The organism is Brevibacillus sp. 7WMA2 (assembly GCF_010748895.1).
Taxonomy (GTDB): Bacteria; Bacillota; Bacilli; order Brevibacillales; family Brevibacillaceae; genus Brevibacillus_B; species Brevibacillus_B halotolerans.
In genome coordinates, this window is record NZ_CP048799.1 from 4486752 (window position 1) to 4544422 (window position 57671).

The window sequence follows — 57671 nt, forward strand, 5'->3', positions numbered from 1 at the left end:
GAGCAGAGGGGATTATCCTTGGGTGTACGGAAATTACCTTGTTAGTGAACGCAGAGGATGCGACTGTTCCATTATTTGATACTACGCGGATACACGCGGAAAAAGCAGTTGATTTTGCGTTGTCACAGGTGAATAATGAATAAATTCATCACCAGCGATAATGCTAATCCTGAGTGACAAGGTAAAAAAGACCTTCCTTTTGTTAAAAAAGGGGAGGTCTTTTTTTGCAGAAGTATGTGATTACTGACGGCGATCTATATAATCTTGTGAATTACCTTTCAGATTTGGTAAGCTTTTTTAAGGGTAAGGAAATATTTTGAAAGCGTGTGAAGGAAAAACACCCTAGAATGACAATTAAACTCCCATATACCTGAGTCCAGGTCATCTGCTCATCTAACAGCAATAAGGCTAATAACGCTGTAAAAATGGGATTAAAATTAAGAAACATCCCTGCTGTAGTCCCGCCAAGCTGCTTAACCCCCATGTTCCAAAGCACCATGCTAATAACAGTTGCAAATACACTGATATACAATGTGCCCCAAATAAACTCAGCGTTAAGATTAGTGATTGTAAAGCTACTGAAATTGAAGGGCAACAGCATCAAGACCCCGAAGAATCCAGAATACAAAGTGGACATTAGTGCAGAAACATCGCGCATAGCCCATCTCCCCGCTACAGAATAAAGCCCCCAGGTAGCTACAGCGGCTAACATCAAAAGGTCTCCAGAATTAAAGCGAAGTGACAACAGGGCATGCCAATCTCCCTTAGATAGTACCAGTAGGACCCCTGTAAAGCACAGAATCATTGAGCCTATCTGTAAAGCCTTCATTTTCTCACGCAATAAAAGAAAAGAAAAGATAGCAATTGAGATGGGATTAAGTGTAGAGAGTAAGCCGACATTTGTTGCAGCAGTACGCTCTAGGGCCCAGAACATAAATAAATTAAATAAGACCACGCCAGTAGCTCCCATCAGGATGAGCGGTAAGATCGCCCTGCGAGGTGGTAGGAGGCGTTTTTCCACTAGGTAGACTACAGGAATTAATACAATAACGGCAATCATATAGCGTAAATTGGTTAAGGTCATGGAGGATGCATGGTTTACCAAAAATTTACCCACTACAAAATTGCCACTCCAGAGAAAGCTTGTAAAAAGTAATAGAGCGACGTACATCGGTTTCATCTGCGTGATCTCCTACTCCTAACATTATCAGATTGTTACATTCTCTTTAAGAGATACATTTTGAGTGGATTCTTTACCTATCACCAAGGGTTTGCTGAAACGGTAGAACCAACTAATGGCGATACTTAGTGAGTGATGTTGATAGTAAAGAAAGATCACCTCATTCAGTTTCATTCCAAAAGATCCAAAAGTCCTCCTTTACTAATGTGGAATTCTGTAATTATTCACCCTTTTCCTTCTTGCTTTTAAATACGCAGGTAAGAATCAAGTTTGCGTTATTATTTTTACGACATAAATTTGATTCTTTATAATTATTACATAATTTTTGTGCGTCGTCAGACAATAATAATCTATTCCATTCAAAATATGTGTTTTTATCTGATGGTACATGCCCTTTCAAAAATAGAAAATCACCATATAATGCAATAGCACCAATAATACTTATTATGAAAGTGGTGATTTATATGTCCTTTATCAATAGAATTGTAAATGGAGATTTTGAAACGGGAACCCTTACCCCATGGGGTTCTTCAAATGTATCCATTACTAACCTGCACAGTCACACAGGTAATTTTTCTGCACAATTACTTGGAGGTACGACTAGTAGTCTTTTAACTCAATTAGTACCTGTAGTACCCGGAGAGAGTTTTGAATTTTTTCTATCAATCGCAAAAACAGGGGGGTTGCCAAGCCCTCAGGTAGATATTACAATCATTTATTTAAATATAGTTGCTCTCCCTGTTAGTATCGGTTTGAGTACGACAATTCCGTTTGATCATCTTCCTGATAACACGAATAATAAAAATTGGATTACCATTTACGAAACAACTTCAATTGTACCTCTAACGGCGATTGATGCAGTGGTTCTTATTAATAATGTTCCTTCTCCAGCAACTGAAGATATAGTAGTTGATAGCATCGCATTATTACAAACATTGTAACTGGACTACTATCTACGAAACAATTTCCGTTGTACCTGTAACGGCACTGAAGCATTGGTTCTTATTAATAAGATTCCTTCTGCATCAACTTTAGATATAGTTGTTGATGGCATCGTATTATTATTACAAACTGGTGCAGGAGCAAAAGGTGTTACTAGCAACACTGGAGCAACCTGAGCAAAAGGTGCTACTGGAAGCTTAATAAATTTCTGAGTTTTTTGAAAATAAAACCAACACTAGCGGTCACAATTGTAAGAGTGGCCGCTTCCATTGTATATAGTCCTTTTACAAACTATTGAGCCGAGAAAACCCTTGTTTTTAATCTATGAGATGGTATCGTCGCCGATTTCAAACTGATCTAGCTGTTTGCAGTATCCATAACATGGTGTAGTAGCTTATTAACTATAATTGGACCTATTACTGAAGTTCTCATGATGAATTACAACAAGCAATAGTGAAACTCCTAACCTGACATGATATAATTTTCTTGTTTATACATATTTTTGTGAAAATACAGAATAAATGTATGATCCATTTTAATAAACTTGGATTGTATTCCTATCTAGTAAAAAAGAAACGATATTTTTATCCCAAGACTAATAGCTTCAGCCAGCTAACAAGAGAGAAAAGTACTGTTTGCCAATCTTGACATCTTATTAGGAATGGAGTGCTATGCTTGTCTATTGCTGTAATTATGGGATTTATAACCGTTTTTATTGTACTAATTGGCTTACTTGTTTTTTTGATGTTTAGACAAAATCAATTACAGAAAGCGGAAGAGAAACAGCTACTTACTAGCTGTAAGGTTTGCCAAAAGCAGATTGCAGTAAAGGCTGAGATTTGCCCACATTGTGGAAAACGGCTTAAAATGTCGCCAGTGATGGGGTGTCTTATTGTCCTTCTCATTTTAGGAGTGATGGGAGTAGCTACAATTGCTGTAGTTAATTTTACGATACCCGCAAATGGCACAAGTAAGCCAGCTAGTGTAGATCGGTTATTTTGGGATGAATCCATAGCGATTTACAATATGTTAGATAAAAAGATCAGCTACAATACCGGCACAAACTCTGAAGAATCACAATTTATTCTTGATTATATAGGTAAATATGGGATTAATAATTTAACCCCTGATGAGCTTACCATATATTCTTATGTATTGGATATTATTATGACTCATCAAGATCAGCAGGAGGGGGACACCGATGTGGTCCATTCACCCAAATTTGTAGAGGCAAAATCGAAGCTAAAAGATATGTTTGGAAGTAATAGTATCAATATCAATTAGGGTGTTCTTGATTCTTTATAGGAAAATCCCCCTTTACGTAACTAGATAAGTTATTCTTATCGTCTACGTAAAGGGGCGAGTGCTTATCTACATACTACATTAGTCCTGTTACTTGTCCATTCTTATCTAAGCGAATATGCTGAGCAGCAGGTACTTTTGGCAATCCTGGCATGGTCAACACATTTCCCGTAAGAACCACGATAAATCCAGCGCCGGCCGAGAGACGAATTTCACTTACATTCACTACGAAATCCGCAGGAGCTCCTAATAAGCTGGCTTGATCTGAGAAGGAATAAGGTGTTTTAGCCATGCAAATAGGCAAGTCTGACAACCCTAACTCTTCAATTTTACCTAACGTTTTCATGGCTGCTGGTGAAAAGGAAACATCAGAGCCACGATAGATTTCGGTCACAATCGTTTTGATTTTATCTGTTATGGGGTTGTTTAAGTCGTACAGTGGCTTATAGTGAGAAGGAGCTTCCTCCAGCACCCTAACTAGCTTCTCAGCAAGTTCCACACCGCCAGCACCACCATCTGCCCACACATTTGAGACTGCCACTTCGATACCGAGAGTCTGACATTTTTCTTTGACAAAAGCGACCTCTTCAGGAAAATCTGTTGCAAAATGATTAATCGCTGCTACCACAGGCACACCAAATTTTTGTAAGTTCTCGATGTGACGCTGCACGTTAGCAAAACCGGCTTCCAAAGCAGGCAGGTTGACTTTTTGCAGCTCGTCTTTTGTTACACCTCCGTTATATTTAATTGCTTTTACAGTAATGACTAGTACAGCAGCCTGAGGTGTGAGGCCAGCTTTCCTGCATTTGATATCAAAGAATTTTTCAGCACCAAGATCAGCGCCAAATCCAGCTTCTGTTACTACATAATCGGCTAGCTTCAGAGCAAGTTTGGTACCAATTACACTGCTGCAGCCGTGAGCGATATTGGCAAAAGGCCCACCATGCACAATGACAGGAGTTCCTTCAGTGGTTTGTACGAAGTTAGGCTTGATTGCTTCTTTTAAAAGAACAGTCATAGCATCGATAGCTTCTAATTGCTTAGCTGTTACTGGGTTATCATCCAGGTCATAACCGATAATGATCTGACCCAGACGTTCTTTTAAATCTTCCAAACTTTCGCTTAAACAAAGGATGGCCATGATCTCTGATGCTGTAGTGATCATAAAGCCGTCTTCACGAACTACGCCATTCGTATCGCCTAATCCAACTACAATATGTCGGAGTGAACGATCGTTCATATCGAGTGCTCGTTTCCAGACGATTTTGCTTGGATTAAGTCGTAATGAATTATGTTGAAAAAGGTGATTATCAATAAGGGCGGATAATAAATTATGCGCTGCTGTAATGGCATGAATATCGCCTGTAAAATGTAGATTGATTTCTTCTGCGGGTAGTATTTGAGCATTGCCACTGCCTGTAGCTCCGCCTTTCATCCCCATGCATGGCCCTAGTGAAGGCTCGCGTAAGGCGGCTATTGTTTTTTTACCAATATGATTTAGTGCCTGAGAGAGTCCAATAGTTGTCAGTGTTTTACCTTCTCCAGCAGGTGTAGGGTTCATGGCAGTCACTAACACTAATTTTCCATCTGCTTGATCCTTTCGTTTTTCCCATGCATCTAATGATAGCTTAGCCTTGTATTTCCCATACAGCTCCAGATCATCCTCAGTAATACCTACGTGATTTGCAATTTCTACAATCGGCTTCATTTGCTACCTCCTGTTCCATTAGGTGATATTCTGTCCATCCCCACCATTATAGCTCCTCTGTAGGTAAGGAGAAAACGAAATTTACCAATAAAGGGAGAAGCAAAGTGTTTTTCCCCGCTAGTAGACGATTAACTTGCTATGACAACAGTAAGCTAATGAAAAAGGAGATGAATGAAAAGAAAGAATGGGGAACATAAATCAATAATCACATTTAGTTATAGACAAAAACATCTAATGTCTATTATTATATAAACAAATAAAAAACATGTTTGATTTTAGGTGAAGACATTTCTGACAGCCATATCTTACACAGAAAGGAAAATTATGATGTCTACAAGCAGAAAAGCGGAATTAAAACGCCAATACAAAGAAACCAAGCCAGTGGGAGGAGTATATCAAATTAAAAACATCCGCAATCAAAAAATATTTGTAGGAAGTACGCCTAATTTAAAGATGATGAACGGTCGGTACTTTCAATTAAAAACAGGTACTCATCCAAATAAACAGCTACAGCAGGAATGGAATGAATATGGAGAGGAAGCTTTTATTTTTGAGGTTTTGGAGGAGCTAAAGGAAAAGACAGAGGGATATTTTGACCCTGCTGATGAATTAAACAAGATGTACGAAAAGTGGTTAGTCAAGCTACAACCTTATGGAGAAGCGGGTTATCATAGCGCAGCACAATAGGAGCTGAAGTGTGATTTTTCGCTAATTGGAGTCCCCCTTGAGGTAGTAATAGGGGTACATTTTCGCTTAAAGTTTTTTCAGAGAAGAAGGTGTTCTGTAGTTATACCAGTAGCTTTTTACGAATAAAAATTTTCAACAGGGGATGAATGGAGATAGCAAACTGTGACTATCTCTTTTTTCTTTCAAAAATAGGGGGAAATATGGTGGAAACAATAAAACAACCGCATATTTTTTCACATACGTTTATACGCGTTATTCTTTTATCAGGAATTTTTCTACAGATTGGTACGTGGGTTCGTAATTTTGCTGTCCTTCTCTACGTCATGGAGATTACAAATAATGACCCGTATATCGTCTCTTTGATATCAGTGGCAGAGTTTGCCCCCATCTTTATTTTTTCATTTATTGGCGGGACATTTGCTGATCGCTGGAGACCAAAGCGGACAATGGTATGGTGCGACATATTAAGTGCCATTTCTGTATTTTGTGTATTGGGAACGCTGATGTTTGGATCGTGGAAGGCTATTTTTTTTGTTACATTGTTTTCTGCGATTTTATCGCAATTCTCACAGCCGTCTGCCATGAAGCTGTTTAAACAGCATGTACCGGCTGAACAAATGCAGGCCGGAATGGCTATGTTTCAAACCCTGGTAGCAATTTTTATGATTCTTGGTCCAGCGATTGGAACAATGATATATCAAAGCTTCGGCATTACAATTTCTATTGGAGTAACAGGGATTGCCTTTTTATTATCGGCAGCCGTCCTGTATCAATTGCCAAAAGATCAGCGTCCAGAACAGAACCATGGTCAAACAAGCCTGCTCCAAGAAATGGGGGATGGTTTACGGTATGTATGGTCTAAATTTGTCTTACGCCGGTTAAGCATGTGTTTCATAGGAGTGGGTCTGGCTGTAGGTCTTATCCAGCCATTAGGTATTTTTGTAGTTGTAGAACAATTAGGATTACCGAAAGAGAACTTGCAATGGTTGTTCACAACGACGGGGGCAGCTATGCTCCTTGGAGGGGCGGTGGTAATGACTCTTTCAAAAAAAATTGCACCACAAAAACTACTTGCATTGGGGCTTTTGAGCAGTGCATTTTCCGTATGTGGTATTAGCCTTACGCAAAGCTTTTGGATTGTGTTGATCTTTCAATTTGTAAACGGGTTATTTTTCCCCTGTATTCAAATTGGGATTAATACCATGATTTTGTTTTCCTCTGAGCAAAAATTTGTTGGAAGGGTAAATGGAGTTCTGAGCCCCTTATTTTCAGGAATGATGGTCGTAACAATGAGCTTAGCAGGGGTGGTTAAAGAGGCCGTTTCTTTACAAGCAAGCTATCAAATTTCCGGACTATTATTCATAATAGCCGTCAGTGTAGTGATTCCTTTATTTAAAATGCAGTTGCAACAACAAGCAGATACCAGTGAGATAGTAGTAAAGCAAGAAGGGGGAGTAGAGAGTTAAGTCCTAACGGGAAGCTTCAAACGAGCGTACAAATTTTGCCACTTGAAGATGTACATAGTAGCTAATCTCAGTGCTGTATCTTCTTCAGCAATTAACGTAGTGTGAACGTTTACTTTATGGAGCGAAGCAAACGTCTCGTGTAATGATCTAAGTCAAATAATTGGCAATGTTCAGCTTAATGATAAGAAAGGTTTCAACGGAGGGTATACTCCCGTTGAAACCTTTTCTTTTACGCTTAGGACCAATTCTGTACTCGCCAGATTTGCGTAACCCAGTCTTCATAAAACGCAGGCTCATGAGAAACAAGCAGTATTGTACCCTCATATTGTTTGAGTGCCTCTTTAAAAGCCTCTTTTGCCCCAGTATCCAAATGATTCGTCGGTTCATCTAACACGAGTATGTTGCTGTTTGTTAGCATAAGCTCGCATAGTCTGACCTTTGCTTGTTCTCCACCGCTCAATAAGCAGACCTTTTGCCGAATATGCTGTTCACTAAGACCGGATCTTGCTAGCGCCTGTCTTATTTCCTTTTGTGTTAAATCAGGCCGTAATGACCACACTTGCTCAAGTGGTGTTTGATTCGAAGCCGATCCTTCTTGTGAAAAATATGCTGGTTTTACTCGTTCTCCAATTCGTACACTACCACGTAACGGTTGCAGATACCCTAGCAATGTGCGAAGCATGGTAGATTTACCTATACCGTTATAGCCTACAATTGCGATTTTTTCACCGCGGGTTACTCGTAAATCAATTGGCCCCAATAAAGGCTCTGTATAGCCGATTTGTAAATTGCGCGCTTCTAAAATCCGGCTAACTGGCTCCGAATGAATATAAAACATAAAGCGTGGCTGCATGGAGGAGGTGGGTTTCTCCATTCGAGCTATTTTTTCTAATGCCTTTTCACGACTCTTTGCTTGTTTAGCCTTGCGAACACGATTTTTTTCAATAAAATTCTCTAGTCTGGATATTTCTTTTTGTTGCCGTTCATATGCATTGTGTAGTTGCTGTTTATTTTGGGCATAGCTTGTTAGGAAAAAATCATAGTTACCTGTATATTGTTTGATCGTCTGATGCTCTAAATGATAGATGGCAGTTGTGATTTCGTTGAGGAACCGCTGATCATGTGAGACCACAAGAAAGGCATGCTTATAGCTTTTTACATAATTGATAAGCCATGCAATATGTGCGTCATCAAGATAGTTTGTTGGCTCATCCAGTAACAAAACATGGGGTTCTTCTAATAAAAGCTTTCCTAGCAAAAGCTTTGTTCGTTGGCCACCGCTGAGCGTTTCCACATCGCGATCCATACCAAGCTCATAAATGCCTAGTCCAGAAGCAATTTCTTCTATTTTGGTTTCTATCTGATAAAAGTCAGAGTGATCCAAAATACTTTGCAACTCACCATAGCGAGCTAACAATCGTTCAAGATTATCTTTAGGGGTAGCCATTTCCTCTGTTACTTGAAGTAGCTTTTTTTCTATCTCATACAGATGGGCAAAAGCTCCTTGTAAATACTGCAAAATGGTTGTGCCAGCCTGTAAATGAATATGCTGCTGTAGGTAACCGATTTTGAGATGAGAGAGCCACTTCACTGTCCCTGAATCAGGGAGGAGTTCCCCTGCTAAAATGCGAAGGAGAGTTGATTTTCCCGCTCCGTTGCTGCCAACTAGACCGGCATGCTCTCCTTGAAGTAGTCGAAAGCTTATATTTTGAAAGATAATGTTATCCCCATACATCTGTGTAACATTTTCAACCGCTAATATGCTCATTACGTATTCTCTCCTTATTCTTTCACATGGAAAGCCAACGAGAGAACAGCATGATAAAAACAATATTCAATTAGCTGAACATAAAAATGGGTAAGGCGAATATACCTTACCCACTACCCAATAATGTTAGTAAGAAAGGAATAAGATTTTTTATCTACTGTCCTCAGATTGGCTTATGAAAAATGGGCAGACTTCTCCCGTAGTAAGCCTAATCTCTTAGAAGAACAGTCGATAAAATCATCATATCCTTTTCTACACCTCATTATCATGTTAGATTTTTATACACTTACAGTATATGTAAATGCTTATTGGAATGTCAAGCAACTAGACCGGTTTTGCTTACTTTTCGTGTTAGACTTCCTTCTTAAATGGATGAAAAAAAGTCTTAGGAATATCTGTTTCAAAACGCAGCAGTTCACCCGTACTAGGATGCACAAAGGCTAAGACTCGTGCGTGTAGCCCTAATCGACCGATTGGCTTAGATTTAGCGCCGTATTTCTTGTCACCTACTATAGGGTGTCCGATATCTTCCATGTGGACGCGGATTTGATTTTTCCGGCCTGTTTCTAGTTGGACTTCCAGCAAGGAGAAATTCCGATCAGACTGGAGCACTTTATAGTGAGTAATAGCATGCTGTCCATCATTTGGACGGTGACTGGAATACATTTTTAATGTACTACTTTCTTTTAGCCAGGATGAAATCGTTCCCTCTTGCTTTTTCACGTTACCTTCCACAAGGGCAACATACAAGCGTTCCTTGACACTGTCTTTCCAGGAATTTTGGAGTGCCTGTTGAACCCGTTCACTTTTAGCGAACATCATAACGCCAGATGTGTCTCGATCTAGGCGGTGCACAACGAAAATCCTATTTTGGGGATTCTCAAGACGAATATAGGCCATTAATTGACGATAGACAGTTAATTCCTTCTCTTGCGGTGAAGCAATTGATAGCAAGCCAGCTTCTTTTTGGACAACAATAACATCAGCATCTTCATATAAAATTTTGATGCCAATCATCGGAGGCGTTTCCGAAACCTTCTTATTCTGTAAACAGACCGTTTGCCCAGGGTGCAATACATGGTTATGGGTTGTCACAACTTTATCGTTAACTAATACCTGACCACGTGTTAACAGGGACTTAATGGAATTACGGCTGAGATTTGTAATATGCTGTAATAAAAACGGTAGTAATTCAGACGGTTCTTTTACCGTATATTGTTTGGCTGGAGCCTGATTTTTACTGGTAAATTTCCTGTTGTTTTTCGTAAAGTGCTGTTTGGGGTGGTTCCTTCTATTATTCATGAGACAAACCTCTTTCTTAGAAACTACGATACACGCTACACGAAATTGTAACCGATAGCTTCTATACTAACAAATAAAAAACAATCCACCAAGCATAACCGAGCAGAGCAGGTATTCCAGGTGAGGAATGAGAGATACTGAGAAGAGAAAGTTAGCGAGTATCAGGGTATATTTGGAAAGGGATTCTTGCGAAAACGTCTGTTTAGAAATAATTACTACTTGATAACATTCGTGCTTTTTTCTTTCCCTGTCTTCTTCATTTTTGTTATAATGGTGCTTAAGCCAATTAAGGGAGTGTTACAAAAAGATGGATGCATTGTTTGACCAATTGAAAGAATATCTAAACATGGATACAGAAATCTCTTTCCTTGAATTTGATAAGTATTATAAAGACGTATTGGTATTTTTAGATAGTGAATGGAAAAACTTGAGCGAAGAAGATACCATGCGTATGATCTTCATTCTTGATAACTTAAAGGCAAACAGCGAAGAGCGCTCTAAGCGTAAAGGGAAAGAAGCAAAGAAATTCGCTAAAATTGCTGAACGCACAAACATTTGGGCTCAAGTAATGATTAAACGTATGAAAGAATTCGGTTTAAACGACGAAGAAATCGGTAAGCGTTACGAGGAAATTTACGAAGCTGTGTAGGTATGCGCTTTACCCGAGTAGTTTATTAAGGCCTGATTCCTTATGGGAGTCAGGCTTTTTTCTGTTATAGTACCCATCAATAAACCAAGAAACCTTACAAAAATTTAAGGTTTCTGTAAGACTTATCAATAGGTAATGGGAAGATTGTTGGACTACAATTAGGTTACAACGAGGCAAAAGTCGAAACATGTCAAAGAAAACAACGTCCTATAAATAGAAAGGAGGCAGCAATCATGAATCATGTCTTACAAGGAACTGCACAACCGTTAAAAAAGAGCAAGCCTAAAGCCCGACGTACACGTGTACCAAAGTGGTTAGTAATATTGTTGATTGCTGCGCTTTTTTTCCAGATTATTGCATACTCTATTGTAACTATAGCCGGTTCTTATTTAATAGACCAACAGATCTTAAGTAAGACGGTAGGGAGTAGTTTAGGAGGCAAAGGGACGTATGTTGCTACAGACGAGATGCCTGCTTATCTGAAGGACTCTTTTATTGCGATTGAAGACCATCGCTACTATTACCATAAAGGAATTGATTACATTGCATTTGGAAGAGCTTTATGGATTAATACGATGTCAGAAAGCAAGCGACAAGGCGGAAGCACGATTAGCATGCAACTAGCTAGAAATTTATTTTTAACAAATGAGAAAACCTATACACGCAAGCTAAAAGAAGCCTTCATTGCGATGAATTTAGAACGCCAATATTCTAAGGATGAAATCCTAGAGATGTATTTAAACAATATCTACTTTGGTCATGGAAAATATGGCATAGAAGCGGCAGCACAATATTATTTTGGCAAAACGGTACGATTACATGATCCAAAGCTAAAAACAATTAATGAAAGTGAAGCAGCAATGCTTGCAGCCTTACCAAAAGCACCAGAAAATTATTCACCAATCAAATATCCTGATAAGGCAATGACCCGGCAACATGTGGTATTAAGCCGAATGAAAAAGCTAGGTTATATCACAGAAGAGCAGGAACAGAATTTTTTGAAGCAAAAAATAAATGTACCAGCAACAGGAAATGAACTTTCCAGAGCCGCCTCGCAGTCTTAAGCTGTCAGGTCCCCACTGGTAATAAATCTGATTTTAAATAAAACAATAGCCTTCCATGATGGGAAGGCTATTGTTGCTTTTACTCGATAGGACTGTAGGTTAAGACACTGCTTTGAGTCCAGTTACACCGATGACAATGATGATGAGGCTTATAATACGTCCTATGCTCTTTGACTCATTGAAAAAAATCATATTCACTAGTACTGCACCGGCTGTTCCCACACCAATCCAAACGGCATAGGCTACACTTAACTGAAGATATTGAAGAGCTGTGTAAAGGAAGGCAAAAGATGCACCGAACCCTCCAAAGAAAAGAGCCGTATTTATCAAAGTTTTATTTGTACTAAATCTCTTTAAGCCTATTACTCCCATTAATTCAAATATTGCCGCTAGAAAAACAAATAACCAACCCATAATTAAGCAGCTCCTTTCCCTTGTGTGTTTCCGCCATTATTGTCTGCAAGCTTTAATGAGATCACGCCAATGACTAGAAGCCCCATAAATAGACCTTTTGCCAAGCTGAATACCCCTTCAAAGATAAAAATATCCATAAGGGCAGTGCCTACTGTACCTGCTGCTGCGAAAATAGCATAAACTGTACCCGTTGGTAATGTTTCGCATGCTTTAGAGAGCAGATAAAAATCTGCAATAATAATGACAACCACAATAGCCCAATGCCACCATGCTGCTGCCACGTTAAAAGCATAAACCCAAAGCAATTCGAATAAACAAGTTAACATGACATAAATCCAAGCTCTATTCATAAACAATCATTCCTTTTTTTAAAATGGTAAATCACTCATTTCAAAATGCTCGGTAAAAGCACAAAGAATTAGTTACGTAATCGGCCTCTTCTTCATGTATTTCTTTGCTTTTATTGTCTGTAGGTTCTAATGAAATTACACTTAGAATGAAGAGTCGCGTAACGGTTATGCCTTATCACTAAGAAATGAATGAATGTCAGTCATTTTAGTCTTAAAAAAAATATGGCACATACCTGATAGCTTTATTTACTTTGTAACAGTGATCTCTTGATGAAGTTATAGGTCTCAGCCTTAACTATATCCACAGTATCTTCCTGATCACGCCCTATATAAAATCGTTCAGCCGCATTCTCAACAAGGTTAATAATCATTTTTGCCATTCGCTCGATATTAATATCACTGATAATCTCGTTATCGTTTATGGCTTTGTTTAAGATAACTTCAAACAAATGATAATAGGGACGGTATATCGCTTCCCATTTCTCCATTGAATGGTCGATGGCAAGACCGGAATAGCAAAGGACAATAATGTCTTTGTAAGAATCGGTTATGTGAAAGGTTTCGTCAATCACAACCTCTAAGACGTCCCAAAAGTTTTCTTTCCCTTGAATCTTTTCTTTAATTCTTTCTAAAGTGATGGTGAGAAGATTATCTGCAATGGCTGGAATTAAGGCTTTCTTAGACGAAAAATATAAATAGAAGGTTCCTTGTGCAACTCCTGCTTTTTGTACGATATTTGAAATGGAAGTCTTATCGAGTCCTTTTTCTGAAATGACGTCAATGGCAGCTTTTAAAATTTTATTGTATTTATCATCAGAAGTGTTAGCTATGTTGATTACCTCCCTTTCAAAAATGAATGACTATCATTCATTATATAGAAACCTTACTATAATGTCAAAAAATCAAAGGCATCCATGTTAATCTATTACGTCATGACGGGAGAAGAGGGCAGGTTCAAGCATGTTTTCATTTAGACGCTACACAAAAAATTAGTAAGCACGAATTCATTTTTCCTTTCCTTCTAGGTGTAGTAACCTGTTGTTTACCCAGTCCTTTTCAGCGCTGGATATTATTTCTTGTATTATAACAGTGTTATTTAGTAAAAATAGTATTAATACAGAGAAATAAAGAGTATTCGAGAGATAGGGTAACCAAATACCGGATAATCGCTGTAAAATGTGATATAACAAGATTTTTTATTTAGAGACTGTTGTAGTACAATAAAATCAACAAATGACAATTGAAGCACGAAAACATACGGAGGCGATTAACATGGAGAAATTGACTCATTTCTTTGCTACATTGGGACCAAAACAATGTGAATGCTGTGGTCAACCGATTGCAGAACAAGCCGAATCCTATATGTCCGAATGCTTGGAGTGCTCCGAGAAGAAGTACATCATCGTAGAAGCTTAATCAATTTGCAATAAAATACTCTTTTATGGAACCCTTTCTTTTCTCCCTATACACACCCTTTCTTAAGCCATTCTGCCAGTCAAGCAGAGTGGCTTTTTTTTATCGGTATACATTTTTGTGTATGCATGTAGCTATTAATGAGAAAAGGATTGAAGTCATTCATTTTTCTTTTCGTTTTACTTGCACCAGCCAAAAAAACAGGGCATTCTAAGAACAGAATATGGAGAGGAGCTATTTGATGTTTCATCCAATTATTTATGACAATATAAAGGTTGTATTAGAAGGCGCTGTTTATGATCATGATTTGGATGGCGATATTTTGGTAATAAATCGAGTAGATGCTGTTGATTTGGCTAAATTTGGACGCTATTTTCATATTCAATTTCATTTATTGTCTTCCAAGGAAGACGATAGCAGGCATAAGGTTACTGCCGAAATTCAGCTCTCAACAGAACTAGCGGATATCGCAAGTGAGCAGTTAGAGCAAACGCTTGCTGTACCGATGGGCTGTCGGATATGCATTCATTTCGATGTATCCATGAGGGATGTACGCTACGAATCTGTTCAAGTAATTGATTTGTTAAATGAAATTTGGGGACATCGACCGCATATCACACAACAGGTCATGTTTGCAGTAGATGAGCATCAGGAATTTAGATGGCCGCCTGAACAATTTCAGGTACGAATTAAACTGGATTTTCATCGGAAAATCGATGAAGGAAATATCCCTGATATAAATGAAATTGTGGAGTATTGTATTGAATCCTTGCGATTACTTGAGGAACGAGAGGCATAATCCGGGGATACCGTCTGTATGGCAGCAAGGAACCGATAACACAGCCATAAAAAAATACCGTATCCAAGTTAGTAGCTCGGATGCGGTATTTTTTATAGTGACCTTCTTAGTCGATTATCCTGTAGGAAAAACGATTGGTTCTCCTAATCCTGTGGTACAGGTATATCAGGAGCTGTTTTTTTCTGTTTAAGCGGAATGGTTACGGTAAAGGCGCTTCCTATACCTACCTGACTGCTTACCGTGATTTTTCCAGAATGCCGTTCAACAAGTCGCTGGCAAATTGTTAAGCCTAATCCTGTACCACCACTATTGCGATTACGTGATTTTTCCGCACGGTAGAATTTGGTGAAGATTTTCGATAAATCTTCTTCTGCGATACCGTCCCCTTTATCAATGACAGAGAAGCTCACCTCATTGTTTCCCATATCACAGGTAAACAGGATACTTCCATCAGGCTTATTATAATGTATCGCGTTATTTAGTAGGTTTTCTAAAACACGTCGTAGCTTTTGCTCATCCGCCTCCATATGTAAGGAATCAGAAACGCGGAATTTACTGGAAAAGCTGATGGGGCTTTGCTCCAGACGGGTGGCGTATTCCTCAGCGATGTTGCTAGCGAATGTTCGGATATGAATACGAGTTAGGTTGAGTGGAAAACGACCCATCAATTGATTATGATCCTGTAGCTCATCCAATAGGTTTTCCAAATCAAGAGCCTTGTCTTCTATTTTTGCCATTTGCTTCTGTATTCGCTCAAGATCGGTAACCCGACCTGAAGCAATATAAGAGGCATACCCCTTGATTGTAGTTAAAGGCGTGCGAAAATCATGCGCAATCGCAGCCATCAATTCTTGTTGTCGTTCCTCGACAAAATTGAGCTCTTCCACCATGTCATCGAAATAGCGGAATAGTTGCCCAAATTCATCGGTAGATTGATAAGAAAAGGCAACATCTCGTTTGCCTAGCTTAATTTCCTGAGTAACACGAGAAAGCTCATTAACAGGGCGGAGTATCCAACGAATGACCACAATAAATAGAATAATACCTATGAAAATTAAGCTGACATAAATATACACAATGATCATGGTAACTCCTTTAGAAGAGAGAATATCATAATCATCTGTATAAAATCGAACAACAGTCCTACCTTGTACAGGAGCACTACGATCAATGGAATACTCTGCTATTACCTTTTTTAATCCTTTGCCTTTTGCATTATAGGCTTCGGAGGTTTTCGTGGTAATGGCATGTCCATTCTCATCCTCTACCACAATCGTATACATCAGGTCTTCTGGTAACTGTTTCGTTAATTCTTTTAATTCATTGGGATCTTTAAACAAGGAACGACGAATCACTTCATTAAAGCTGACTCTCTCAGCCACTTCTTTTCCCAGCAAAAACTGCTCGTGGCGATCTGTTTTAAGCTGATCCACAATAATGTTTTGAAAAACAAAGCGATAGGCCAAAATATGAATCACGATGACAGCTAAAAAGGCGAGCAGTATTTTATTGCTGATTTTCACGAATTAGATACGCTCCCCAATAAAGACGTAACCAGTTCCCCATTGTGTTTTAATAAATGTGCGTTCAGTTTCTAGCTTTTCGCGCAGGTTCTTAATATGTACCGTAACAGTATTAAGTGAGCCATAACCATAGCCCCATACGCGATCATAGATTTGCTCTCGGGTAAAAACAATACCTGGATTCTCTGCTAGAAAGGTTAATAATTGAAATTCTTTTGTAGATAAATCAATTTTATTTTCCCCTACATAGACAGAGTAAGTTTCCTTATGAATTTCCAACCCTTTGAATTTTAAGATGGTGAGAGCTGAATTTCCAGCTTCCTTGTCTAGTTGTTCATTCTGGGCAGTTAATTTTCTCAAACGGTCATAGCGGCGAAGATGAGCACGGATGCGAGCTAACAATTCTTCCGTATCAAAAGGCTTGGTGATATAGTCATCAGCACCGATTTCTAGTCCTACAACTTTATCTACTGGTTTACCTTTTGCACTTAAGAAAATGATAGGCATTTCCCGTTCACGGCGAATTTGCGCGCATAGTTCATATCCGCTCATATGTGGCATCATGATATCAAGTAAAATGAGGTTGGGGGTTAGCCCGCTATCTAGCTTTGCAAGTGCTTCTTCTCCACTATTAGCATGAGAAACGTCAAAACCTTCATTCTCAAGAATATCTTGGAGCAGATCGACAATCTCTTGGTTATCGTCCACGACAAAAATATGATCTTTCAAGGGAGACCCTCCTAGTTTCTACGAAATGCAGTTAATTTCATCATATCATGGATAAGGGTGTATGGCACAATTAAATATAAGGAAAGATATAGTCTTATCATGTGAGCTGGTACTAATTATAGTCAGAAAAAGCCAGAGACTCATGTCCCTGGCTTTTGTATAAAAAGGTTGTGCTTCTTTTTCAGCTTCAGTGAAAAAGATTTTAGTCTTCCATTTCTGGAATTGCTACACGTTTAGCGCCTACGTATTTTTTGCTCCAATAGTAGGGATCATCAAGGCTTGTCTTCGTTACTCCAATTCCTGTTTCCGAGTGAGCAAACATATTGTTTCCAATATAGATGCCTACGTGTGAGATGCTTCTTCCATTCGTGTTAAAAAACACTAAATCTCCTGGTTTCAGGTCTTCTCGATCTACTGATTCCCCGATTTCAAATTGGGCAGAAGAAGAAGCTGGAAGTTTTGCACCTAAAGCCCCAAACACGTATCCAGTAAATCCGGAGCAATCAAAACCGTAAGTAGATTTACCGGCTGCTTTGTAAGGTACGCCATACAAAGGATTGATGGTCTTGTCTAATGAGTCGGAGGATGCGAATACAGAACCTCCACCCACGGCTAGTAATGCAGTCGTTAGTATGGAACACACAAACTTACGCAACGAAAGAGCCCCTTCCTTTTAAGCCTCCGAGGTTAGCTGATGGGTTCGGTCGAAAGGTTTCCCTAAGCTGTTTTGAAAGAACAGCTATTCACCCCAAAGTTTGGTTCCCCCGTTTCCATTGTCTGGAATTCGGCTAATTTTCGATTTTTTTTTACACAGAGAGATTAAATTCTACTTTCGTCGCGATTTCCCTTTTTTTTATATTAAAGTTCACCATTTCGACATATTTTTGAGTAATCTTTTTGGAGAATACCCGTCTTATCTATTTTTGATAAGAGTGACATTTCTCTTCTATTTTCTATTAGTAGAAACAAGGTGAAAATTTCTGTCGTTTCCTGTTGCTTTATCTAATTTTCCTATCCATGTAATAGGGTAATCTATCTTTCCTTTCAAGGATGGACATTCTCTCCGACTCAGGGCTGAGTCGAAAACCATCCGCTCGCCCGTTATAGATTATTTCAGGGTCGACTACAATAAGGTCATGAACAACAAGCGAATGAAAAAAGGAGGGAAAACACTTGCAAGGGCAATCCGGAAAATTATTTCTGGGGCTTACGCTGATTGTCGTAGGGGTACTGGTATTGCTTGACAAACTAGGGCTAGGAATCGACAGGTTAATCCCCATGTTTATCGCAGGACTGTTAATGGTCTATGGTTGCAAAAAGGTGTTAAGCGCTGGCTCAACAGGAAATAAAGGATGGGGAATATTTGTTTTCCTCTTCGGGCTATTAATGCTCTTAAATAAATTGAGCTTGCTATTTGGTTGCTTGCTAGCAATTGCGATCATCTACTTTGGATGTAAGCTTATGAAAGGCCAACGACATACGGCTCCGTATGAATCAACTCCATCGATGTGGGAGAGAGAATGGGCCCAAAGTGTATTGCGTGAAGATAAGCTAGATCGTTGGGAAAACGAGTTAAAGAAACGTCAACATAAGGATTTGTTTTGATTACAAAAACCAAAAAATGATAAACTCTAAGGAGGAATTCTAAAATGAGTATTTTTAAAAGACTGCGTGATGTAACGGTGGCTTCCGTAAATAATGCGATTGATTCCATAGAAGATCCGGTTGTTATGCTTACACAATACATGCGTGATATGGAAGCGGAGATTGGTCGAGTAGAAGTAGCGGTAGCTCGTCAGGTGGCTCAGGAGAAGAAATTCCGCCAACAATATGAAGAGGCGAATACTTTAGCAACTAAACGCGAGCGCCAAGTGATGCTTGCTCTTACTGAAGGCGAGGACGAATTGGCTAGACGTGCTTTATTGGATCAGAAGACATACGAATCACGTGCACTCGAATTAAAAGAATTATTGGATTCGTCTAGTAATGCTGCCCAGCAAATGCGTGAAAAATTAGCTGAACTAAAAGAAGAGTTCTATAAAATGCGTGCTAAAAAGTATATGTTAATGTCCAGAGCTCAAGTAGCCCGTACACAAAAGCAAGTAAACTCTTATGTAACAGGCATAGGTGTTGAAAATGCGGCTCGCGGTTTTCATCGTATGGAGGAAAAAGTAATGCAGATGGAAGCGGAAGCTAGCATGAGTGGTATGTATGAGGACTCTGAATACCACCGTTCATTGAAAAAGCTGGACAAAAAAGACGAGTTAGATTATGAATTAGCAAAATTAAAGGAGAAGTTGGCAGGAAAATCCACTGAAAATAGGGAAGAAATAGAGTCAACAACAAAGAACTAGATATTATTACACACAGCAGCCCTGTTTAGGGCTGCTTTTCCCCTAGGAGGGTTTACTAGATGTCAGATTTACTTGTGTTTCTGAGACGCTTTGTCTCGCGACCGGGACAAGTAGGGAGCGTGATCCCCAGTTCGCGTTTTTTAAGTAGTCTAATGATGAAAAATGTTCCATGGGAGCAAGTAGGACATATTGCCGAATTGGGGCCAGGAACCGGTGTTTTTACACGTGCTATTCTTACTCAGATGAAGAAGGATGCACGGTTTTTTATCGTGGAGCGTGATCCACAATTCCAGCAAATGCTGCATCATCGTTTTCCTCAGGTACCAATTTGCTCGGAAGCGGTCAGATTATCAGAGTATATGAATGAATTAAATATTCCTTCACTGGATGCTATTGTTTCTGGACTGCCATTTGCTGTTTTCCCTGAAAAGCTACGCAGTGATATCTTAGATTGTGTGGTAGAATCCCTTGAACCAGATGGGGTTTTTGTTACCTTTCAGTACTCCTTGCAACTGAAGAATGAACTGGAATCGCGATTTTCTACGGTAGATATTAAATTTACCCCGTTTAATATCCCACCAGCTTTTGTATATATATGTAAGAAGAGATAAAAATCAGTTGAGAGAGGAGTAGGCTTCGTTTGAAATTTTCTCGCGTAGAAAAAATGGTGGCAGGTACCATTATCATCTTTGTCGGTTTAGGCCTCTTCCTCAATAATTTAGGGCTGATTTTTTTCAGCATTTTTTCCTTATGGCCTCTGCTCTTTATTTTTTTGGGGTATCGATTTTGGAAAAGAGGAAGAAAAATTACCGGTGGTATCTTATTAACCATTGGTATTCTTAATATTTTTCAGGAATGGTTTGGTATTGCCATTCATAATTTGTTCGGCTTTATTTTTTCCATGTTCTTTATTTACTATGGCATTCGATTAATACGTCGTAAAGGTCGAAATCAGAATGATTTTGGCCAAGACTTTACTTATACAGAAGAGAAGCTGCAAGAAACAACCGCTTATTCTCAATCAGCAGAAACAGCTAAGCAAGATGATCTCGATCTTGAAATGGATGCGTTACTTAAGGAGAGTCAGCGGAAAAAGGCACAAGAAAAAAAGCAGGCAGATATTCAGACACAGCCTACGAGTCAAAGCTTTTATACAGGCGAGCAGAATAATCAAAAGGCAAAGAAGGAGTCCTATTCAAAGTTTGGGCCTAAAATTGAAGGCGAATGCTATTCTGGTTCTTATTATTCTGATACGGGGCCTGATGAACCAATTTCGGCTCAAGAAGGCACGCATAGAGAACAGCACAAATCTAGCGATAAATCCTTTCATAAAAGCTTTGATAAGACGTTTTACGATCACGTACACATTCATAATCCACAGGATACACGTAGCTCGTTAATTGGTGATTATAAATTGATTTCTGGTCGTTTTGAGCTAAAAAATATGCGGATTTGGCAGGGGATCGGCGATGTGGTTATTGATCTGTCCCGTGCTGTCATTCCTGAAAAGGAAGGTACACTAGTCATCAACGGCTGGATTGGAGATGTCACGATCTATGTTCCGGTCGATATGCCAGTACAGGTGATGGCAGAGGTGACTATTGGAGAATTGGAAGTACTAGGCCATCGTCAAAATGGGATTACGCGTAAGGTGATGCTGTCCACTCATAACTACGCAGAAGCTACTGAAAAAGTAAAAATCATCATTTCGCTCTGGGTGGGCGATATTGATGTCAAGTACATCTGATGAGAGGGTGTACAGACATATGAAACAATCCTATTCGACATTAAAAAGTATTCAGTGGCAGGCGGTTCAACAAGCGCTGTTCTGGACAAACAGCACGGTATTGACGATGTTTGGTATTTTCCTATGGATCGGTCATTTTAGTAAGGATCGTCCGGAGGTCAATGAGTGGTTGGCTAAATATCTACATGTATCAGTGACCGTTGAATTTAGCTGGCGTATTTTCTTTTTTCAATTGGTTGTAGGATTAGTAGTGGCTACAGTTGTTGGGCTAGTCAGCGGTTATATCGCTGGCAATCTGTTAAAAAAGCGTTTGCATTCCTTATGGGAGGCGACGATGAATTTAGAACGCGGTATGTTATCCTATCGGGTACCGGAATTAGGCTCGGATGAGATTGGCGAATTGGGCTGGCAGTTAAATCGACTTGCAGCTAAATGGGAGGGGCAAGTGGCATCGTTACAGCGACTCTCCACGCATAATGCAGAATTGCATGATCAGGTTAAAGCTGCCGCGGTGACAGAGGAGCGCCAGCGGCTTGCACGTGAATTGCATGATGCTGTCAGTCAGCAGCTGTTTGCTATCGCGATGACCACTGCTGCTATCAAACGGTTAATTGATAAAAATCCGAGTCGAGCGGCACAGCAGATTGAACTGGTAGAGGAAATGGCAGCAGGAGCACAGGCAGAGATGAGAGCATTACTGTTGCATTTGCGTCCGGCTACATTACAAAACAAATCACTGGGTGAAGCGGTTGAGGAGCTATTAGAAGAGCTGAAGATCAAGCATACGTTGGATATTAATTGGGAAATCAGTAACATTGCCAATATCCCGAATGGTATTGAAGATCAACTGTTTCGCATTCTTCAGGAAGCACTATCCAACTCCTTGCGTCATTCCAGGGCACATAGCATTACAGTAAAATTATTCACGCTGCAAGGGCATGTACGTTTACGCATTGCGGATGATGGTATTGGCTTTGATCCAGAAGGAGAAAAAATGACCTCCTATGGATTGGTGTCCATGCGTGAGAGGGTTGATGAAATTGGTGGTGCAATGGAGATTTACTCATCCCCAGGCAATGGCACACAGATCGAAATACGCGTCCCGTTACTGCTGGACGTACACCCAAAAGGAGTAGATGGAGAGAATGATCCGGGTATTGTTAGTAGATGATCATGAGATGGTGCGTATGGGACTCGCTTCTTATTTATCCACAGAGGATGATATAGAAGTAGTAGGGGAGGCTTCAAGCGGGGAAGAAGGGGTGCGTCTGGTTGAGGAAATGCAACCGGATGTCGTACTCATGGATTTAGTCATGGAGGGCATGGGAGGCATTGAGGCAACAAGGAAAGTTCGGGAAGTGTTGCCGCAGACGAAGGTTATTGTACTTACCAGCTTTATTGACGATGAGAAGGTATATCCGGTTATTGAAGCAGGAGCATTTAGTTATCTGTTAAAAACCTCCCGTGCATCTGAAATCGTAAAAGCTATTCGTGCCGCAGTAGACGGAGAGCCTGTATTAGAGTCACGGGTAGCCAGTAAGATCATGGCAAGGTTCCGTACAGGCGCGCAGACGCCGGCTCATCAGCAATTGACACCCCGTGAGTTGGAGGTACTGTTGTTAATTGGGCAGGGAAAATCGAATCAAGAGATCGCGGATGAATTAATTATTGGTATTAAAACGGTAAAGACACATGTAAGTAATGTTTTATCAAAGCTAGGTGTAGAAGATCGAACACAGGCGGCAATATATGTCCATAAGCACCAACTACAATAATAAAAATAGCAACCCACCAAAATCCGGAGCGAGTCTTCGGGTTTTTCTTTATATTACTTATCAAATAGGACTACTTAGGGTAATACTATAAGAATATGGAAAATAGTGGGGTTGGTCGCGTGAAAAAGTTTATACCGAAGCGATCCAAATTCTTCACAGCAAATAGCGGCGTAGATGTCATCGGAGATATACATGGTTGCTATGAAGAATTTATTGAACTGTTGTCGGTGCTCGGTTACACGTTCGATGCAAAGGATCAGCTATATAAACATCCTATGGGAAGAAAGATATTGTCACTAGGGGATATTACGAGTAGAGGGCCTGAATCACTTAAGCTGCTTGATTTTTTTATCAGGCATATTAAAGAAGGGCTAGCTGAGATGGTAGACAGCAATCATGGATGGAAAATTGCACGTTGGCTAGATGGGAGAAGGGTCACGCTGGCGCATGGTGATGAGCTGGTGGAACAGCAATTTGCACGTTACGAGGTGGAGCACGGTGCCCGACGCACTGCTCAATTTCGCTATGCTAGCTTGCAATTACTCATGTCAGCACCATCCCATATTATTGTGAAATATCGAGGTAAAAAGGCCCTGGTTGCCGTACATGCCGGTATTAAGGACAGTTATATTGGGGAGGATTCACCTGCTATCCAGAACTTTTGCCGATATGGAGATGTTGCAGGCTTAGGTCCAGATGGAAGGCCCATCCGCAAAGATTGGACGGTAGATCATTTATCGGATATGGTAGTCATTTGGGGGCATGACCCTCGCCCAGAGCCAGAACGAAGTAAGAGGCAGAATGCGATTAATATTGATCAAGGATGTGTGTTTGGAGGGAAATTAACCGCTTATCGTTTTCCAGAAGATGAGCTTGTCAGCGTTTTGGCCAAAACCAATTATTCCGGGTTGGAGGATACTCCTCTTACACGGTATGTGAAAAAGGAATAGCTGTATCTAAAAGCGAGCCAGTCAACTTTGGCTCGCTTTTAGACATAGTCTTCGTAGGAAGATTTTTTATCGGAGGAATCATGAGATGGCTGAGCAGATACGGTAAAAGATGCTTCACTGGACGATTTGAAGCTAGTAGAAGACAGGCTGTCTGGATCGGAGGAGAGGCTAGAAGAAGGGGCGGAGGTGGAGTGCAGAGGCTGGTTCAATGCGATTTCTACTGATGTTTGCTGTTCTGTGCTAGGCTTATCTATTGGACTCTGTGCTTGTAAGGGCGCAACCTGTGATTGGGATGGAGTGAATGGCTGCACAGAAGGCTGAAATGCTTCCCGATCTTCTGACGAGAGGACAGGCTTTGTAAGATCAATATTATTCGACAACATTTTAGCGTTTTGCTCATTATTGCTCCAATCATTTTTGAGTTGTTTCATATGCTGTTGGGTGTTTTTCGTGGTGGAATAAATTCCTACGGCAGCTAGTCCAGCTGTAATTCCATGCATGAGTGAATCCTTCCAGATAAATGGTACAGGGCCGTATAACCAATCATAGCCGAGTTTTAGTAGCAAAATAAAACCTAGCGTTGTCCAAGCTCTTAACTTCACTGGAATACGTAACCAGTCGGACAGCGTAGAGGTTGCCGCCATAGAGATGGCTATAATTGCACCAATGTCTAAGCTCATGGGAATGTCTCCTTTTATTTGATCATGTGAAAGCTATTATCATTTATTCATTACCTTTTCGTATAAACGGCGCAGCACGATGGCTTCTGCCCATAACGGCAAAGGTTTATCAATGTTTTGCCGCCATTCCTCATTGGTCAAAATACCTTCCTGATAAAGCCAGTTAACGGCCTCTTGTTTCCAGTCATCAGGTGGTTCAGGCTTTGGGGAAGTGGTCAATGGGGGAGTATAAGGTAGATTGGTAAACTCACAAAAGCCACGAACAATGGCTTCTGCTAGCTCCTTCCACTTCGTATTTAAAAACTCAGCGTCTATTGGATTGTCTGCGAATCCATATTCGATTATGACCGTTTCCACATTTCCTGTGTCTCGATGCATAAAATAGTAATCAAGTTGGGGATTATTGGGGAGAGTACGCGTATAGATACGCCTTACAGGCATGCCGGCTGTCTCAATTTCCTCGAAAAGAGTACGCGACATGGCTGAGGAGGCGTGAATAGAATAGATTCCTTCTGCACCTCGACCGCCGCCTGAATTAATATGATTACAAAGACAATATCGTGCGCCGCTGTTGCGAACCGATGATGCACGCTGGTCGCTTTCAAGCGTTATATCTGTAGAGCGAGTAAGTAAAGCTGAAACATTTAATTCTAAAAAGCGTTGGTGCTGATAAAGGGAAATTTTTAAAACGAGGTCCTTTTCTTTAAACAAGCTGTTGGTTCCCCCTCCTGGATCAATGCCACCATGTCCAGGATCGATCACGACGAAAGCAGTCATTTTTCTTCACCTCAGCATAGTATATGCAAGTCCTATCATAAAAAGTTAGCCTCATTTCATACCATACGACACAAATCTACATGGACAGGAAAGCTTCTTATGGTAAAATGGACGGGATAAGATATTAAAAAAGGATGGTAATGGAACATGTGGTACAACTGGGTTATTCCAATTGTTACGCTACTCTTAGGTTTAGCTGGTGGGTTCTATGGTGGAGTTCACTATCTTAAAAAGCAAGTAGCCAACATGCAAATGGATGAAAAGCAAATTCAAACCATGGCACGTTCTATGGGTATGAATTTAAATCAAAAGCAGCTAAAACAAATGAGCCGCAACATGAAAAACATGAAAATGCCGAACAAATTCCCTAAACCTAAATCAAAATAGGAGGGAAGTAGCTTGGGCTCTACGCGTATTCGCTTTATGATGTTAGGCTTTATCATTGGAGTCATACTGTTTTTTCTAAAAGATTTACCGACAGGATTTCGAATGGCAGCACCTTTTTACGGTGCAGGTATTGGCCTATTAACGGACGGAATCATTGCCCGTATAAAGCAGCATAGGGACGGAAAATAACGGGGAGAACTGGTGCCCAATTAGCTAAAAATGCTTCAGCGATTAAACAGGAGAAAGTCAACCTGTTTTAGTAAAAAAATACGGCGTGTAACCACTGAGTGGTACACGCCGTTTTGCTTGCTCTTATTTGATTATTAATTCATATACCATTTTGGTAATGAGAGAGACTGACACGAGAAGAAACAGCGGGCGCACATAGCGAACACCAGTCATAACGGCCACACGGGCACCAATAGTTGCGCCTAAAATCATGGCCAATCCCATAACTAATCCAGTAGAAAAAAGAACCTTTCCATTCCAGATGAATACAGCAAGTGACGAGATATTGCTGGCTAGATTGAGGACACGACCGTTGCCAGCAGCGATTACAAAGTCATAGCCGAACAGTAACACCATTAGGAAAATCAAGAAGGAGCCTGTGCCGGGACCGAAAAAACCATCGTAGAAACCAATCAAAAAGGCAAATAAAATGCCCCAGCTAATCGTAAAGGTTGTGTACCCTTTAAAATTTGCTTCATGGCCAAACTTTTTGTTTAGCAGAGTATAAACAAAGATAAGACCCATCATAATAATAACTAGCGTGTTGAGAAAGCCTTGTGGAATATCTAGAACCGTTAGGGCACCTAACCAAGCACCAATTAAGGAAAAGGGTGTGAGAATCAACATTAGCTTCTTATCGAATTTCCCCATGCTAATGAAGGTGATCGAGCTGGTTAGGGATGAAAGGGTGCCAGCGAGCTTATTTGTTCCCAACGCAAGATGAGGAGGAAGGCCTAACCCCAGTAAAGCAGGAAGAGAAATTAATCCGCCTCCACCAACGCAACTATCAATAAACGCAGCTAAAAATCCGATTAAAGCAAGTAAAACAATGGTTGATATGTCGAGTTCCATTTGAAAGTCAGACTCCTTTATTTAATTGCGAAATATTTGATAATGTACAGTTTATCATGAGTGATCGGGTTTGCAAGAGTTCTGCGTTCAGTAAATGTAGGGTAAAATACCTTACTATACTTTCAATACATTTTAGTTGCATTAATCCGGTCGTTTACGCTATAATTAAGGAGTAAAGCAAGCATAAAGGACTTTTTACTTACATAAAGGAGGAGTTTTTGTAATGGCACATCAACTACCTGCACTACCATATGCGAACAATGCATTGGAACCACATTTTGACGCATTAACAATGGAAATCCACCATGATCGTCATCATGCTACTTACGTTAACAATTTAAATGCTGCCCTAGAAGGAAATGCTGATCTTCAAGGTAAAAGCGTAGAGGAATTAATTTCCAATCTGGATGCGCTTCCAGAAGCTATTCGCACAGCCGTACGCAACAATGGTGGCGGACATGCGAACCATAGCTTATTCTGGGAAATCCTAAGCCCAAATGGCGGTGGAAACCCAACAGGTGCTATTGCTGATGCAATCAATGCTGCATTCGGTAGCTACGATAACTTTAAAGCTGAGTTTACAAAAGCAGCTACTGGCCGTTTCGGTTCTGGTTGGGCTTGGCTAATTGTAGACGGTGATAAAGTAGCAATCACTTCCACTCCTAACCAAGATAGCCCAATTATGGAAGGAAAAACTCCTGTTCTTGGCTTAGACGTTTGGGAGCATGCTTATTACCTGAACTACCAAAACAAACGCCCAGACTACATCAATGCTTTCTGGAACTTGATTAACTGGGATGAAGTAAACAAACGTTTCGCAGCAGCTCGCTAATATATGGAATAAAGACAAAGGGTAGGCTCCTATTAGTCACATCTAATAGGTATGCTTACCCTTTTTTGTTGTGATGCTATAAAGAAAGACGGCTTACGCGTTAGTTATAAAGCATATGCGGATTGTCAATCATTGACTGAAAAAATTTCCACATAAACCCATTAAATTCGTTTGTTCTGCTCACATTTTTCGTATCTTTAAGATATAAATAAATCTAGAGGTTGGGTTTTGTTTCCTCGTCCTAGTATGACGAATTTTTTAGGTGATCCAATAGCATTTAAGTAGTGTGTAACATCCTCAGAAAGAACTGACATACAAATTTTAATAAAGAAACGGTTAAAAGGCTTTCCCGAAAATCAGAGCCTTGCATTCCTACAAGCCCAATTGTATCTAGCTTACATAGGGTTTCCTTCATGCAAATCTTTTTCCTTATAGATGCAATCCTGCCTTTTTGCAAAAACGTTTCTCTGGACTAACACGCTTTTGGATCGTTACCATTAGAATAGAAAGTTCGGTATGAGGAGGAAATTTACTGTGGAAAGTATAGAAGGGAGCTCCAAGCTCCTGAAATACAAAAAGGGAAGCAGAGCCATTAAGATTAGCATCTTTCTTTATTTGATCCTGTCTGTAAGCAAGATTGTGGCTGGTATGTTTGCTCAGTCTGAGGCATTGACAGCAGATGGATGGAATAACGTATCAGATGTGTTGGCGTCTATTACCCTGATGATCGGTATGTATATTTCCCAGAAACCAGCTGATCACAATCATCGATATGGACATTTTCGTGCAGAAACGACAGCAGCCCTATTAGCCGCTTTTATGATGGCAGTGGTAGGGATAGATGTGTTAAAGGGTGCTTTTATGAAATTATGGAGACCAGAAGCACAAGTAATGGCTCCTGATCCTTTATCAATGTATGTAGCTTTTGGCGGTGCCTTGATTCTATATCTCTTATCTCTTTACAATATGGCGGTTGGTAAAGAAACAGATAATCTGGCAGTTATGGCTGCTGCTTATGATAATCGAAGTGATGCGATTATCAGCATTGGAACATTAATTGGTATTGGTACAGCTAGGTTGGGCTGGCTATGGGCAGATGCTTTAGTGGCACTCATCGTCGGCTTACTCATAATCAAGACGGCATATGTGGTAGGAAAACAGGCTGTCGATAGCCTAATGGATGCCTTTGAAGAAGAGAAATGGCAGGAGATTCATGATCGTATTATGGAAGTGAATGGCGTTAGCCGTGTGACTGATTTACGGGCCCGTTATCATGGAAGCGCTGTTCATGTTGATTGCATTATTGAAGTGCCTTCATCATTAACTGTAGAAGAAAGTCATGATGTTACGGATAGAATTGAAGAGCATTTGAAAGGCTTTAATGGAATTGAACGAATGCTGATTCATGTAGAACCAGCTTCGTGTAGACCGAATAAATCTCGAACATAAATGTGTCAAAAGGAAAAAGCTCCTCACGAAGAAGGAGCTTTTTTTCTTTTTAATTGACTTGAATCTCTTTTTGGGGATTTAATTTTTTGGTTAACTGGTCTTCACTGTGGTGAATCCAGCCTACGAACGAATCACGAATTTGTTTATTTTGATCTAGATAGACGACAGCTACCAGCATGTAGTGGGATTTGCCCATATGCTTGGCTCGATAACGCAGATCTTTCCATTTGACTTCATAGCCAAAAGAGCGTTGTATGACTTCTGCATGAACATGGTGGGTAAAGGAAAGAAATGCTTGCACTTTTTTATCCTGTCTCGTGAGGGTAATCAGCTCAGGTTCTTCTTTTGGAATCGGGAAAATATCAAGCACCAATGGTTCGGAGCCCTGATGCATCTCTCCTACATACCATTGCTGCGTGGTTTTAACTACAAATGTCCAGTTACTCCACGAATAAGTAGGGATTAGCGTATACTCTCCTTTTAGCCCCAATGAGGATTGCAGATAGGCTAGCTCACGAGCATGTACCCGATACCTTTTTACATAATAAAGGGCAATAAATAGATAGATAACCAAGAACAGCTTACCAGGCTCAGCACCAGCCGCCCACAATAGCAGCCCGATGATGTGCAAGGCAAAAATCAGCGGATCAAAGATAAACATGGTGCAAAGGGCTACCCATTTTCGATTAAAGGGACGTAGTGCTTGTGTTCCATAGGCGTTAAATATATCGACAAAAACGTGTAAAAAGACAGCGAAGAATGTCCAACCGAGTAAATGCCCCCAGTGCACTTGCGGAATGAAATATTGGATAAGTCCACAAATGGAGAGTGTCCAAATGAAAATAGCGGGTATCGAATGAGAAGCTCCCCGATGGTTGCGGATATATGTTGCATTACCCAGTAGACGAGTAAATCCATCAAAATCAGGTGCTTGTTGACCGATGACTGTTCCAATCATTACCGCTTCAGCTAAACCCGGATCGTTTGCTACTACAGGATCTAGATGAGCAAGGGCAGCTAAACCAAAACCGATGGCAAAATGCGTGGCAGTATCCACTAGAAGATTTCTCCTTTCGCACGGGGATGGTGGAAAAAATTATGGCACAACTTACTTCATTCTTCAATCCTTTCTAAAAAAAAGTATGCATTCTTCAAAAAGATTGCTTCGTTGGGTACCATTTTCTTTTACAAGTAGCCAAGCCATTAAATCAGGACGGTAAATGTAGGAGAAACTTGTTCAAACCTGTTTTTTTTGGCAAGATGGAAGTAGATGATCTTTGCACGAACTGTTATATAAAATTGGATGTAAACCTGAAAAGAACAAAGGGGAAACAAAGGAAAAGCATGACGAGAAAAAAACAACCAACTATTTATACACTGCCCGATGAATTTCAAGCGTTTGATTTTGCTCAGGATCTCTTATATTGGTATGATGCCCAAAAGCGAGATTTACCATGGCGAATAAATCGAGATCCTTATCGTGTCTGGGTCTCAGAAATTATGCTACAGCAGACCCGTGTCGAAACCGTTAAACCCTACTATCAAAATTTTATGCAAAAGTTCCCTACAGTGGAAGCGCTGGCAACGGCTCCTGAGGAAGAGGTTTTAAAAGCATGGGAAGGACTAGGTTATTATTCCCGAGCACGTAACTTGCAAGCAGCAGCACGCGAGGTCACGGTATCGTATGGTGGCGTGGTTCCAGATACACCTGAAGAAATTTCCAAGCTAAAGGGTGTAGGACCCTATACAGCGGGTGCTATTTTAAGCATTGCTTACGAGGTTCCTGTACCTGCAGTAGACGGTAATGTGATGCGTGTGTTTTCCAGACTTCTACTGATGGATGATGATATTGCTAAACCAGCTACACGGATCAAAATGGAACAATTGGTTAAACAAACGATCCCAATCGGACGAGCAGGTGATTTTAATCAGGCCATTATGGAATTAGGGGCACTTGTTTGTCTGCCTAAAAATCCGCAATGCCTAACCTGTCCCGTTTTTGATTACTGTTTAGCTCGAAGGGAAGGAGTGCAGGATACGCTACCTGTTAAAGGAAAGGCAAAGCCGCCGCGTCCCGTTCAATTACTGACAGCGGTAGTAAAGCGTGGAAACCAATATCTGATTCAAAAGCGTCCTGAACAGGGATTATTAGCAAGTTTATGGGAATTTCCCATGGTAGAGGATGCAGGGACGAAAGATGATGAAGAACAATTGCTCCGGCTTTTGGAAAAGGAATATGGACTACAAGTCGATTTGGGGGATTACCTGATGAATGTACAGCATACCTTCTCGCATTTGCATTGGAATGTTGATGTGTATGTAATGCAGCACATCTCAGGTGAGCCACTCAAGGAGAATGCTGTGTTTGTCACATCAGAGGAAATGTCACAATATGCATTCCCCGTCTTACACAATAAAATCATTGCTGAAATAACGGCGAAGGAAGAAAAATGGTAACGCAAAAAGCCCCTTCATACAGAGGGGGCTTTTTGCAGCTTTATAATAGACGCTTAGAAACGATTCATTAAATAATGATGTTCCATGCATCTTTGTTGGTTTTCTTCACGGATTTTTTCAATGCGTTTATACTGTATATAATCTCGGTATGTTTTCTCTGGTGATTTCTTCTTACGTTCAATAATAATGGTAAAAAAGATCATTGGAATATGCACAGTGCACATCCTCCTTTTATTTTTTGTTCATTCAGTCAGGTCCCATCTAGCGCCTTTACACCTATATACTTCATGCGTTGCTTACGTTTAACACTTCTCATCTCAACATTCCTCCCATCAAAATGAAGAATACTTACATAATATACGGCGATTGCGCGTCCAACATGTAGCGCTTTTCATCGCGTTCTTTAATCCATTGCTCCTGGAAATAAAGCTGTGTTTGCCGTTCAACAGGCGGTTTATTGCGCTTGATCTGAACAGAAAACATGAAAAAATGAAATACCATGACTTGTGTCACCCCCTTTCAATTTCTATGAAAAAAGAGCATAAAAAGACCGTAAGATATGGATATCTCACGGTCTGAGCGTGTAAAAGAAAATATGCACCGCAAGAGATACCTCTCCTACGATCTGCTTATCAGGTATAAAGAACAGCTAAACAACCATCACCTGTCTGGAAGCGAGGAGAGAAGATGTTATGAAATTATGCATAGCCTTATTGTTGCCAGCTAATTGAGTAAAGATTCCCATAACCATCATTTTTCTGAACCTCCTTTCCAAGTGTTAGCATTATTTCTTAATAGTATGGTATTATTTTCAATTTGTAAAGTATAAAATTAATGATTTGTAAAAGAAAATAAAAAGATTGAAGTCTTTTTCATAAGAAGGCAATAATTGGTTATAAAGACTACACCTGATCTACATTTGCACGTAGCGATGCAATGGTATAGCTTGTATAATATAGAAGTTAATTAGTACCAGATGTTAATAGCTGGTAGATGGAACGTTTCTTTTTTACATTTTAGGAAGGAAGGGAAGAAATATATGAGTAGAAATGGAAAAGTAGCATTAGTTACAGGTGGAACCAGAGGTATTGGGAAGGCGATTGCTCACCAATTAGCTGACCAAGGCTATGATTTAGTCATTAACTATCTGCGTAATCGTACAGCAGCAAGAGAAGCAGCATCTGAATTAGAAGCGAAGGGTGTTCGCGTTCATTTGGTAAAAACCAATGTTGGAGATGTTGCAAAAATTAAAGAGATGTTTAAAGAGATTGATGAGGAATTCGGCCGTTTAGATATACTGGTGAACAATGCAGCTTCTGGTGTGCTACGCCCTTTAATGGAGTTAGAAGAGAGTCACTGGGACTGGACTATGGAAATTAACAGCAAGGCTTTATTATTCTGTGCGCAAGAAGCAGCAAAATTAATGCAAAAAACCAATGATGGCGGTAAAATCGTAAGCTTGTCCAGTTTGGGCTCTATTCGTGTCATTGAAAATTACACAACAGTGGGAGTATCAAAGGCTGCTGTAGAAGCATTAACTCGTTATCTTGCTGTAGAATTAGCTCCGTATAACATCTCTGTAAATGCTGTGTCTGGAGGCGTTGTTGATACAGGAGCATTAAAGCATTTCCCAAACCGCGAAGAATTATTGGAAGCATCTGCTAATCGAACTCCGGTAGGGCGTATGGTCGAAGAGGAGGATTTAGCTAATACGGTTATGTTTTTGTTATCTGACCAAGCAAAAATGATTTGCGGTCAAACGATTATTGTGGATGGCGGTATTTCTTTACTAGTTTAGTTCCTGTTAGAAAACTGCTACAATGTAAGTTGTGTTTAAGGGGACAAACTTTCCTCAGTAGTGTACAATAGAAAAATGAAGCCGTCTAAGGGAGGCGCCTATTATGATTATTCGGACGTTTCGTCTGGGCGATTATGCGGCAATTACTCGTATTTGGCAAGAAACAGAATTAAATCGAACTGATACGGAAACGATGGATTCTCTTGCTAAACAATTAGCTTGGGACAGCGACTTGGTTATGGTTGCTGAGGAAGATGGAGAAGTTGTAGGAGTTATTGTCGGCACGATAGATGGAACTCGTGCTTATTTTTATCGTTTAGCTGTTTCACGTTCTTCCCAAAGCAGGGGCATCGGCCGTAAGCTAGTAGAAGCCCTAGAGAATCGTTTTCACCAGCGCGGTGTCAATCAAATTCTCATTATGGTCAATCAGGCGAATGAACAGGTGTTACCTTTTTACCAAGCCATGGGATATGAATTGCAACAGTATATTACGCTTTCTAAAAAAATTTCCTCCTAAGGAAATATTTCTTTAAAAGATGAAAATGGAAGAAAGGAGAGAGTCATGTCGTCGCAAGTACCAGGTTCTATTATACGCATTGAAAGCTTCAAACATAATCAGTCCTTACACCGTACTTGGGATCGCACTACGCTCATTCATACGAGCGATACAGTAGTGATAGCCGGTAATGATCGTGTCAAAGTCACAGAGTCTGATGGGCGTGAATGGCGTACAAGAGAGCCTGCAATCTGTACATTTGGACGAGGACAATGGTTTAATATACTCGCCATGATCCGTGATGACGGGATTTACTATTACTGTAACATCGGTTCTCCTTTCAGTTTAAAAGGAAATTTACTTAGCTATATCGACTATGATCTGGATGTGAAAGTCTATCCGGATATGACGTATACGGTATTAGATGAAGAAGAATATGCTCTACATAGCGCGCAAATGAATTACCCTCCATATGTGAAGGAACGGGTTCACTTGGCGTTGGACGAGGTTTTGGAATGGATTAAAGCAAAACGTGGGCCTTTCCAAAGCGGATTTGTTCAAAGATGGTATGAACGGTACCAACTGCTAAAGCACAATGATGAAGAGTAGTCAATTACATGTCACGGATACACACCCCTGTTATCGGTCAAGCGAAATTTGGCAACGATAACAGGGGTATTTTTGAATCCCATACGCGTTCAATCGTTAGAAAACAGAGAAAACCAGCTAAAAAGAAAAAGAAAAGTGAATTTATTGGAGGTAAATGGGCTGTTACCGTATACTTGACAACAAGACATAACCGTCTATCTGTTGTAAAATCGGTTTCACAGAGACTTAGACTTCAGGGAATGAAAGCGGCGCATTCATCTTTCATACTAACAGCAGGAGTGGTGCTATGAATAGCATACGCAGATACTTACGTTATGTGGGACCTTATAAAGTGAAAATTATTTTAACCATTGGTATTGGTATTGTAAAATTTGGGATCCCATTATTAATGCCATTAATTCTCAAATATGTGATAGACACCTTAGTTACAGGAACAATGCCTAAGGAAGATAAGCTATATCAATTGTTTTGGTTAATGTGTGCAGCTTTTTTTCTGTTTACAATCGTGCGAGCCCCTGTAGAGTATTATCGCCAATATTATGCTCAATGGATTTCCAGTCGTGTTCTATTTGACATTCGTAACCAATTATTTAGCCACCTACAGAAATTATCCATGCGATTTTACAACAATCATAAGGTCGGAGAAATTATTTCACGGGTTGTAAATGATGTAGAGCAGACAAAAAGCTTTATTGAAACGGGACTTATGAATATTTGGTTGGATTTAGTGACTATTTTTATTACGCTTTCCATTATGCTTTTTATGGATGTAAAGCTAACTTTGATTGCTATTGTTGTGTTTCCTTTGTATGGATTTTCGATTAAGTATTTTTATAAGAGATTGCGCCAACTAATGAGGGAGCGATCGCAGAAGCTAGCTGAATTACAAGGTCATCTCCACGAACGAGTTAATGGAATTTCCGTTACTCGTAGTTTTGCTTTAGAGGAGTATGAGGCAAAGCAATTTGAAAAGAAAAATCAAAGATTCTTACATAAGGCTTTAGAGCAAACTAGCTGGAATGCCTATACCTTTTCTGTGGTTAATACGATTACGGATATTGCACCGCTTTTAGTTATTGGCTTTGCAGGCTATCAAGTCATCCAAGGTATGCTAACCATTGGAACGCTCATGGCTTTTTACGCTTATTTGGAGCGACTATATACGCCACTCAGACGGGTGGTTAATTCATCGACTACATTGACGCAAGCGATCGCTTCTATGGATCGTATGTTTGATTTTATTGATGAGCAATATGATATCGTGGATAGACCGGGAGCTTGTACGTTGCCCGTGAATCCTGAAACAAAAAGGATTAGCGGGCGTGTAGAATTTGATAAGGTTACTTTTGCTTATAGCGAGAAAGATGAACCAGTTCTACATGATGTACAATTACGGATTGAACCGGGTGAAACGGTAGCATTAGTCGGTATGTCAGGAGGTGGAAAGTCTTCTCTTATTAGTTTAATTCCACGATTTTGGGATGTGACGGGTGGACGAATCCTCATTGATGGCATCGATGTACGGGACGTTACGCAAAAAAGCCTGCGTGAGCAAATCGGAATTGTCATGCAGGATAACATTTTGTTTAGCGAGTCAGCCAGAATGAATATTTCAATGGGGAATCCGCAAGCGACAGAAGAAGAGATAATAGCAGCAGCCAAGGCGGCGAATGCACATGAATTCATTAGTGAACTGCCAGAGGGCTACGATACTGAATTAGGTGAGCGAGGGGTCAAGCTTTCGGGAGGTCAGAAGCAACGAATTGCTATTGCCCGCGTCTTTTTGAAGGACCCCGCCATTTTAATTTTGGATGAAGCTACTTCCGCATTGGATTTGGAATCAGAGCACATGATTCAAGAATCCTTAGCTCATCTGGCAAAGGGCAGAACGACTATTATTGTAGCCCATCGTCTGTCTACCATTACGCATGCAGATAAGATTGTTGTGTTAAAGGATGGACGCATTGTGGAAATGGGGAAACATGAAGAGCTTCTTTTGCAGCAAGGGGCTTATCATACCTTATGGAACGTTCAGGACTTTGGGAACATAGATCAAGAAGCTATTTCGTCGAATGGATGAGTAGATAAACATCCAACCTAGAAAAACAGCCTCTGACTTTTTCACTGGCTTAAAATAAGGAGTGAGGGTATGGAGACCTGGAAACGTAATTTATTTGTTCTCTGTGGTGCTTTGTTTATCGTTATGGTAGGAATGAGTATGGTAATGCCATTTCTCCCGCTCTTTATTCAGGAAGAATTACATATCACGAACACTCACGACGCAACGTTGTGGTCTGGGATCATATTTGGAGCCAACTTTTTAACGGCTGGATTAGTGTCACCTGTTTGGGGGAACTTGGCAGATAAGTATGGACGTAAAATAATGATACTCCGCTCTGGTTTTTTAATGTCAATTACGATTGGGCTAACTGGACTGGCAGGCAATGTATGGCATTTATTATTTCTGCGTTTATTAAACGGAACGATTAGTGGAATCATTCCTGCCAGCAATGCTTTAGTAGCCTCCAGTGTGCCTCAGGAGCGTTCGGGATGGGCCTTAGGCATTTTGCAATCCTGTGTTGTATCTGGCTCGATAATGGGGCCTTTCTTTGGAGGCTTGCTTGCAGATTTAGTTGGATACCGTGCTGTGTTTATGGTAACAGGCAGTTTATTATTTATAGCAACGCTTATCATTACGTTTACCGTAAAGGAAGACTTTACACCTTTGCCAAAAACAGAACAGACAAGTTTGCGAGAGGACTTTAAAATGGTGTTTGCAAGCAAAACACTGCCGGTTCTGTTTGGCGTAACGGTAATTGTTCAATTCGCCCTAAATGGAATTGTTCCGATCCTCCCGATCTTTGTGAAAGAGCTGATTGGGAGTAGCGAGAGAGTGGCCTTTTTTGCAGGATTGGTGACAGCTATGACAGGAATAGCTAATGTTATTGCTTCCCCTCAGTTAGGCAAATTGGGAGATAGGATTGGTTCGCATAAAGTATTGCTCGGCTGCTTGCTTGCATCTGCTATTATCTATATTCCAACGGCGTTGGTGCAAACGCTCTGGCAATTACTTATTTTGCGTTTCATGGCAGGATTATGTGTAGGAGGACTATTGCCGGCCGTTAATTCCTTGTTACGAAAAGCTACCCCGAGTCATATGGTTAGTCGAGTATTTGGCTATAATAACAGCTTTTTATGTCTAGGCAATATGCTTGGACCGGTGACGGGAGGCTTTCTAGCTGGATTTGTAGGCTTAAACGGTGTATTCTTAATGACGAGCATTCTCCTGTTTTTAAATTTTATATGGTTCTTGTATGCGGTTCGACATGGTTTTGAGGCAGTATCGAGTGAATAAGCGTAACGTGCCACCATGTTTTGGCGTCATACTGAAAAAGGAGTGAAACAATATGAAAAAATGGACAGGCTTTCTGATTTTATCAGCTTTGGTTTTAGCATTGGCAGGTTGTACAGGCAATCAGCCCGAACAGAAGCCTACAACTCCAACGACAGAAACTGCTCAACCAGCTGCGGAGATAACAAAACCGGCTGGAAGTAAGCATACCAATATGGATGAAAAAGAAGCTGTCGCGTTGGCAGCCGAGGGAGCAAACGCTTATGAGTATGTCTTACGCGGAGGAAAAATAGATCCAGATAAAAGTAAGAGCTTTTCTCATGATGGAAAAGACTATCGCTTTGTAGGAAGCGATATAGATACGAAAGAAAAGCTGATGAAATACCTGGAGAATATCTATACCAAAGCTGCAAGAGATAAAGTCATAGACAATCTTAAGCTAATTGAAAAAGAAGGAAAGCTGGCTCAACCAACCGTAGATAAAAGCAGTGTGCTTCAATGGGAAGGTGGGCAGGCAGAAATGATTACAGAAGATCAAAATGGCAGAGAGTATGAAATTAAAGTTCCTGTCGGAGAAGGCAATGAAGTTGATTTTAAAGGCTATTCTGTTCGTATGAAGCAAGAGGATGGGGCATGGAAGCTTGATACCATTCCTGGTGTGAAGGAGTAAGTTGCATCAACCATAAATGAAAGGCGCCCCTGATGGGACGCCTTTTTTAGATTTATAAAAGGAATTTTTAGTCGTCGCTGTCTCGTTTAAACAACCAAATATACTCAAGCAACTGTAGTACAGACATGAGAGCTGCGGCTACATAGGTAAGAGCTGCAGCACCAAGTACGGCCTTAACCTCACGTTCTTCTGAGTTGCGAATATAGCCCATTTTAATCATTAAATCTCTGGCACGGCTACTAGCGTTGAACTCGACTGGCAAGGTGATGACTTGAAATAGCACGGCTACGCTAAAAGCAATGATCCCAAGCAGGAAGAGACCACTGATTTTCAAGAATAGACCACCTAATAACAAGAAAGGGGCTACTCCCGAAGTAAGGTTGACCAATGGGAAAATGCGATGTCTAGCAACTAGCATTGGATAATCAACCTTGTGCTGAATCGCGTGACCTACCTCATGACAGGCTACAGAGACTGCTGAGATGGAGTCGCTAAAATACACAGGATCTGACAAGCGTACCGTTTTAGACATTGGGTCGTAGTGGTCTGTAAGAGTACCTGGTATATGTTCGACTGGAATATGGGATAAACCGTTAGAATCCAGTAAATGTCTAGCTGCCTCAGCCCCGGTCATTCCAGAAGAAACAGGTACCTCCGAGTATTTGCTAAACGTTCCTTTTACACGGAATTGTGCCCACATCGTTAGACCGAATGCCGCCAAAATTAATATCGTCCATGGGGTAAAAAGCATGTAAAATCACTCCTATCTATGATGATTCTCCTTGTCCTCTTCTCATCCTATGTTCATTGTGCACGAAAAATGGTGAGAAGACACAAAAATACATCTTTATTATGAAAATAAATCGTTGGGTAGCTCGTTATTTCAGCTTGCCAGTTAATTTACATACGTATTAACTTAAAAAAGGTTTCATTTATTTTGATATTACCACAAAAAAAGATCAACTAAAAAAACAAGCCCACACCGGGGCTTGCTTTTCTTCTTCTCTTCTTCGGTACTGTTCTTACTCAGTTGATACAGAAGGATCGGCTTGCTCTCTTTTAGGCGTAATTTGTACAAAATGAGCTTCCGGATGCTCCAATAATTTTTGAATGAGCCCTGCTTCTTCATATTGTTCTGTGGCCAATAGCTCTTCTTTATATTTTGTTACTAGCTCGGATACATCAGAAATACCTTTGCCATCAAGCTTGTAAATGAACACTTTGGCCCCTTTGGCGATACGACGTTTCAGGGCATCCTCATCAAAGCCTAGTTCTGGTTGTAGTCGAACATATACAGTACCACCCGTCATTCCAGCACAAATCCATGGGCCTGGATCACCAAGCACGACGGCGCGGCCATTTGTCATGTATTCAAAAGCGAAGCCTTTTAGATTGGCACGGGCCCCTAGTCCTCCTAAATGATCTTGAAGTGGCTCTGTAATAGCGCCGCCAAATACAACGTCTGCACCGGAGAGGCGAATGCAGGCACGAGAATCAGCATTTCCTTGAACAATAAATAGTCCCTTCTGTGCTCCGTAGCAAAAGCTTTTTCCGACAGAACCATTGATATAGTGCCCGTGGGCTCCTTTAGACTTGAGAATGGAGACAACACCTCCAAAGCTCGTTTTACCAACACCATCTTGTGCTCCGCCTTGTACGCGAATTCTCACACCCTCTGCATTGTAGGCCGCAAGCCCGTTTCCTGGAACACTGCCGTGATCATAAGACAAGGATACCTCTGGTAATGACATATAGCTTCCGTCTAAATAAGGCTTCACACGTGCTCCTGACCAACGACTTCCCAATACTCGCTCTCCTGATAAAATGGCTGAAAAATTTTGCTGAATCGGTTGATCGAGGCTTACATAGTGATAGTGATCCCTTTCTTGAACTTGCTCTGCGTTTTCTATTGCTCCTGCGGCTACCAAGATTTTCGCGGCTGTGGATTCATAACTAGCCCCGCGATGCTTGGGAGTAGTAAATAAGGGATGGACACAGAGCAGTGACTCCAAATCCATTTGCTTTAAGCCACGAGCCTGCACTAGCAAATCGGATCGACCTACGAGGTCCTGCGAATGGGTAAATCCAAGTTTGGCAGTAATTCGCTGTAGTTCTTGCCCAAATTGGGTGAACAGATTAGTAAGTCCAGATACGGCCAAATCAAATTGACGGGGAACAAAACGGCGTAAGCCCTTTTCGTGAGCTTCTTCCAAATTATCAATTTGCGTGGCTATTCCAACATGACAGGTATCTAAGTGGCAGCCGCGACAGGTAGTACATCCTACAGCAATCATAGCTAACGTGGCAAAGCCAATGCGATTAGCCCCCAGCATCATTAATTTAGCCACATCCAGTGCGCTTTTGACGCCGCCATCTGCCCAAATCTCTACCTGATTGCGTAGACCGGCCTCCAGTAAGGCATTATGAGCCGCCTTTACACCAATCTCAGCGGGAAGCCCGACGTGTTGTAGGGCATGCACACGGGCAGCTCCTGTGCCACCATCAAATCCTGACAAGGTAATATAATCAGCACCAGCTTTGGCTATTCCCACAGCAATGGTTCCAATATTAGGTACAATAGGCACCTTAACGCATACTTTTGCTTGATGATTGGCTGTTTTTAATTCTGTAATCATCTGAGCCAAATCTTCAATGGAGTAGATATCATGGTTATTGGAAGGTGAAATTAGATCGGACCCTACGGTAGCATTTCGGGCAGCAGCAATCTTTTCTGTAACCTTCGAGCCGGGTAAATGTCCGCCCTCACCTGGTTTTGCCCCTTGACCAATTTTGATTTCCAATAGGTTTGAAGAGTTAGCTAACTCAACATTTACGCCAAATCGTCCTGACGCTATCTGCTGACCGCGGGTGCGTGGGTATTTGCCCAGCATATCTTTAATTTCTCCGCCTTCACCGTTCATGGAAATCATATTGAGGCGATCAGCGGCTTCTGCATAGGCACGGAAGGCTGTCTCATTCTGTGAGCCAAATGACATAGAAGAAATCATAAACGGCAATGAATGCTCCCCTACGCTGTTGTCCACTTGCTCGGGTTCCATTCGAGCCGTATCCTGCTGAGTGCCTCTTTTCTCATAGGCGATATCGGTTAAGTGACGGATGGAGATCGGGTTTTCCTGCTCATTTTCTTCTAATTTTAATGCGTAATCTGCATAAGGAATTTCAGCGCTAGCAATTTGCCCGATGGCCTTCCATAACCGTGGGAATAGGTGGAAGGTTCGTGCCTCACGTGCTTTTTCGTCCTTATATAATTCGTAGCGCTGACGACTTTCTTCCTCTAATTGGTCAAGTGATAGGCCGGCCTTATCTGAACCACAGAAGGTTGGGATTTGTAGAATATTAGCTACTTCCTCATGCAGACCTATTGCAGAAAAAAGGCGCCCATAGCCACGTAGCTCATGAATACCGATTGTTGATGTTACTTTTTCGAGCCCTTTTGTTAAAGCAGTAAATAGATTGTGAACTGCTTCTGTTCCTCCCTTTGCAAATACAGTGGCAAACAATAAGTGTGGAGCCACTGCCTCTGCACCGCTTCCCAGTAGAAGAGCGATGTCATGCAAGGAACGAATAGCGCCGGATCGAACGATGATGCTTACTTGTCTGCGTAGATTATGACTAGAGGATTCAGCTTGCTTGAGCGCTCTGTCAATATGGGCTGTTATCAGCAAAGGATCGATAAAATATTGATTTTCAATATGAACCATTGAGTCATCAAGAATTAATAAAGCGGCTCCCTTTTCCACAGCTTGACAAGCCTCCTGAGCAAGGCGATCCAATGCTTCCGATAAACGTTCAGTTTCTCGAAATACGGTTGGCAAGACGACTACACTATGCGGATTTGTGTGGAAGCAAGAAATAATTTGTTCTAAAGTCATCATACCTTGAGGAGATGCAAGCTCTTGGAACGATTGTCCCTCCACGAGCAGCGGTGAAGCGATCTCCATGCGAGTATGCGGTTCAGTTTCCTTTTGTGATAGGAATGTTCTTTTTCCTAAAACCACACGCGTTGAAAAATGTTCAATTTCTCGATCTCTGTCGATTGCTGGATTAGTTACGACTGCCACGCTTTCTTTAATGTAATCGCTGATATTTTGGCGTTCTTTGGACAAGGCAGCGAGTGGTCCGTCATAGCCAAGCGAACGAATCGGCTCTGCACCATTAGAAGCCATTTGCTCAATAAGCTGGATTTGCTCTCGATCCCAACCAAATGCACTAAATGCTTGAGCAGTAGGCGCTTCATAATCATAAGAAGGAGCGACCATTTCGCTTTGATAGGCGTAATGTAAATGCTGGCGGAAGTGTTGACAGGAAATTTTCGTCTGAAAGCTGGCCTTAACAAGCTCTTGCAGCTTTGAATGACTAAAGATTTTGATACCTTGTTGGTTTAGCTGAACACCAATTTTCTCGCCAGGGGCTAATGATTTTGGCTCGCTTACCATTTCAGACACAGGAATAATGCCTTGCTCGGAGGAGAAATAAAGGGATTCTTCACTTTCTACCATCCAGACGGGGCGCAATCCCAAGGAGTCCACACTAAAGACGCATTGATCGGCGTAGCGAGAAACGATACCAGCGGGACCTTGAGCAAAGTGCCCCCAAGCCTGTCGGAGGTACGTGTATAAATCCTGTAAATCATGAGAAAATAATTTTATTTCATTGTGGATAGGTGGAAAAATAACCTCTAAGGATTCAAATAGGGTCAATCCATAGCGATGAATAAAGGTTTCGATGGTACGATTTAGATTTTGAGAGTCACTACCACCTTCGACTAACGGTACGTGTAGCATGCGGGCCTCTTCTTCAAGTTTACTAATGGTATTAATTTCTCCATTATGTCCTAATAAAGAAAAGGGCTGGACTCGGAAAAAATTAGATAATGTGTTGGTTGAGTAGCGATTATGACCGATTGTAACAGTAGAGGCGAAGGATGGATCAGCTAAATCTACGAAATAGCGGGGTAAGATGTTCGCTGCACCCATCAATTTATAAGAAACGGTGTGATTGCTGAGGGAAGCAACATGTACATGATAGGTATCTTCAATTTCAACATGGAGTTCAAATAATAATCCGGCGTATTGTTCCGGTGTTAATGTGGTTGGATGGATGGCTTGGTTTGGCATGAAAGCGATTTGCCAAAAGAGTGGTTCATCCTGCTGTGCGTTTTTTCCTAACACGTTTGAATGAACTTGATTTTCACGCTCAGTTAAAACAGTTAAGCCGTGTTTTTTTATAAGCAGGCCGATTTCTTCCTGGACTTTTTTTACCTCATGTCCTTTGCGGGGAACAAAAATATGAGCAACTGCAAAGGAAGGATCATAAGCCAAATCACTTTCGAAGAGTGAGTTTTCTAAATATTTCTCCCAAAGATAACGAGGGATATCCGTTAATACACCACATCCGTCACCTTCTCCATCAATAAATCCAGAGCGATGCTCCATTTGTACTAAGGTCCGAATTGTTTCATCTACATTTTTCCTTGTAGGTGTTCCTGTTTTTTCGATGATACAGATAATTCCGCAGCTATCATGTTCTGTTGTGTGATAATTCCGAAAGTTACTAGTGTGCATATGCTTTTCATTTCTCTTTTGCATAGTAACGGTCAGTAGGTCTGACCTCCACCTCCTTCGTTCTTCCAAGACAGTTGAGTATAAGTCCTTTTTATAGAAGATTGGACTCAATGTGGATGCTCATTGTGCAAACAGGGGAAGCATATCGTTAGTTACCATTGAGAATAACACGAAAGAGGCAAGCAAAACAATATCAAAACAGTTAATTATACAAATGTAAGCGTTTTTATGCAAATTTTTTTCTGATATTTGTGTGTTTATTGAATTGATGAGCAATATTTTGGTATAAAATTGTATAAATTATACAAATAAACAACCCCCGATAATGGGGGCTGCCATGACTATTCGTCCCGATTTTCTGTTTTGTGCTGCTTCGTTTTGTGATGTTCTGTTTTACGTGGATTCTGGAAGCTTAAAAATTCCAGTGGCTTTGCACTCATCTTGGGATCAGTAAAGGTTTGCTCTGGTGCTTGTGGAAAGTCGTTTTTACCTCTGGACATTGACTAGCCCTCCTGTATTACGCTTTTTGAGTGAAGACACCAGTAGTTTTCCCCGAAAGCCAGAAGTTTGCCCGATCGTTTTTTTCCAAATGGAAAATAAGAAAGGCCTCCATACTTTTACACGTTGGTCTTACCCCTGTCAAGTAGACAGTATTAAAAAAGCCTAAGCAGCCAGTGTGTTTCGGTATTCCACCGGAGCACACTGGTTTAATTTTTTCTGGAATCGTTCATGGTTATAAAACCATATGTATTTTTTTATGGCTTGAAAGAGTTCTTCTTCTGTTTTACACTCAGAAAAGTACAATGTCTCGGTTTTGAGATGCGAAAAAAAGGATTCAATGCAGGCGTTATCGAGGCAGTTTCCTTTGCGAGAGTGGCTGCCTTTTATGCCAAGTTCCTTTATTAGCTTATTGTACTGCTTAGACGTGTACTGGAAACCCTGATCAGAATGCAGGATCGCTTCCTGCACGTCTCTTTTTTTGCTCAGTTGTTCCACAGTATCCAATACGAGCTGTAAGTCATTTCGATGAGAAATCTTCCAACTAACAACTTCGTTGTTATAGAGATCCTGGATGACTGAGAGATAGTAAAATCGATTTTGAAACGATACAAAGGTGATATCTGTTACAAACAAGTGATTTGGCTTGTCCGTTTTAAACTTACGGTTAAGTAAATTAGGATGAATAACAGATACTGTTTTACCAAAATAACGTCTCTTCTTTCGGATAATAGACCGAAGGTTTAGCTCCTTCATCAACCGGTATACTCGTTTGTGATTCACATTCCATCCTTTCTTTCTTAATGCAATTTGCATTCTTGGATATCCGAAGTATGGATGAGCTTGGTGGATCGCTATTAGATGTTCCTTCAGATTTTGATTCTGCTCTTGTCTCAATGATGGTTTTCCTTTTGCGTTGAGCCATTTGTAGTAACCGGATCGAGACACTCTCGCAATTTCCACTAACCAAGTAAGGGGATATTTTTTACGTAGCTCATTTATGATTAAAAACCGATTTACTTTCCATACCTTCCCCCCAGATGCAGATTCGGATTGCGCTTTTTTAGGTATTCTACCTGCGCTTTAAGATAATCTCTTTCTTCTTCCACAGTAGCAAATTTGGTGCGTGGACGACCAATAAAAGGGTGGTCACCAGAACGGCTCTTCCCTCGTTTATCCATAACCCCTTCTCCGCTATTGAACTTTCGAACCCACTGCTTAACCTGAGTTGAACTTGGTATTCCTAATGCTTTAGTTATCGCTTTATAAGACATCCCTTTTTCTTGATACAAATTTACAGCCTTCAGCTTAAACTCCTCGGAATAACGTTTGAATTTTTGACCTTTTTTAGCCATAGGAAATCCCCTCCAAGTAGAGTGTACCACCCACCGTCAGGTGGGCGGGCTTTTTACACTGTCTACTCAAAGGGGATAATACCACGTTTGGAGGCCTTTTTGATCTTTTATTTCTGTGCCATTTTCGCAAAGCAACGGTCTACTGCTTCGATTGTTTGTTTAATATCTGACTCAGTATGAGCTGTTGTGATAAACCAAGCCTCATATTTAGAAGGAGCCAGACAAATTCCTTCGTCCAATAACAAACGGAAGAATTGGGCAAACTGTTCTCCATCAGCACTTTGGGCTCCATCATAATCCGTAACGGTTGCATCGGTAAAATAAACAGCTAAAGCACCTTTTACGCGATTAATGCGAATGGTTATGCCGTGGCTTTCTGCGGCTTTACTAATCCCAGCTTCCAAGAGCATACCGAGACGATCGAGCTCTTCGTATACGCCTGGTTGTTTGAGCACTTCTAAGCATGCGATACCCGCTTTAATGGAGGCAGGGTTTCCTGCATGTGTACCAGCTTGATAAGCAGGTCCAAGAGGTGCTACTTGTTCCATGATTTCACGACGACCGCCATATGCCCCAATTGGCAACCCGCCGCCAATAATTTTACCTAAGGCAGTCAAATCAGGCTCTACTCCCAATAAGTTCTGTGCTCCACCATAGCAGAAGCGGAAGGCAGTGATTACTTCGTCATACACCACAAGGGCTCCGGCCTCGTGAGTCAGGCGATTAACTTCTTCCAGAAAGCCTTTTTGAGGCATTACGATACCGAAGTTACCAACAATTGGCTCGACTAAAACAGCAGCAATTTCATGTCCCCATTTTTCTAGCGCATCTTTATATGCGTCAACATTATTAAATGGAACAGTAATAACCTCGTTAGCAATGCTTTGTGGGATACCAGCGCTATCTGGAATACCTAGTGTGGAAGGACCAGAACCGGCAGCTACTAGGACTAAATCAGAATGGCCGTGGTAGCAGCCAGCGAATTTAATGATTTTTGTGCGATTGGTATAGGCACGAGCTACACGAATGCACGTCATAACAGATTCTGTACCTGAATTATTAAAACGAATACGTTCCATGGAAGGAATTGCTTCCCGAATCATCTCAGCAAAGGTAATCTCCCAAGGAGTTGGCGTACCATACAGTGTGCCATTTTGTGCCGCGTCCACGATTGCCTTTGTAACGTGTGGATGAGCATGCCCAGTAATGATGGGACCGTACGCTGCCAGATAATCTATGTATTTATTTCCATCTACGTCCCAAAAATAAGCTCCTTGTGCTTTTGCCATGACGACAGGAGAACCGCCACCAACGGCCTTAAACGAACGGGAAGGGCTGTTTACGCCCCCGACAATAACACCGTAAGCTTGTTCATGCAGTTTAGTTGATTGTTCACGATTCATGATTTCTTTCACTCCTTTTTCGACCCTTTTATCATAACATAGGATACCAAGTGTATTTGGGGCAAGTTTCTTTTTGCAAGTTGTCTTTGGCTCATATACACTATCTATCGTGGCAGTTACACCATAAAGCAGGAGAGGAAGGAACGCGAGAAATATGATAAATGTTACGCAATTAGAGAAAGTATTTCGCATTCACCAAGCTCGCAATGGCTTGTCTGGTGCTTTTCGCGATCTCTTTCAACGAGAATATAAAACAGTTCGTGCTGTTCATGAGCTTAGCTTCGAGGTACAAGCAGGTGAGATGTTTGCCTTAATTGGTGAAAATGGAGCCGGTAAGTCAACAACTATCAAAATGCTGACAGGCATTTTAACCCCTTCTAGCGGAGAGATTTTAATTAATGGCTATCATCCGCACCGGGATCGAGAAAAATATGTTGAGTCCATCGGGGTTGTTTTTGGGCAACGTTCACAACTGTGGTGGGACTTGTCTCCATTAGAGTCGTTTCGTCTATTGCGCCGGGTCTATAAGGTAGATGAGGTAGCAGGACAGGCGTGGCAGGATCGGTTAATAGAAGAATTAGACATGGGCTCATTCATTCAGCAGCCTGTTCGTAAATTAAGTCTTGGACAGAGAATGCGCTGTGAAATCGCTGCTGCTCTTATTCATAAACCGAAGCTGCTGTTCCTTGATGAGCCAACAGTAGGCTTAGATGTACTGGTAAAACAAAAGATTCGTGACTTCCTAAAAAGTCTAAACGAAACGGAAAATACCACCGTTTTGCTTACTACACACGATGTATCTGATATTGAGGCACTGTGTAAACGAGTCTTAGTGATGGACAGCGGCAAGTTGATTTTTGACGGACTCTTAACTGATTTGAAGGAACGCTGGGGGAATAAAACCGAAGTAGTATTCCAATTTAAACAAAAAATGACTACCGAGAATCTGCGGGCTACTTTATCTGAGTTTGAATGCAGTATTGAGGGGATTAATGCATACTCCCTATCTGTTTCTTTTCAGCATGAAAAGCTGCCGGCCATTTTGACGCAAGTGATGGCTAGCTTTGAACTAACCGATGTAACAATCAAAGAAACCTCCACGGAAGAGATTGTACGTAACATTTACTCGACGACAAGCGGGGGATTTTAGCATGTGGAAACTTTATCAAGAGCTGATACGAATTCGCTTTCTGACCCTGCTTGCTTACCGGGTAAATTACTACAGCGGGATCATCATTTATGCGATTAATATCGGAGCTTATTACTTCTTGTGGGGGGCAATCTATTCCGGGCAGGACAATCTCGTTGGTATGTCTTTGGTTCAAATGACCTCTTATGTAGCAATTGCTTGGATGTCTCGTGCATTCTACTTTAACAATATCGACCAAGAAATAGGTCAGGATGTCAGAGAAGGAAAAGTAGCTATTGAGCTAATTCGTCCTTATAATTACCTGTCAGTCAAAACAGCACAAGCCTTGGGAGAAGGGATTTTTCGCCTTGTGTTTTTTGCTTTTCCGGGACTTCTCATTGTTCGGTTGTTCATTCCGTTCGGGTTTCCAAACAGTGGGGAAATATGGGGGATGTACAGTGTAAGCTTGTTACTTGGTTTTGTGGTAAATACCCAAATTAATTTGCTCACAGGCCTACTAACGTTTTTCTTCATGAGAAATGAAGGAATGATTATGGCAAAACGCATGGTGGTAGATTTGCTGTCAGGTGTTGTTATTCCGATTAGCTTTTTTCCTGGAGTCACCCAAACGATCTTACAATATCTGCCGTTTCAGGCTATCAATTTTACGCCTAGTATGATTTTTACAGGGGCACTCCATGGTGAAAAAGCCTGGATAGCAATTGGCATACAAGTTATTTGGATCGCGTTATTGTTTATACCAATTATTCTGTTGTGGCAACGTGCAAAACGAAATTTGGTCGTGCAAGGAGGATAGCCAGATGGGGCAAGTTATACGTTTGTTTCAAGATTATCTCAGCCAGTATTTTAAAGTAAAACTGTCGTATCGGGCCAACTTCATCGTTGAATTGCTGTCCAATATCGTAAGTGAACTGTTAAATCTGGTATTCATTTTAGTTGTATTTACACATGTTCCAAACATTCAGGGCTGGACGATGTATGAGATTATTTTTATTTATGGATACTTTTTAGTCCCCTATGCCTTGTTTACGATGTTTTTTGGTTTTTGGGATTTTAATGAGCGCTATATTATCAGAGGAGAGATGGATCGCATCTTGACGCGGCCAGTCAATCATTTGGCGCAAATTTCGCTGGAATCCATTTCACCAGATCGTATATTTGGAGTTCTGACGGGGCTGTTAATTATGCTGTATGCAGGATGGAAGCTACAGCTTACAATCTCCTGGTACGATCCCATTATCTTTATCCTGTTAGTATTGAGTAGTACCTTGATCTACGGTGGTGTTTATACTGCAATAGCATCCGTGAGCTTTTATAGCGACTCACGTACGGGAATTGCTCCTATGATCTGGAATATTCAAAACTATGGGCGATATCCAGTAGACATTTACAACAATGCAATCGCAATTTTATTGAAATGGATTTTGCCATTCGCATTTGTAGGCTTCTATCCTTCAGCTTATTTTTTGAAAAAAGAGGATTTATATGGGTACACAATGCTAACGCCTGTGATGGGAATCATCTTTTTTACCTTAGGGATTTTAATCTGGAACCAAGGGGTTAAAAAATATAGCGGTGCAGGCTCGTGAGGAATAGCTTCATAAAATGATATTGTCATACGTGGAATTTCAGAGTATAATAATTACGTGAGAAAAATTTCACAATTCCTTCGGGGCAGGGTGAAATTCCCGACCGGCGGTGATGCGCATATCGAGCGTTAGCCCGCGAGCCACTTTTGCTGAAATGAGGCAGAAGTGTGCAGGATCTGGTGAGAATCCAGAGCCGACAGTACAGTCTGGATGGGAGAAGGATGACGACAGTACGATGCACACGTGCTTATTTTGTTGTGTCGGCTGAGGGAGAGGACTGCTCGATAAACAGCCCTTTGTTTCCCTATACCCTCTGGATTATGGTAAAGATCGTCAGTATGCCCCTGAAGAAGCATGATGCTTTTTTAGGGGCTTTTTTATTCTTTTCTAAGAGCGGAACAGTCGTCGTAAGTTTGTTTGGCAGTAGAGTAAAAAAATAACACGTGGTTGCGGATTGCTGTTGCCATCTCTCAAGAAGGAGAAAGAAAAAGAGAGGATGGTCAACATGCAAGGAAAAACAAGTCACACGATTCAAAGACAGCGTCTGAGAAAGCTAGTTACGATCCCTATGCTTTCAGCCATTGCGTTTCTTTTGTACTATCTGGAGTTTCATGTGCCGTTGATGCCGACTTTTTTAAAGCTTGATTTTAGTACGGTACCAGCTATTATTGGCGGGCTTGTTTTTGGCCCAGCAGCGGGAGTACTCATTGAAGTCTTAAAGAATGGCTTGCATCTTCTGCTAAAAAACACAGATGGTTTTATTATTGGAGAAATTGCGAATGCGCTGGCAGGCGGAAGCTTTGTGTTTTTGGCTGTTTATACACAGCGCTTATATAAAAATAAAGTCGGTTTTGTTTTGGGGCTATCGGCAGGTACGCTGGTTATGACAGTGATTATGGCTATGGCAAACTACTTTTTATTGTTACCTTTCTATGCGGTACTCTACTCAATTTCGATAGAGCAATTACTACAGATGTTCCATATGGAAAGTCTGTGGAGCATGATCTTGCTTGGTATTGTACCTTTTAGCATTATCAAAGGTGTCTTGCTGTCGTTGATTGCTTACCCGGTATTTGTCAAAATGTCTGCACGACTTGGCTTACTAGTCACCAATCCTGCTTCGTCAAGTAAACCAGTTATTTCGTAAGCTTAGACGAATTTTGCATAAAACAAAAAGAAAAAAAGAGGTTGCTCCCAGCTAGATAAGGGGAGGCCTCTTTTTTCTTTGAGCTTAGTTACTACCTATATTCCATCTTTTTAACAGCCATTCCATCATCATCGCAGGCTCTGTAAATAATACATCGGGAGAAGGATCAAAAATCCCGTTGCTTTGCGATGCGGGGAACCAATTCACACCAACCGCACAAATGCCGGCAGCTCTAGCCGCGGTGACATCAGCTTGGCTGTCTCCTACATAAAGAGTATGTTCCGGGCAGGCTCGGAGCTGTTGCATTGCATGAAGAATGCCTTCAGGATGCGGCTTATGATTTGTGACTTCGTCGCCTGCTATGACAATTTGAAAATAATCGGTCAGTTTTAATGCCTCAAGAGAAAGATCGGCACTCCTTCTGCCTTTCCCTGTAATAATTCCCATCTGAATACCCGCTTGCTTTAAGGCTTCCAGCATAGTGAGCAGCGATGCAGGGGTTGCTAGCCAGCGGTGTTCATCTACATATTTGTCATAAAAGCACTGAAGAGCTTCCTCATATCTCTCAGACGGAATCTTGTTTTTGATAATTCCCGCTTCCGGTGGCCCGAATAATTCCATAATCTGCTGATCAGAATACTCCTCTTGCAGAAACGTATAAAAGGTATGGCGAATGGCTGTAAAAATGGCTGGTAATGTATCAGCAATCGTTCCATCAAAATCAAACAGTACGGTATATACTTCGGACTTATGCATGCATAGCAGCTCCTTTCTGGATAGGGTGGGCTACTTATTCATCATCGTCTACGAATTCAGCGTTATCTGGATCATCTTGACGCGGTGAAGTCGGGAAAAGCAGATTTAGGTAATGAAAGTTTAGACGATCGGCTGACGGCTTGTTATCTTTATAACGCTGGTAGAGATCCTTCATTTCACTAAAAAGCTGATTACGTTCTTCTTTTGTCAAATGTAAATTCCCAAAGTTGTATGCAAAGGTGTCTTGATAGTCCTTTCGTTTATCAATGTCAGATGCAGCCAGATGATTCATGGTATAAAGCAGCTCTTGTTCAGTCGCATGTAACGGAGAGAACATGATTTCACTTAATTGCTGAGCATTTTCCTCCACAACGAGGTGCAAATTAGCCCTGATGACTTTTGCAATTGGCTGATAGTACTTTTCCACAATGGAGCCTTTTACACGGGTATCCACTTGTTGTAATAGACCGACTTTTACCAATTCCTTAACGTGGTAATGTAGCCGTGCCGCGTTTTCCCCTAGTTCAGTAGCAATTTGCTTTGCAGTTCGAGGCTCTAGGTCTTCAAAAAGCTGTAAAATTTTAACTCTTTCAGGCACAGCGAAGGATTTAAGTGCCTCAGGATCTGTTATTTCAAATACTTCTTTTATCACGTTAGCCATCACCAGGTTCTCCTTTTTCTATTTGGAAAGGTCGGAATTTTTACTATTATGTAATCGTAATGTTTTATTAAGTAAAGTGCAATGCATCTTCTCCCTTTTCTTTTTCCTGAACCTAACTTTTGTTACAATAAGAAAAATGAAGGAAAGAAGGGATTTTCATGTTGGAAGTCGGTCAAATAGCACCAACTTTTAAGAAACCTGCAAATAATGGACAAACGATAAACCTAGAGGATTATCGCGGCAAAAACGTCGTGCTTTATTTTTATCCAAAGGACTCCACGCCTGGATGTACGACGGAAGCATGTGATTTCCGAGATTATCATGCTGAATTTTCCACTCTTAATACAGTAGTGCTTGGGGTAAGCCCGGATAGCGTTACCTCCCATGATAAGTTTATTGCAAAACACGAATTGCCGTTTCCTTTAATTGCGGATGAAGACCATAGTGTTGCAGAAGCGTACGGAGTGTGGGTACTCAAAAAAATGTACGGCCGAGAGTATATGGGTATTGAGCGTTCCACTTTTATTTTAGATACAGAAGGCAAGATTGCACAGATATACCCTAAAGTTAAAGTAAAGGATCATGTGCAGCAAGTAGTAGCATACATAAAAGAACATCTAGTCTAAAAACAGCAAGAGGAGAGGAAGAATTCGATGAACTTGTCCCTGTCTTACATGATTGATACATTTGTGAAATTGGCACAAATCCCAAGCCCATCTGGTAACACCAATCAAGTAATTTCCTGGGTAACTGAGGAATTGAGCAAAAGCGGTGTACATGTTGAGCGGACTAATAAAGGGGCATTGTTAGCGACAATATCAGGTCGCAACAATGATAAGCACCGCTTATTAACAGCTCATGTCGATACACTTGGTGCTATGGTGAAAGAAATAAAAAGCAATGGTCGCCTCAAGCTTTCCATGGTGGGTGGCTATGCATGGAATGCGATCGAAGGTGAGCATTGCCAGATTGAAACAGCTACGGGACACATTTATACAGGAACGATCGTAACCTCTAAAGCATCTGTTCACGTGTATCGCGACAGTGGCAAGGCAGAGCGTACAGAAGATTTGATGGAGGTCAGACTGGATGAAAAGGTGACGGATGCTCAAGAGGTCAAGGCTCTTGGAATTAGCGTTGGTGATTTTGTCTCTTTTGATCCTCGTACGACTGTGACAGAGAGTGGATTCGTGAAATCTCGCCACTTAGATGATAAAGCAAGCGTGGCAATTCTTTTAGGTATAATGAAAGCGGTTCAGGAAGATAAGCTAGAACTGCCGTATACGACACATTTTTTGATCAGTAATAATGAGGAGATTGGGTACGGCGGTAATTCAAGCATTCCGTCAGCTACTGTAGAGTATTTGGCAGTGGATATGGGAGCTATCGGTACGGGCCAAACAACTGATGAATATTGTGTTTCGATCTGCGCCAAGGATTCCTCTGGACCTTATCATTATGGATTCCGTAAGAAATTAGTTGCCTTGGCTGATGAAAACGGACTTAATTATCAGGTTGATATTTATCCGTATTATGGTTCCGATGCTAGTGCTGCACTGCGAGCTGGATATGATGTTGTTCATGGATTGATTGGACCTGGTGTAGATGCCTCCCACTCGCATGAGCGTACTCATTCCTCTGCTTTTGATAATACTGCTAAATTAGTCATGGCTTATATTTTATCGGACGAATTGGTAGTATAGGAGGGTCAGTTGTGAATATGTATCATTGGGCTGACTATTATGATCTCACACAGCAAGGATTAGCAGGAGATTTGGCTTTTTATGAAGAATATGCTAAAGCAGCAAAAGGGGAAGTCTTAGAATTAGGGTGTGGGACTGGACGAGTAACCATTCCGCTTGCTAAAGCAGGCATCGACATAACTGGGCTTGAAATTTCTCGGGAAATGTTGGAAAAGGCCGTAACAAAGGCAGAAGAAGCTGGTGTGGTCGAGCATTTGTCTTTTATTCAAGGGGATATGCGTCAGTTCTCCTTAGGAAAAAAGTTTGGCTTAATTATGATACCCTATCGCTCCTTTTTACATTTGCTTCATATTCAGGAACAGATGAAGGCATTGCGCTGCATACGAGAGCATCTTCAGCCTGGTGGTAAGCTAGTCTTTAATGTCTTTGTACCACATATCAAGCATCTCTATGAAGAGAGCGAAAAATTGACGCTTCGGGGCATGTATCCGTTAGGGGATGGACAGGAAGTTGCGATGTATGATTTTACTCGCTACGATTATTTTCAACAAGTAGCAGAAGTAACACGTAGCTATGAACGTCTAGATCAGAATGGAAAAATGCAGGAGCGTGTAACTGGACGCTTTACATTGCGTTACGTCTTCCCGACAGAATTGCATCATTTATTGCGTTTAGCTGGTTTTAAGGTTTTAGAGCGCTACGGTAGCTTTGCAAAAGCTCCATTTGATGCAACCAGTACTGAATTCATTATAGTGGCTAGCCCAGCGTAATTATTTACGTTGCTTATAAAAATGAAGAAAAGGTGGGTATGACATGAAGATTTATACAAAAACAGGAGACAAAGGTCAAACATCTTTAGTTTATGGCGTACGTGTTCCGAAGCATGCACCACGAGTAGAAGTATATGGAACGTGCGATGAGGCTAACTCGCATGTTGGAGCAGCAGTATCTTTTTTGCCTAAAGAGCACAAGTGGGCTGAGTTGTTAGAAACGTTCCATCTGATCCAAACCAAGTTATTTCATATTGGAGCAGAGCTAGCTACACCTGAAGGAAAAAAGGTAGGTTGGCCTATCGTTGATGAGGACGTAGATTATTTAGAAAAACAAATTGATTGTTTAGATGCGAAGCTACTTCCGCTGACTAATTTTGTTTTGCCAGGAGGTCATCCTGCCGGTGCTGCTCTTCACGTAGCTCGCACGGTAGTTAGACGTGCTGAACGCGGAGCAACCCAGCTTATGGAGACAGAACCAATTAACCCAACTGCTATTAAATATTTAAACCGTTTATCAGACTTTTTATTTGTAGCAGCTCGGTATGTTAATAGTCAGTTAGGAGAGAGTGAACCTAATTTACATGAATAAATCTCAAACAGCCTTTTTCTTATATGTGTGTATAAGGAAAGGCTGTTTTTTATTCCAGCTCCTTCAATTTATCTGGTCTTCGTTCTAGTCTGTGAAAGGTATTCGGATAAACCAGAAGAGAATTCAATTTTGTTAATCTGAAAATCTTGGTATAATTTTTCATTATTTTCGCAAAAATTACCTTCTTGTAGCATTGTTAATTGAGTTGTGGTGATAGGAAAAAAGGAAAAACCTTGCATCATCGTAACGATAGGTTTCATCATCCATAGTGGTACATGAAGCGTCCTTACATGTGATTTTCCAATCGCATGTCCAATGTGCCGTAGGATTTGCATGTAGGAAAGCTGGTGTGGGCCGCCTACTTCATAAATCTGATTAGTAGCTAGCTCATTAGTGAGTGCTTGCGTAAACACCTCTGCTACTGTTTTCCGAGACACAGGCTGCAAGAGATATGCACCACTTCCAATGACAGGAGTAACAGGAAGGCGGACTAAATCAGCCAGCATAGTGACGAATTCATCGCCTGGACCAAAAATAACGGAGGGACGAAATATCACATAAGGGATTCCAGATGCGCTCACCAATTGCTCCGCTTCATACTTTGTCTGATGGTAGCCACTAACAGCTTGAGGGCGCGTACCAAGCGCGCTCATGAATATAAAGCGGCGGATAGCTAGCTCTTTCGCCACTTGCAGTACATTGCGTGTCCCCTCAACATGAATGCGGGAGAAAGTAATTTCTTTACCAGCCTGTTCTCTTATAATACCTACTAAATGAATAACCGCATCACAATCTCGCATAGCTGCACGGAGAGAGTCTATCGCAAAAATGTCGCCTGTATGGAGATGAAGATGATCGGTCTTCGAAAACAATTTTTTCATTTTTAATTCGGAGCCTTGTCTAAGTAAGCAGTGTACCTCATGGGAAGCTTCTAGTAAGGCGGCGATTATGCCATGACCTACAAATCCTGACCCGCCTGTTATCAATACTTTCACGAAAGTTCCTCCTCTACACCTCTTGTCCATTCATCATTCTATGACATCCCTATATTTACCTGTTTTTTCATTTTCCTAGCCGAATTACATTCAAATATCATGGCGCTTATTACATGTGCCCGCTTCCCTTTTTTTCACTATGGAATTCCCTAGGGGAAGTGGACTCATCAAATTTTTTCATATGTTACAATAGAACGCATGCATAAAGTAAAACTGGTTCGGAGTATAGTAGGAGGGAAAAGGAAATGCGTCGATTATCCATGAAATTATTTTTACAGACGCTCGCGGATATGTTTCCTGATGCGCATTGTGAGCTTACTCATAGTAACGCGTTTGAGTTGACGATTGCGGTACTGTTGTCAGCGCAGTGTACAGATAAAAAAGTAAACCAAGTGACAGAACACCTATTTCAAAAGTACAAGACCCCAGAAGACTATTTAAAGGTTTCGTTAGAAGAGCTTCAAGACGATATTAGACAAATTGGTCTATACAAAAACAAGGCTAAACACATCCAGTCGCTCTGTCGTCTTTTGTTAGAAGAATACGGAGGAGAAGTGCCTAACAAGCATGAAGAGCTGGTAAAGCTGCCTGGTGTTGGACGGAAAACGGCTAACGTTGTAGTCAGTGTTGCATTTGGGGTGCCTGCTATCGCTGTAGATACACATGTAGAGCGAATATCGAAACGATTGGGCTTCTGTCCTGACGATGCTACTCCTGTTCAGGTAGAAGAAATTCTTATGAAAAAGATTCCCAAGAAG

General features: G+C 41.0%; 61 protein-coding genes and 2 riboswitches (2 of these 63 cut by a window edge). Of the genes, 37 read left to right on the forward strand and 24 right to left on the reverse strand.

Annotated features, from left to right (window positions below; genetic code table 11):
* A protein-coding gene (locus tag GOP56_RS19370; protein WP_163246330.1) for an aspartate/glutamate racemase family protein crosses the window boundary here: on the forward strand, window positions 1–143 show its final stretch. The gene continues 562 nt to the left of window position 1, outside the view; 143 of the gene's 705 nt are visible here — the last part of the coding sequence; its start codon lies beyond the left edge, outside the window; it ends in the stop codon at window positions 141–143.
* Between the two features lie 128 nt (window positions 144–271).
* Here GOP56_RS19370 and GOP56_RS19375 read toward each other — a convergent pair whose 3' ends face one another.
* Window positions 272–1180 carry a DMT family transporter gene (locus GOP56_RS19375; protein WP_035318909.1) on the reverse strand — a complete coding sequence of 303 codons (909 nt, stop codon included), beginning with the start codon at window positions 1178–1180 and terminating at the stop codon, window positions 272–274.
* Between the two features lie 464 nt (window positions 1181–1644).
* On the opposite strand from GOP56_RS19375, the gene GOP56_RS19380 reads away from it, so the two are divergent.
* Window positions 1645–2121: an NTTRR-F1 domain gene (locus tag GOP56_RS19380; RefSeq protein ID WP_163246331.1), complete on the forward strand. Its 477-nt coding sequence runs from the start codon at window positions 1645–1647 to the stop codon at window positions 2119–2121.
* Between the two features lie 667 nt (window positions 2122–2788).
* Window positions 2789–3406: a zinc ribbon domain-containing protein gene (locus tag GOP56_RS19385; protein ID WP_254068466.1), complete on the forward strand. Its 618-nt coding sequence runs from the start codon at window positions 2789–2791 to the stop codon at window positions 3404–3406.
* A 94-nt stretch (window positions 3407–3500) separates the two neighbouring features.
* Here the strand turns inward: GOP56_RS19385 and GOP56_RS19390 are convergent, their stop codons facing one another.
* Window positions 3501–5132 carry a formate--tetrahydrofolate ligase gene (locus GOP56_RS19390; protein WP_163246332.1) on the reverse strand — a complete coding sequence of 544 codons (1632 nt, stop codon included), beginning with the start codon at window positions 5130–5132 and terminating at the stop codon, window positions 3501–3503.
* Window positions 5133–5456: 324 nt separating this feature from the next.
* Here GOP56_RS19390 and GOP56_RS19395 point away from each other — a divergent pair, with 324 nt between their 5' ends.
* Both GOP56_RS19395 and GOP56_RS19400 read left to right on the forward strand, forming a co-directional pair.
* Entirely contained in the window at window positions 5457–5819 is a 363-nt protein-coding gene (locus tag GOP56_RS19395; protein ID WP_163246333.1) for a GIY-YIG nuclease family protein, read from the forward strand.
* Between the two features lie 200 nt (window positions 5820–6019).
* Entirely contained in the window at window positions 6020–7285 is a 1266-nt protein-coding gene (locus GOP56_RS19400) for an MFS transporter (protein ID WP_174250691.1), read from the forward strand.
* 235 nt (window positions 7286–7520) lie between these two features.
* Here the strand turns inward: GOP56_RS19400 and GOP56_RS19405 are convergent, their stop codons facing one another.
* The gene (locus GOP56_RS19405; RefSeq protein ID WP_163246334.1) at window positions 7521–9053 is read right to left on the reverse strand and encodes an ABC-F family ATP-binding cassette domain-containing protein; all 1533 of its coding nucleotides are present in this window, start codon (window positions 9051–9053) and stop codon (window positions 7521–7523) included.
* Between the two features lie 351 nt (window positions 9054–9404).
* Window positions 9405–10355, reverse strand: a complete 951-nt coding sequence (locus GOP56_RS19410; RefSeq protein WP_163246335.1) for an RluA family pseudouridine synthase — start codon at window positions 10353–10355, stop codon at window positions 9405–9407.
* 307 nt (window positions 10356–10662) lie between these two features.
* On the opposite strand from GOP56_RS19410, the gene GOP56_RS19415 reads away from it, so the two are divergent.
* Together GOP56_RS19415 and GOP56_RS19420 are read left to right on the forward strand one after the other, a co-directional pair.
* Window positions 10663–11004: a hypothetical protein gene (locus GOP56_RS19415; RefSeq protein ID WP_003335453.1), complete on the forward strand. Its 342-nt coding sequence runs from the start codon at window positions 10663–10665 to the stop codon at window positions 11002–11004.
* 233 nt (window positions 11005–11237) lie between these two features.
* Complete coding sequence (locus GOP56_RS19420; RefSeq protein WP_101667439.1) at window positions 11238–12068, forward strand: transglycosylase domain-containing protein; 831 nt, start codon at window positions 11238–11240, stop codon at window positions 12066–12068.
* A 99-nt stretch (window positions 12069–12167) separates the two neighbouring features.
* On the opposite strand, the gene GOP56_RS19425 is transcribed toward GOP56_RS19420, so the two are convergent.
* The 3 genes from GOP56_RS19425 to GOP56_RS19435 all read right to left on the reverse strand — a co-directional run bounded on the left by GOP56_RS19425 (window position 12168) and on the right by GOP56_RS19435 (window position 13662).
* Window positions 12168–12482 (reverse strand): DMT family transporter, encoded by a 315-nt coding sequence (locus GOP56_RS19425; RefSeq protein WP_003335451.1) that lies wholly within the window; start codon window positions 12480–12482, stop codon window positions 12168–12170.
* Window positions 12483–12484: 2 nt separating this feature from the next.
* Entirely contained in the window at window positions 12485–12832 is a 348-nt protein-coding gene (locus GOP56_RS19430; protein ID WP_163246336.1) for a DMT family transporter, read from the reverse strand.
* A gap of 242 nt (window positions 12833–13074) precedes the next feature.
* Window positions 13075–13662, reverse strand: coding sequence for a TetR/AcrR family transcriptional regulator (locus tag GOP56_RS19435; RefSeq protein WP_035318911.1), 588 nt, complete (start codon window positions 13660–13662; stop codon window positions 13075–13077).
* Window positions 13663–14104: 442 nt separating this feature from the next.
* On the opposite strand from GOP56_RS19435, the gene yhfH reads away from it, so the two are divergent.
* Both yhfH and GOP56_RS19445 read left to right on the forward strand, forming a co-directional pair.
* A complete protein-coding gene (gene yhfH, locus GOP56_RS19440) occupies window positions 14105–14248 on the forward strand; it encodes a protein YhfH (protein WP_003344066.1) in 144 nt (47 codons plus the stop codon).
* A 238-nt stretch (window positions 14249–14486) separates the two neighbouring features.
* A complete protein-coding gene (locus GOP56_RS19445) occupies window positions 14487–15044 on the forward strand; it encodes a hypothetical protein (protein WP_163246337.1) in 558 nt (185 codons plus the stop codon).
* A 143-nt stretch (window positions 15045–15187) separates the two neighbouring features.
* Here GOP56_RS19445 and GOP56_RS19450 read toward each other — a convergent pair whose 3' ends face one another.
* From GOP56_RS19450 to GOP56_RS19460, 3 genes are all read right to left on the reverse strand, one after another.
* On the reverse strand, window positions 15188–16567 hold the full coding sequence (locus GOP56_RS19450) for a sensor histidine kinase (RefSeq protein WP_003335444.1): 1380 nt from the start codon (window positions 16565–16567) through the stop codon (window positions 15188–15190).
* A gap of 3 nt (window positions 16568–16570) precedes the next feature.
* The gene (locus tag GOP56_RS19455) at window positions 16571–17296 is read right to left on the reverse strand and encodes a response regulator transcription factor (protein ID WP_003335443.1); all 726 of its coding nucleotides are present in this window, start codon (window positions 17294–17296) and stop codon (window positions 16571–16573) included.
* 202 nt (window positions 17297–17498) lie between these two features.
* Complete coding sequence (locus GOP56_RS19460; RefSeq protein WP_003335442.1) at window positions 17499–17951, reverse strand: C40 family peptidase; 453 nt, start codon at window positions 17949–17951, stop codon at window positions 17499–17501.
* A 6-nt stretch (window positions 17952–17957) separates the two neighbouring features.
* Window positions 17958–18096, reverse strand: a riboswitch (cyclic di-AMP (ydaO/yuaA leader).
* A gap of 373 nt (window positions 18097–18469) precedes the next feature.
* Between GOP56_RS19460 and GOP56_RS19465 the strand changes: the two genes are divergently transcribed.
* From GOP56_RS19465 to GOP56_RS19495, 7 genes are all read left to right on the forward strand, one after another.
* Window positions 18470–18901, forward strand: coding sequence for a LiaF transmembrane domain-containing protein (locus GOP56_RS19465; RefSeq protein WP_003344075.1), 432 nt, complete (start codon window positions 18470–18472; stop codon window positions 18899–18901).
* A gap of 44 nt (window positions 18902–18945) precedes the next feature.
* On the forward strand, window positions 18946–19650 hold the full coding sequence (locus GOP56_RS19470) for a PspA/IM30 family protein (RefSeq protein WP_003335440.1): 705 nt from the start codon (window positions 18946–18948) through the stop codon (window positions 19648–19650).
* Window positions 19651–19709: 59 nt separating this feature from the next.
* Window positions 19710–20261 carry a class I SAM-dependent methyltransferase gene (locus tag GOP56_RS19475; protein ID WP_163246338.1) on the forward strand — a complete coding sequence of 184 codons (552 nt, stop codon included), beginning with the start codon at window positions 19710–19712 and terminating at the stop codon, window positions 20259–20261.
* A gap of 29 nt (window positions 20262–20290) precedes the next feature.
* Window positions 20291–21397: a cell wall-active antibiotics response protein LiaF gene (liaF, locus tag GOP56_RS19480; protein ID WP_163246339.1), complete on the forward strand. Its 1107-nt coding sequence runs from the start codon at window positions 20291–20293 to the stop codon at window positions 21395–21397.
* 19 nt (window positions 21398–21416) lie between these two features.
* A complete protein-coding gene (locus tag GOP56_RS19485; RefSeq protein WP_022585656.1) occupies window positions 21417–22568 on the forward strand; it encodes a HAMP domain-containing sensor histidine kinase in 1152 nt (383 codons plus the stop codon).
* A complete protein-coding gene (locus GOP56_RS19490; RefSeq protein ID WP_003344084.1) occupies window positions 22543–23172 on the forward strand; it encodes a response regulator in 630 nt (209 codons plus the stop codon). Before GOP56_RS19485 ends, GOP56_RS19490 begins: the two co-directional genes overlap by 26 nt.
* Before the next feature lie 95 nt (window positions 23173–23267).
* Window positions 23268–24122, forward strand: coding sequence for a bis(5'-nucleosyl)-tetraphosphatase PrpE (locus GOP56_RS19495; RefSeq protein ID WP_022585655.1), 855 nt, complete (start codon window positions 23268–23270; stop codon window positions 24120–24122).
* Between the two features lie 38 nt (window positions 24123–24160).
* Here the strand turns inward: GOP56_RS19495 and GOP56_RS19500 are convergent, their stop codons facing one another.
* Window positions 24161–24802, reverse strand: coding sequence for a hypothetical protein (locus tag GOP56_RS19500; RefSeq protein WP_068793882.1), 642 nt, complete (start codon window positions 24800–24802; stop codon window positions 24161–24163).
* A 39-nt stretch (window positions 24803–24841) separates the two neighbouring features.
* Entirely contained in the window at window positions 24842–25579 is a 738-nt protein-coding gene (locus GOP56_RS19505) for an N-acetylmuramoyl-L-alanine amidase (RefSeq protein WP_163246340.1), read from the reverse strand.
* Between the two features lie 147 nt (window positions 25580–25726).
* Here GOP56_RS19505 and GOP56_RS19510 point away from each other — a divergent pair, with 147 nt between their 5' ends.
* A complete protein-coding gene (locus GOP56_RS19510; RefSeq protein ID WP_003335431.1) occupies window positions 25727–25966 on the forward strand; it encodes a YneF family protein in 240 nt (79 codons plus the stop codon).
* A 12-nt stretch (window positions 25967–25978) separates the two neighbouring features.
* Window positions 25979–26155, forward strand: coding sequence for a hypothetical protein (locus GOP56_RS23475; RefSeq protein WP_022585652.1), 177 nt, complete (start codon window positions 25979–25981; stop codon window positions 26153–26155).
* A gap of 123 nt (window positions 26156–26278) precedes the next feature.
* Here GOP56_RS23475 and GOP56_RS19515 read toward each other — a convergent pair whose 3' ends face one another.
* Window positions 26279–27046: a TSUP family transporter gene (locus GOP56_RS19515; protein ID WP_003335429.1), complete on the reverse strand. Its 768-nt coding sequence runs from the start codon at window positions 27044–27046 to the stop codon at window positions 26279–26281.
* Between the two features lie 223 nt (window positions 27047–27269).
* Here GOP56_RS19515 and GOP56_RS19520 point away from each other — a divergent pair, with 223 nt between their 5' ends.
* Window positions 27270–27878 carry a superoxide dismutase gene (locus GOP56_RS19520; RefSeq protein ID WP_003335428.1) on the forward strand — a complete coding sequence of 203 codons (609 nt, stop codon included), beginning with the start codon at window positions 27270–27272 and terminating at the stop codon, window positions 27876–27878.
* Window positions 27879–28412: 534 nt separating this feature from the next.
* A complete protein-coding gene (locus GOP56_RS19525; protein WP_022585650.1) occupies window positions 28413–29327 on the forward strand; it encodes a cation diffusion facilitator family transporter in 915 nt (304 codons plus the stop codon).
* 49 nt (window positions 29328–29376) lie between these two features.
* Here the strand turns inward: GOP56_RS19525 and GOP56_RS19530 are convergent, their stop codons facing one another.
* Window positions 29377–30384: a metal-dependent hydrolase gene (locus tag GOP56_RS19530; RefSeq protein WP_068793885.1), complete on the reverse strand. Its 1008-nt coding sequence runs from the start codon at window positions 30382–30384 to the stop codon at window positions 29377–29379.
* A 287-nt stretch (window positions 30385–30671) separates the two neighbouring features.
* Here GOP56_RS19530 and mutY point away from each other — a divergent pair, with 287 nt between their 5' ends.
* Window positions 30672–31784, forward strand: coding sequence for an A/G-specific adenine glycosylase (gene mutY / locus GOP56_RS19535; protein ID WP_031309437.1), 1113 nt, complete (start codon window positions 30672–30674; stop codon window positions 31782–31784).
* Window positions 31785–31837: 53 nt separating this feature from the next.
* Here mutY and GOP56_RS23480 read toward each other — a convergent pair whose 3' ends face one another.
* The gene (locus GOP56_RS23480; RefSeq protein ID WP_003335424.1) at window positions 31838–31999 is read right to left on the reverse strand and encodes a hypothetical protein; all 162 of its coding nucleotides are present in this window, start codon (window positions 31997–31999) and stop codon (window positions 31838–31840) included.
* Window positions 32000–32132: 133 nt separating this feature from the next.
* Window positions 32133–32285, reverse strand: a complete 153-nt coding sequence (locus GOP56_RS23485; RefSeq protein WP_003344102.1) for a hypothetical protein — start codon at window positions 32283–32285, stop codon at window positions 32133–32135.
* A 538-nt stretch (window positions 32286–32823) separates the two neighbouring features.
* Here GOP56_RS23485 and fabL point away from each other — a divergent pair.
* The 7 genes from fabL to GOP56_RS19570 all read left to right on the forward strand — a co-directional run bounded on the left by fabL (window position 32824) and on the right by GOP56_RS19570 (window position 38709).
* Window positions 32824–33582, forward strand: a complete 759-nt coding sequence (fabL, locus tag GOP56_RS19540) for an enoyl-[acyl-carrier-protein] reductase FabL (RefSeq protein WP_003335421.1) — start codon at window positions 32824–32826, stop codon at window positions 33580–33582.
* A 103-nt stretch (window positions 33583–33685) separates the two neighbouring features.
* Complete coding sequence (locus GOP56_RS19545; protein WP_163246341.1) at window positions 33686–34099, forward strand: GNAT family N-acetyltransferase; 414 nt, start codon at window positions 33686–33688, stop codon at window positions 34097–34099.
* Window positions 34100–34144: 45 nt separating this feature from the next.
* Window positions 34145–34687 carry a DUF402 domain-containing protein gene (locus tag GOP56_RS19550; protein WP_003335419.1) on the forward strand — a complete coding sequence of 181 codons (543 nt, stop codon included), beginning with the start codon at window positions 34145–34147 and terminating at the stop codon, window positions 34685–34687.
* Between the two features lie 8 nt (window positions 34688–34695).
* Window positions 34696–34977 (forward strand): hypothetical protein, encoded by a 282-nt coding sequence (locus GOP56_RS19555; protein ID WP_003344108.1) that lies wholly within the window; start codon window positions 34696–34698, stop codon window positions 34975–34977.
* Window positions 34974–36767 (forward strand): ABC transporter ATP-binding protein, encoded by a 1794-nt coding sequence (locus GOP56_RS19560; RefSeq protein WP_163246342.1) that lies wholly within the window; start codon window positions 34974–34976, stop codon window positions 36765–36767. The genes GOP56_RS19555 and GOP56_RS19560 overlap by 4 nt, the downstream gene beginning before the upstream one ends.
* 69 nt (window positions 36768–36836) lie before the next feature.
* Window positions 36837–38042: an MFS transporter gene (locus tag GOP56_RS19565; RefSeq protein WP_163246343.1), complete on the forward strand. Its 1206-nt coding sequence runs from the start codon at window positions 36837–36839 to the stop codon at window positions 38040–38042.
* Between the two features lie 52 nt (window positions 38043–38094).
* On the forward strand, window positions 38095–38709 hold the full coding sequence (locus GOP56_RS19570) for a DL-endopeptidase inhibitor IseA family protein (protein WP_163246344.1): 615 nt from the start codon (window positions 38095–38097) through the stop codon (window positions 38707–38709).
* Between the two features lie 67 nt (window positions 38710–38776).
* Here GOP56_RS19570 and GOP56_RS19575 read toward each other — a convergent pair whose 3' ends face one another.
* The 5 genes from GOP56_RS19575 to GOP56_RS19590 all read right to left on the reverse strand — a co-directional run bounded on the left by GOP56_RS19575 (window position 38777) and on the right by GOP56_RS19590 (window position 47550).
* Window positions 38777–39460: a zinc metallopeptidase gene (locus GOP56_RS19575; RefSeq protein ID WP_003335413.1), complete on the reverse strand. Its 684-nt coding sequence runs from the start codon at window positions 39458–39460 to the stop codon at window positions 38777–38779.
* 271 nt (window positions 39461–39731) lie between these two features.
* Window positions 39732–44318 (reverse strand): glutamate synthase-related protein, encoded by a 4587-nt coding sequence (locus GOP56_RS19580; RefSeq protein ID WP_163246888.1) that lies wholly within the window; start codon window positions 44316–44318, stop codon window positions 39732–39734.
* A 317-nt stretch (window positions 44319–44635) separates the two neighbouring features.
* Entirely contained in the window at window positions 44636–44794 is a 159-nt protein-coding gene (locus GOP56_RS23490; RefSeq protein ID WP_003335410.1) for a hypothetical protein, read from the reverse strand.
* A gap of 163 nt (window positions 44795–44957) precedes the next feature.
* Window positions 44958–46147 (reverse strand): IS3 family transposase gene (locus GOP56_RS19585; protein WP_163244441.1). Its coding sequence is split into 2 segments (ribosomal slippage): window positions 44958–45859 and window positions 45859–46147, totalling 1191 coding nucleotides; the frame shifts between segments, so codons are not numbered across the junction.
* Between the two features lie 107 nt (window positions 46148–46254).
* Window positions 46255–47550: a glutamate-1-semialdehyde 2,1-aminomutase gene (locus tag GOP56_RS19590; RefSeq protein WP_003344121.1), complete on the reverse strand. Its 1296-nt coding sequence runs from the start codon at window positions 47548–47550 to the stop codon at window positions 46255–46257.
* A gap of 154 nt (window positions 47551–47704) precedes the next feature.
* Here GOP56_RS19590 and GOP56_RS19595 point away from each other — a divergent pair, with 154 nt between their 5' ends.
* The 4 genes from GOP56_RS19595 (at window position 47705) to GOP56_RS19610 (ending at window position 51436) form a co-directional block, all read left to right on the forward strand.
* The gene (locus tag GOP56_RS19595) at window positions 47705–48700 is read left to right on the forward strand and encodes an ABC transporter ATP-binding protein (protein ID WP_003335409.1); all 996 of its coding nucleotides are present in this window, start codon (window positions 47705–47707) and stop codon (window positions 48698–48700) included.
* 1 nt (window position 48701) lies between these two features.
* On the forward strand, window positions 48702–49496 hold the full coding sequence (locus GOP56_RS19600; protein WP_163246345.1) for an ABC transporter permease: 795 nt from the start codon (window positions 48702–48704) through the stop codon (window positions 49494–49496).
* A 4-nt stretch (window positions 49497–49500) separates the two neighbouring features.
* On the forward strand, window positions 49501–50289 hold the full coding sequence (locus GOP56_RS19605; protein WP_003335406.1) for an ABC transporter permease: 789 nt from the start codon (window positions 49501–49503) through the stop codon (window positions 50287–50289).
* Between the two features lie 72 nt (window positions 50290–50361).
* Window positions 50362–50515, forward strand: a riboswitch (FMN riboswitch).
* Window positions 50516–50794: 279 nt separating this feature from the next.
* Complete coding sequence (locus GOP56_RS19610; RefSeq protein WP_035318915.1) at window positions 50795–51436, forward strand: ECF transporter S component; 642 nt, start codon at window positions 50795–50797, stop codon at window positions 51434–51436.
* An 84-nt stretch (window positions 51437–51520) separates the two neighbouring features.
* On the opposite strand, the gene GOP56_RS19615 is transcribed toward GOP56_RS19610, so the two are convergent.
* Both GOP56_RS19615 and GOP56_RS19620 read right to left on the reverse strand, forming a co-directional pair.
* A complete protein-coding gene (locus tag GOP56_RS19615; RefSeq protein ID WP_163246346.1) occupies window positions 51521–52192 on the reverse strand; it encodes an HAD family hydrolase in 672 nt (223 codons plus the stop codon).
* Between the two features lie 34 nt (window positions 52193–52226).
* Window positions 52227–52853 (reverse strand): winged helix-turn-helix domain-containing protein, encoded by a 627-nt coding sequence (locus tag GOP56_RS19620; protein ID WP_003335400.1) that lies wholly within the window; start codon window positions 52851–52853, stop codon window positions 52227–52229.
* 158 nt (window positions 52854–53011) lie between these two features.
* Here GOP56_RS19620 and bcp point away from each other — a divergent pair, with 158 nt between their 5' ends.
* From bcp to GOP56_RS19640, 4 genes are read left to right on the forward strand one after another with little or no spacing between them, the layout of a single operon-like run.
* Complete coding sequence (gene bcp / locus GOP56_RS19625; RefSeq protein WP_003335399.1) at window positions 53012–53479, forward strand: thioredoxin-dependent thiol peroxidase; 468 nt, start codon at window positions 53012–53014, stop codon at window positions 53477–53479.
* 27 nt (window positions 53480–53506) lie between these two features.
* The gene (locus GOP56_RS19630; RefSeq protein ID WP_096887992.1) at window positions 53507–54556 is read left to right on the forward strand and encodes a M42 family metallopeptidase; all 1050 of its coding nucleotides are present in this window, start codon (window positions 53507–53509) and stop codon (window positions 54554–54556) included.
* 17 nt (window positions 54557–54573) lie between these two features.
* A complete protein-coding gene (locus tag GOP56_RS19635) occupies window positions 54574–55326 on the forward strand; it encodes a class I SAM-dependent methyltransferase (RefSeq protein ID WP_096888001.1) in 753 nt (250 codons plus the stop codon).
* Between the two features lie 43 nt (window positions 55327–55369).
* On the forward strand, window positions 55370–55918 hold the full coding sequence (locus GOP56_RS19640) for a cob(I)yrinic acid a,c-diamide adenosyltransferase (protein ID WP_003335396.1): 549 nt from the start codon (window positions 55370–55372) through the stop codon (window positions 55916–55918).
* Window positions 55919–55986: 68 nt separating this feature from the next.
* Here the strand turns inward: GOP56_RS19640 and GOP56_RS19645 are convergent, their stop codons facing one another.
* Window positions 55987–56913, reverse strand: a complete 927-nt coding sequence (locus GOP56_RS19645) for a complex I NDUFA9 subunit family protein (RefSeq protein WP_163246347.1) — start codon at window positions 56911–56913, stop codon at window positions 55987–55989.
* 245 nt (window positions 56914–57158) lie between these two features.
* Between GOP56_RS19645 and nth the strand changes: the two genes are divergently transcribed.
* Window positions 57159–57671: the 5' portion of an endonuclease III gene (nth, locus tag GOP56_RS19650; protein ID WP_003335393.1), read on the forward strand. It continues 153 nt past the right edge of the window; the window shows 513 of its 666 coding nt (coding positions 1–513); it begins with the start codon at window positions 57159–57161; its stop codon lies off the right edge, out of view.

What these genes read in the sequence shown, in the direction of transcription:
- yhfH (WP_003344066.1), top strand. Translation starts at nt 14,105, where the DNA reads ATGGAGAAATTGACTCATTTCTTTGCTACATTGGGACCAAAACAATGT.
- GOP56_RS19600 (WP_163246345.1), top strand. Translation starts at nt 48,702, where the DNA reads ATGTGGAAACTTTATCAAGAGCTGATACGAATTCGCTTTCTGACCCTG.
- mutY (WP_031309437.1), top strand. Translation starts at nt 30,672, where the DNA reads ATGACGAGAAAAAAACAACCAACTATTTATACACTGCCCGATGAATTT.
- GOP56_RS19545 (WP_163246341.1), top strand. Translation starts at nt 33,686, where the DNA reads ATGATTATTCGGACGTTTCGTCTGGGCGATTATGCGGCAATTACTCGT.
- GOP56_RS19595 (WP_003335409.1), top strand. Translation starts at nt 47,705, where the DNA reads ATGATAAATGTTACGCAATTAGAGAAAGTATTTCGCATTCACCAAGCT.
- GOP56_RS19430 (WP_163246336.1), bottom strand. Translation starts at nt 12,832, where the DNA reads ATGAATAGAGCTTGGATTTATGTCATGTTAACTTGTTTATTCGAATTG.
- GOP56_RS19375 (WP_035318909.1), bottom strand. Translation starts at nt 1,180, where the DNA reads ATGAAACCGATGTACGTCGCTCTATTACTTTTTACAAGCTTTCTCTGG.
- GOP56_RS19565 (WP_163246343.1), top strand. Translation starts at nt 36,837, where the DNA reads ATGGAGACCTGGAAACGTAATTTATTTGTTCTCTGTGGTGCTTTGTTT.
- GOP56_RS19380 (WP_163246331.1), top strand. Translation starts at nt 1,645, where the DNA reads ATGTCCTTTATCAATAGAATTGTAAATGGAGATTTTGAAACGGGAACC.
- GOP56_RS19605 (WP_003335406.1), top strand. Translation starts at nt 49,501, where the DNA reads ATGGGGCAAGTTATACGTTTGTTTCAAGATTATCTCAGCCAGTATTTT.
- GOP56_RS19500 (WP_068793882.1), bottom strand. Translation starts at nt 24,802, where the DNA reads ATGAGCTTAGACATTGGTGCAATTATAGCCATCTCTATGGCGGCAACC.
- GOP56_RS19400 (WP_174250691.1), top strand. Translation starts at nt 6,020, where the DNA reads ATGGTGGAAACAATAAAACAACCGCATATTTTTTCACATACGTTTATA.
- GOP56_RS19635 (WP_096888001.1), top strand. Translation starts at nt 54,574, where the DNA reads ATGTATCATTGGGCTGACTATTATGATCTCACACAGCAAGGATTAGCA.
- GOP56_RS19495 (WP_022585655.1), top strand. Translation starts at nt 23,268, where the DNA reads ATGGAAAATAGTGGGGTTGGTCGCGTGAAAAAGTTTATACCGAAGCGA.
- GOP56_RS19615 (WP_163246346.1), bottom strand. Translation starts at nt 52,192, where the DNA reads ATGCATAAGTCCGAAGTATATACCGTACTGTTTGATTTTGATGGAACG.
- GOP56_RS19580 (WP_163246888.1), bottom strand. Translation starts at nt 44,318, where the DNA reads ATGCAAAAGAGAAATGAAAAGCATATGCACACTAGTAACTTTCGGAAT.
- GOP56_RS19555 (WP_003344108.1), top strand. Translation starts at nt 34,696, where the DNA reads ATGTCACGGATACACACCCCTGTTATCGGTCAAGCGAAATTTGGCAAC.
- GOP56_RS19405 (WP_163246334.1), bottom strand. Translation starts at nt 9,053, where the DNA reads ATGAGCATATTAGCGGTTGAAAATGTTACACAGATGTATGGGGATAAC.
- GOP56_RS19620 (WP_003335400.1), bottom strand. Translation starts at nt 52,853, where the DNA reads ATGGCTAACGTGATAAAAGAAGTATTTGAAATAACAGATCCTGAGGCA.
- GOP56_RS19550 (WP_003335419.1), top strand. Translation starts at nt 34,145, where the DNA reads ATGTCGTCGCAAGTACCAGGTTCTATTATACGCATTGAAAGCTTCAAA.
- GOP56_RS19390 (WP_163246332.1), bottom strand. Translation starts at nt 5,132, where the DNA reads ATGAAGCCGATTGTAGAAATTGCAAATCACGTAGGTATTACTGAGGAT.
- GOP56_RS19510 (WP_003335431.1), top strand. Translation starts at nt 25,727, where the DNA reads ATGTGGTACAACTGGGTTATTCCAATTGTTACGCTACTCTTAGGTTTA.
- GOP56_RS19630 (WP_096887992.1), top strand. Translation starts at nt 53,507, where the DNA reads ATGAACTTGTCCCTGTCTTACATGATTGATACATTTGTGAAATTGGCA.
- bcp (WP_003335399.1), top strand. Translation starts at nt 53,012, where the DNA reads ATGTTGGAAGTCGGTCAAATAGCACCAACTTTTAAGAAACCTGCAAAT.
- GOP56_RS19485 (WP_022585656.1), top strand. Translation starts at nt 21,417, where the DNA reads ATGAAACAATCCTATTCGACATTAAAAAGTATTCAGTGGCAGGCGGTT.
- GOP56_RS19560 (WP_163246342.1), top strand. Translation starts at nt 34,974, where the DNA reads ATGAATAGCATACGCAGATACTTACGTTATGTGGGACCTTATAAAGTG.
- GOP56_RS19575 (WP_003335413.1), bottom strand. Translation starts at nt 39,460, where the DNA reads ATGCTTTTTACCCCATGGACGATATTAATTTTGGCGGCATTCGGTCTA.
- GOP56_RS19420 (WP_101667439.1), top strand. Translation starts at nt 11,238, where the DNA reads ATGAATCATGTCTTACAAGGAACTGCACAACCGTTAAAAAAGAGCAAG.
- GOP56_RS19475 (WP_163246338.1), top strand. Translation starts at nt 19,710, where the DNA reads ATGTCAGATTTACTTGTGTTTCTGAGACGCTTTGTCTCGCGACCGGGA.
- GOP56_RS19425 (WP_003335451.1), bottom strand. Translation starts at nt 12,482, where the DNA reads ATGGGTTGGTTATTTGTTTTTCTAGCGGCAATATTTGAATTAATGGGA.
- GOP56_RS23485 (WP_003344102.1), bottom strand. Translation starts at nt 32,285, where the DNA reads ATGGTATTTCATTTTTTCATGTTTTCTGTTCAGATCAAGCGCAATAAA.
- GOP56_RS19445 (WP_163246337.1), top strand. Translation starts at nt 14,487, where the DNA reads ATGTTTCATCCAATTATTTATGACAATATAAAGGTTGTATTAGAAGGC.
- GOP56_RS19640 (WP_003335396.1), top strand. Translation starts at nt 55,370, where the DNA reads ATGAAGATTTATACAAAAACAGGAGACAAAGGTCAAACATCTTTAGTT.
- GOP56_RS19520 (WP_003335428.1), top strand. Translation starts at nt 27,270, where the DNA reads ATGGCACATCAACTACCTGCACTACCATATGCGAACAATGCATTGGAA.
- GOP56_RS23490 (WP_003335410.1), bottom strand. Translation starts at nt 44,794, where the DNA reads ATGTCCAGAGGTAAAAACGACTTTCCACAAGCACCAGAGCAAACCTTT.
- GOP56_RS19505 (WP_163246340.1), bottom strand. Translation starts at nt 25,579, where the DNA reads ATGACTGCTTTCGTCGTGATCGATCCTGGACATGGTGGCATTGATCCA.
- GOP56_RS19490 (WP_003344084.1), top strand. Translation starts at nt 22,543, where the DNA reads ATGATCCGGGTATTGTTAGTAGATGATCATGAGATGGTGCGTATGGGA.
- GOP56_RS19470 (WP_003335440.1), top strand. Translation starts at nt 18,946, where the DNA reads ATGAGTATTTTTAAAAGACTGCGTGATGTAACGGTGGCTTCCGTAAAT.
- GOP56_RS19610 (WP_035318915.1), top strand. Translation starts at nt 50,795, where the DNA reads ATGCAAGGAAAAACAAGTCACACGATTCAAAGACAGCGTCTGAGAAAG.
- GOP56_RS19515 (WP_003335429.1), bottom strand. Translation starts at nt 27,046, where the DNA reads ATGGAACTCGACATATCAACCATTGTTTTACTTGCTTTAATCGGATTT.
- GOP56_RS19395 (WP_163246333.1), top strand. Translation starts at nt 5,457, where the DNA reads ATGATGTCTACAAGCAGAAAAGCGGAATTAAAACGCCAATACAAAGAA.
- GOP56_RS19570 (WP_163246344.1), top strand. Translation starts at nt 38,095, where the DNA reads ATGAAAAAATGGACAGGCTTTCTGATTTTATCAGCTTTGGTTTTAGCA.
- GOP56_RS19410 (WP_163246335.1), bottom strand. Translation starts at nt 10,355, where the DNA reads ATGAATAATAGAAGGAACCACCCCAAACAGCACTTTACGAAAAACAAC.
- GOP56_RS19415 (WP_003335453.1), top strand. Translation starts at nt 10,663, where the DNA reads ATGGATGCATTGTTTGACCAATTGAAAGAATATCTAAACATGGATACA.
- GOP56_RS19590 (WP_003344121.1), bottom strand. Translation starts at nt 47,550, where the DNA reads ATGAATCGTGAACAATCAACTAAACTGCATGAACAAGCTTACGGTGTT.
- fabL (WP_003335421.1), top strand. Translation starts at nt 32,824, where the DNA reads ATGAGTAGAAATGGAAAAGTAGCATTAGTTACAGGTGGAACCAGAGGT.